The organism is Pedobacter sp. BG31, from assembly GCF_042464845.1.
Lineage (GTDB): Bacteria > Bacteroidota > Bacteroidia > Sphingobacteriales > Sphingobacteriaceae > Pedobacter > Pedobacter suwonensis.
Genome location: NZ_JBHNZK010000012.1, coordinates 1 through 57,671, shown reverse-complemented (window position 1 = coordinate 57,671; position 57,671 = coordinate 1). Strand labels below are relative to the sequence as shown.

Annotated in this window: 37 protein-coding genes and 1 tRNA gene (1 of these 38 running past the window's edge); 14 read left to right on the top strand and 24 right to left on the bottom strand. The window is 39.8% G+C overall.

Annotated elements, in window-relative coordinates; genetic code table 11:
• The 16 genes from ACFE6N_RS14985 to ACFE6N_RS14910 all read right to left on the bottom strand — a co-directional run.
• Nucleotides 1-38 carry the 5' end (the start) of an ATP-binding cassette domain-containing protein gene (locus ACFE6N_RS14985; protein ID WP_378937713.1) on the bottom strand. Its footprint begins 1,426 nt before the window's first position, so the window shows 38 of its 1,464 coding nt (coding positions 1-38); it begins with the start codon at nucleotides 36-38; the stop codon falls past the left edge of the window.
• Nucleotides 38-622 (bottom strand): 3-isopropylmalate dehydratase small subunit, encoded by a 585-nt coding sequence (leuD, locus tag ACFE6N_RS14980; RefSeq protein WP_090984919.1) that lies wholly within the window; start codon nucleotides 620-622, stop codon nucleotides 38-40. Before leuD ends, ACFE6N_RS14985 begins: the two co-directional genes overlap by 1 nt.
• Nucleotides 623-743: 121 nt before the next feature.
• Complete coding sequence (locus ACFE6N_RS14975) at nucleotides 744-1,046, bottom strand: antibiotic biosynthesis monooxygenase family protein (protein ID WP_378937711.1); 303 nt, start codon at nucleotides 1,044-1,046, stop codon at nucleotides 744-746.
• A 58-nt stretch (nucleotides 1,047-1,104) separates the two neighbouring features.
• Nucleotides 1,105-2,517, bottom strand: coding sequence for a 3-isopropylmalate dehydratase large subunit (gene leuC / locus ACFE6N_RS14970; protein ID WP_378937709.1), 1,413 nt, complete (start codon nucleotides 2,515-2,517; stop codon nucleotides 1,105-1,107).
• A 56-nt stretch (nucleotides 2,518-2,573) separates the two neighbouring features.
• Nucleotides 2,574-4,055: a ketol-acid reductoisomerase gene (gene ilvC / locus ACFE6N_RS14965; protein WP_378937707.1), complete on the bottom strand. Its 1,482-nt coding sequence runs from the start codon at nucleotides 4,053-4,055 to the stop codon at nucleotides 2,574-2,576.
• A gap of 138 nt (nucleotides 4,056-4,193) precedes the next feature.
• On the bottom strand, nucleotides 4,194-4,655 hold the full coding sequence (locus ACFE6N_RS14960) for a DinB family protein (RefSeq protein ID WP_378937705.1): 462 nt from the start codon (nucleotides 4,653-4,655) through the stop codon (nucleotides 4,194-4,196).
• Nucleotides 4,656-4,662: 7 nt separating this feature from the next.
• Nucleotides 4,663-5,040, bottom strand: a complete 378-nt coding sequence (locus tag ACFE6N_RS14955; protein ID WP_378937703.1) for a glyoxalase superfamily protein — start codon at nucleotides 5,038-5,040, stop codon at nucleotides 4,663-4,665.
• A gap of 115 nt (nucleotides 5,041-5,155) precedes the next feature.
• Nucleotides 5,156-5,794, bottom strand: a complete 639-nt coding sequence (gene ilvN / locus ACFE6N_RS14950) for an acetolactate synthase small subunit (protein ID WP_378937701.1) — start codon at nucleotides 5,792-5,794, stop codon at nucleotides 5,156-5,158.
• A gap of 135 nt (nucleotides 5,795-5,929) precedes the next feature.
• Nucleotides 5,930-7,681, bottom strand: a complete 1,752-nt coding sequence (ilvB, locus tag ACFE6N_RS14945; protein WP_145859947.1) for a biosynthetic-type acetolactate synthase large subunit — start codon at nucleotides 7,679-7,681, stop codon at nucleotides 5,930-5,932.
• Between the two features lie 21 nt (nucleotides 7,682-7,702).
• A complete protein-coding gene (locus ACFE6N_RS14940) occupies nucleotides 7,703-8,263 on the bottom strand; it encodes an ORF6N domain-containing protein (RefSeq protein WP_378937699.1) in 561 nt (186 codons plus the stop codon).
• A 45-nt stretch (nucleotides 8,264-8,308) separates the two neighbouring features.
• Nucleotides 8,309-9,991, bottom strand: a complete 1,683-nt coding sequence (gene ilvD / locus ACFE6N_RS14935; protein ID WP_378937697.1) for a dihydroxy-acid dehydratase — start codon at nucleotides 9,989-9,991, stop codon at nucleotides 8,309-8,311.
• A gap of 249 nt (nucleotides 9,992-10,240) precedes the next feature.
• Nucleotides 10,241-10,819, bottom strand: a complete 579-nt coding sequence (locus tag ACFE6N_RS14930) for an O-methyltransferase (protein WP_378937695.1) — start codon at nucleotides 10,817-10,819, stop codon at nucleotides 10,241-10,243.
• Between the two features lie 117 nt (nucleotides 10,820-10,936).
• Complete coding sequence (gene ilvE / locus ACFE6N_RS14925; protein WP_378937694.1) at nucleotides 10,937-11,827, bottom strand: branched-chain-amino-acid transaminase; 891 nt, start codon at nucleotides 11,825-11,827, stop codon at nucleotides 10,937-10,939.
• 787 nt (nucleotides 11,828-12,614) lie between these two features.
• Nucleotides 12,615-12,860: an ATP synthase F1 subunit epsilon gene (gene atpC, locus ACFE6N_RS14920; RefSeq protein WP_090984893.1), complete on the bottom strand. Its 246-nt coding sequence runs from the start codon at nucleotides 12,858-12,860 to the stop codon at nucleotides 12,615-12,617.
• 81 nt (nucleotides 12,861-12,941) lie between these two features.
• A complete protein-coding gene (gene atpD / locus ACFE6N_RS14915) occupies nucleotides 12,942-14,444 on the bottom strand; it encodes a F0F1 ATP synthase subunit beta (RefSeq protein ID WP_378937693.1) in 1,503 nt (500 codons plus the stop codon).
• Between the two features lie 199 nt (nucleotides 14,445-14,643).
• Entirely contained in the window at nucleotides 14,644-15,162 is a 519-nt protein-coding gene (locus ACFE6N_RS14910) for a hypothetical protein (protein WP_378937691.1), read from the bottom strand.
• A 93-nt stretch (nucleotides 15,163-15,255) separates the two neighbouring features.
• Here ACFE6N_RS14910 and ACFE6N_RS14905 point away from each other — a divergent pair, with 93 nt between their 5' ends.
• The 3 genes from ACFE6N_RS14905 to ACFE6N_RS14895 all read left to right on the top strand — a co-directional run bounded on the left by ACFE6N_RS14905 (nucleotide 15,256) and on the right by ACFE6N_RS14895 (nucleotide 16,865).
• Nucleotides 15,256-16,170 (top strand): SDR family oxidoreductase, encoded by a 915-nt coding sequence (locus tag ACFE6N_RS14905; protein WP_378937690.1) that lies wholly within the window; start codon nucleotides 15,256-15,258, stop codon nucleotides 16,168-16,170.
• 56 nt (nucleotides 16,171-16,226) lie between these two features.
• Nucleotides 16,227-16,691 (top strand): redoxin domain-containing protein, encoded by a 465-nt coding sequence (locus tag ACFE6N_RS14900; RefSeq protein ID WP_090984885.1) that lies wholly within the window; start codon nucleotides 16,227-16,229, stop codon nucleotides 16,689-16,691.
• Nucleotides 16,692-16,791: 100 nt separating this feature from the next.
• Nucleotides 16,792-16,865 (top strand) — tRNA-Arg (locus tag ACFE6N_RS14895).
• Between the two features lie 654 nt (nucleotides 16,866-17,519).
• Here the strand turns inward: ACFE6N_RS14895 and ACFE6N_RS14890 are convergent.
• The 7 genes from ACFE6N_RS14890 to ACFE6N_RS14860 form a co-directional block, all read right to left on the bottom strand.
• A complete protein-coding gene (locus ACFE6N_RS14890) occupies nucleotides 17,520-19,118 on the bottom strand; it encodes an MGH1-like glycoside hydrolase domain-containing protein (RefSeq protein WP_378937688.1) in 1,599 nt (532 codons plus the stop codon).
• 351 nt (nucleotides 19,119-19,469) lie between these two features.
• Nucleotides 19,470-21,965 (bottom strand): glycosyl hydrolase 115 family protein, encoded by a 2,496-nt coding sequence (locus ACFE6N_RS14885; RefSeq protein ID WP_378937686.1) that lies wholly within the window; start codon nucleotides 21,963-21,965, stop codon nucleotides 19,470-19,472.
• 384 nt (nucleotides 21,966-22,349) lie between these two features.
• Nucleotides 22,350-24,860, bottom strand: coding sequence for a zinc-dependent metalloprotease (locus ACFE6N_RS14880; protein ID WP_378937684.1), 2,511 nt, complete (start codon nucleotides 24,858-24,860; stop codon nucleotides 22,350-22,352).
• 163 nt (nucleotides 24,861-25,023) lie between these two features.
• Nucleotides 25,024-26,484, bottom strand: a complete 1,461-nt coding sequence (locus tag ACFE6N_RS14875; RefSeq protein WP_378937682.1) for a RagB/SusD family nutrient uptake outer membrane protein — start codon at nucleotides 26,482-26,484, stop codon at nucleotides 25,024-25,026.
• A gap of 13 nt (nucleotides 26,485-26,497) precedes the next feature.
• Nucleotides 26,498-29,767: a SusC/RagA family TonB-linked outer membrane protein gene (locus ACFE6N_RS14870; RefSeq protein WP_378937680.1), complete on the bottom strand. Its 3,270-nt coding sequence runs from the start codon at nucleotides 29,765-29,767 to the stop codon at nucleotides 26,498-26,500.
• Nucleotides 29,768-30,043: 276 nt separating this feature from the next.
• Nucleotides 30,044-31,219 carry a FecR family protein gene (locus ACFE6N_RS14865; RefSeq protein ID WP_378937678.1) on the bottom strand — a complete coding sequence of 392 codons (1,176 nt, stop codon included), beginning with the start codon at nucleotides 31,217-31,219 and terminating at the stop codon, nucleotides 30,044-30,046.
• A gap of 110 nt (nucleotides 31,220-31,329) precedes the next feature.
• Nucleotides 31,330-31,923 (bottom strand): RNA polymerase sigma-70 factor, encoded by a 594-nt coding sequence (locus tag ACFE6N_RS14860; protein ID WP_378937676.1) that lies wholly within the window; start codon nucleotides 31,921-31,923, stop codon nucleotides 31,330-31,332.
• A 651-nt stretch (nucleotides 31,924-32,574) separates the two neighbouring features.
• Here ACFE6N_RS14860 and ACFE6N_RS14855 point away from each other — a divergent pair.
• From ACFE6N_RS14855 to ACFE6N_RS14810, 10 genes are all read left to right on the top strand, one after another.
• Nucleotides 32,575-33,171 (top strand): RNA polymerase sigma-70 factor, encoded by a 597-nt coding sequence (locus ACFE6N_RS14855; RefSeq protein ID WP_378937674.1) that lies wholly within the window; start codon nucleotides 32,575-32,577, stop codon nucleotides 33,169-33,171.
• Between the two features lie 160 nt (nucleotides 33,172-33,331).
• On the top strand, nucleotides 33,332-34,315 hold the full coding sequence (locus tag ACFE6N_RS14850; RefSeq protein ID WP_378937672.1) for a FecR family protein: 984 nt from the start codon (nucleotides 33,332-33,334) through the stop codon (nucleotides 34,313-34,315).
• Between the two features lie 187 nt (nucleotides 34,316-34,502).
• Complete coding sequence (locus ACFE6N_RS14845) at nucleotides 34,503-38,108, top strand: SusC/RagA family TonB-linked outer membrane protein (RefSeq protein ID WP_378937670.1); 3,606 nt, start codon at nucleotides 34,503-34,505, stop codon at nucleotides 38,106-38,108.
• Between the two features lie 3 nt (nucleotides 38,109-38,111).
• Nucleotides 38,112-39,590 carry a RagB/SusD family nutrient uptake outer membrane protein gene (locus ACFE6N_RS14840; RefSeq protein WP_378937668.1) on the top strand — a complete coding sequence of 493 codons (1,479 nt, stop codon included), beginning with the start codon at nucleotides 38,112-38,114 and terminating at the stop codon, nucleotides 39,588-39,590.
• Nucleotides 39,591-39,592: 2 nt separating this feature from the next.
• A complete protein-coding gene (locus ACFE6N_RS14835) occupies nucleotides 39,593-42,016 on the top strand; it encodes a redoxin domain-containing protein (protein WP_378937666.1) in 2,424 nt (807 codons plus the stop codon).
• Between the two features lie 168 nt (nucleotides 42,017-42,184).
• Nucleotides 42,185-46,243 carry a two-component regulator propeller domain-containing protein gene (locus ACFE6N_RS14830; RefSeq protein ID WP_378937664.1) on the top strand — a complete coding sequence of 1,353 codons (4,059 nt, stop codon included), beginning with the start codon at nucleotides 42,185-42,187 and terminating at the stop codon, nucleotides 46,241-46,243.
• A gap of 678 nt (nucleotides 46,244-46,921) precedes the next feature.
• The gene (locus tag ACFE6N_RS14825) at nucleotides 46,922-49,864 is read left to right on the top strand and encodes a SusC/RagA family TonB-linked outer membrane protein (RefSeq protein WP_378937662.1); all 2,943 of its coding nucleotides are present in this window, start codon (nucleotides 46,922-46,924) and stop codon (nucleotides 49,862-49,864) included.
• 4 nt (nucleotides 49,865-49,868) lie between these two features.
• Nucleotides 49,869-51,578 (top strand): RagB/SusD family nutrient uptake outer membrane protein, encoded by a 1,710-nt coding sequence (locus tag ACFE6N_RS14820; RefSeq protein ID WP_378937660.1) that lies wholly within the window; start codon nucleotides 49,869-49,871, stop codon nucleotides 51,576-51,578.
• A 13-nt stretch (nucleotides 51,579-51,591) separates the two neighbouring features.
• Complete coding sequence (locus ACFE6N_RS14815) at nucleotides 51,592-54,681, top strand: SusC/RagA family TonB-linked outer membrane protein (protein ID WP_378937658.1); 3,090 nt, start codon at nucleotides 51,592-51,594, stop codon at nucleotides 54,679-54,681.
• Between the two features lie 11 nt (nucleotides 54,682-54,692).
• Nucleotides 54,693-56,438: a RagB/SusD family nutrient uptake outer membrane protein gene (locus ACFE6N_RS14810; RefSeq protein WP_378937655.1), complete on the top strand. Its 1,746-nt coding sequence runs from the start codon at nucleotides 54,693-54,695 to the stop codon at nucleotides 56,436-56,438.
• A 160-nt stretch (nucleotides 56,439-56,598) separates the two neighbouring features.
• On the opposite strand, the gene ACFE6N_RS14805 is transcribed toward ACFE6N_RS14810, so the two are convergent.
• Entirely contained in the window at nucleotides 56,599-56,853 is a 255-nt protein-coding gene (locus ACFE6N_RS14805; RefSeq protein WP_378937653.1) for a hypothetical protein, read from the bottom strand.
• Between the two features lie 255 nt (nucleotides 56,854-57,108).
• Here ACFE6N_RS14805 and ACFE6N_RS14800 point away from each other — a divergent pair, with 255 nt between their 5' ends.
• Nucleotides 57,109-57,414: a hypothetical protein gene (locus ACFE6N_RS14800; protein ID WP_378937651.1), complete on the top strand. Its 306-nt coding sequence runs from the start codon at nucleotides 57,109-57,111 to the stop codon at nucleotides 57,412-57,414.
• Nucleotides 57,415-57,671 lie beyond the last annotated feature (257 nt).

Genomic DNA, 57,671 nt, shown 5'->3' with positions numbered 1-57,671 from the left:
AAATTTAAATCCTGTATGTAAACGAATGGTTTATCCATTACCTGGCCTGTTCAAATTCTTCAATTAATTGTTTTTGGTTTAAGATGAAATCGATGTCATCGTAACCGTTTATCAAGCATGATTTTTTGTAAGGATTGATCTCGAAGGATTCCTGAGCACCGGTTTCTACAATGGTAACGGTTTGTTTTTCCAAATCAACTTCTAAGGCCGATTTAGGATTGTTATCCACCGCTTTAAAAATCTGCGCCAGGAAGGCGTCGCTTACCTGTATAGGTAGCAAACCGTTGTTCAGCGCATTTCCTTTAAAAATATCGGCAAAAAAACTGCTGATTACGGCATCAAAGCCAGCATCCTGAATGGCCCAGGCGGCATGCTCGCGACTACTTCCACAACCAAAGTTTTTTCCTGCAACCAAAATCTGACCGCTATAAGTAGGATTGTTCATTACAAACTCTGGTTTCGGCGTATTATCGCCATTATAACGCCAATCGCGGAACAGGTTCTCGCCGAAACCTTCGCGTGTAGTCGCTTTCAGAAACCTTGCCGGGATAATCTGGTCAGTATCAATATTTTCTATATTTAAAGGCACAACGGCCGATGTTAATTTTGTGAATTTTTTCATGTTAATTAGTATCAAGTAGGGAGTATTAAGTAGCGAGACTTAAATTCCACTTTTTATCTTTTATCTTAAGCCATTTTGCTTAATGGTAGTAATTTTATACCTCATGTGTTTACCTTCCACCTTAAGCCCTACCACCTTCTACCTTGGTAAAGTGTTCAACTGTCGGAAAAGGATCATAGAAGTGATGCAATAACTTTTTCCAATCCTGGTAGGCTGCAGATCTTCTAAAACCTTCGGTGTGTGCCTCCAGCGTTTTCCAGTTTACCAGCAGGATATATTTATTTTCTACCTCTACACATTTTTGCAGCTGATGCGAAATGTAACCTTCCATTGAGGAAATGATTTTTTGCGCTTCGTTAAAAGCGCTTTCAAAATCAGCCGATAACCCGGCTTTTACATTTAGTATGGCAACTTCTAAAATCATATATTTATTTGCCGAAGATTAAACTAGGCATTTTGCCGTACCTTAAACCTTCTGCCTTTTAACCCTCTACTTTTTCCAACATTTCCCTTACATCGGTAATTTTTCCGGTTACGGCTGCTGCTGCGGCTGTAAGCGGGCTGGCCAATAGTGTGCGTGCATTTTGTCCTTGTCTACCTTCAAAATTTCTGTTTGATGTTGATACACAATATTTACCTGCCGGAATTTTATCTTCGTTCATTCCTAAACAGGCGCTGCATCCCGGTTCGCGTAACTGAAAACCGGCTGCTTCGAAAATCTTATCCAAACCTTCGTTTTTAGCCTGTTGTTCTACCTGTTTTGAGCCTGGAACAATCCAAACGGTAACGTTATCCGCTTTGCGTTTATCTTTGACAAAACCGGCAACTTCACGTAAATCTTCTATGCGGGAGTTGGTACAGCTTCCGATAAAAACATAATCAACAGGTTTCCCGATCAATGATGAATCATCATCAAAGCCCATATAATCCAGCGCTTTTTTGTACGATACTTTTTCGGTTTCTGGTTGTGCTGTGGTTGCCGGAATATGTTCCTGAATGCCCATTCCCATACCTGGGTTGGTACCATAAGTAATCATAGGCGCAATATCCGCAGCGTTGAAAGTTAACACGCTATCAAATTTTGCATCAGCATCGCTATATAAAGTTTTCCAGTAAGCTAAGGCTTTATCCCACTCTTCGCCTGCCGGAGCAAATTCCCTTCCTTTGATGTAATCGAAAGTGGTTTGGTCTGGTGCAATCAATCCACCACGTGCACCCATTTCGATACTCATGTTACAAATGGTCATACGGGCTTCCATGCTTAACGATTCGATTGCCGAACCTGCATATTCAATGAAATAACCTGTACCACCGGCAGCAGAAATCTTTGCGATGATGTATAAGATAATGTCTTTTGCGCCAACACCTTTTCCGAGTTCGCCATTTACCTCAATTTTCATGGTTTTAGGTTTCGACTGCAACAAACATTGCGTAGCGAAAACCTGCTCTACCTGCGAGGTGCCGATACCAAATGCAATGGCACCAAAAGCACCATGTGTTGAGGTATGGCTATCGCCGCAAACCATCGTTTTACCTGGTAAAGTAATGCCTAGCTCCGGACCGATAACATGTACAATCCCCTGAAAAGGGTGGCCCAGGCCATAAAGCTCTATTCCAAATTCTGCACAGTTTTTAGTCAGCATATCTACCTGATAGCGCGAAAGCTCTTCTTTAATTGGCAGTAATTGATTTAACGTAGGCACGTTATGATCGGCAGTGGCTACCGTCTGTTTCGGACGGAAAACAGGTAAACCTCTTTTGCGCAATCCATCAAATGCCTGCGGAGACGTTACCTCATGTATTAAGTGTGTATCAATGTATAAAATATCAGGAAATCCTTCTTCACTTTTTACAACGTGAGCATCCCAAATTTTTTCTACTAATGTTTTTGACATCTTTTTATGTTTAATAAACCTTACAGGTTTTAAAAACCTGTAAGGTTTGTAATTTATTATGCAGTTTTAATGGCTTTCATAGCAGTCATGGCTTTACGTAAGGTAGCACCAATTTGCTCAACCTGATGAGAACGGATCGCTTCGTTTACCTCAATTAGTTGTCTGTTATCAACAGCACCATCTTTACCTTCATTAAAGTTTTTACCAACTAAATCGGTATCTACTTTTTTCATGAAATCACCTAATAAAGGTTTGCAGGCCTGGTCGAACAGATAACATCCGTATTCAGCAGTATCAGAAATTACGCGGTTCATTTCAAATAATTTTTTACGGGCGATGGTGTTGGCAATAAGTGGTGTTTCGTGTAACGATTCGTAGTAAGCCGACTCTGGTTTGATACCAGCTTGTACCATGGTTTCGAAAGCCAATTCAACACCGGCGCGAACAAAAGCCACCATCAAGGTATAGTTGTCGAAATATTCCTGCTCACCGATTTTAACATCACCAGCCGGAGTTTTTTCAAATGCAGTTTCACCGGTTTCAGCTCTCCATTTTAATAAGTTTTGGTCACCATTTGCCCAATCTTCCATCATGGTACGGCTAAATTCGCCGCTCATAATGTCATCCTGGTGTTTCTGGAACAATGGACGCATAATATGTTTCAATTCTTCTGAAATTTCGAAGGCTTTGATTTTAGCTACATTGCTTAAGCGGTCCATCATGGCCGTGATGCCACCTTGTTTTAAGGCTTCAGTAATAACCTCAACACCATATTGAACCAATTTAGAAGCATAACCTGCATCAATTCCTTTTTCTATCATTTTATCGAATGATAAAATAGAACCGGTTTGTAACAAACCGCAAAGGATGGTTTGCTCACCCATTAAATCTGATTTTACCTCGGCTACAAAAGATGATCTTAAAACGCCTGCTCTGTGACCGCCTGTACCCACACAATATGCTTTAGCTTGCGCCAGACCTTTTCCCTGAGGATCGTTTTCAGGGTGAACTGCAATTAAAGTAGGAACACCAAAACCACGAACATATTCTGCTCTAACCTCACTACCCGGGCATTTAGGTGCAACCATAATTACCGTTAGATCTTTACGGATCTGCATACCTTCTTCAACGATATTGAAGCCATGAGAATATAGCAAGGTGGCACCTTCTTTCATTAAAGGCATAATTGCATTTACAACTGCAGTGTGTTGTTTATCTGGGGTAAGGTTGATTACCACATCCGCATTCGGGATAAGTTCTTCGTAAGTGCCAACGGTGAAATTATTTTCAGTTGCATTTTTCCACGAATCGCGTTTGCCCTCAATTGCTTCCTTACGTAAAGTGTAGCTTACATCTAAACCACTATCTCTTAAATTTAACCCTTGGTTTAAGCCTTGTGCGCCGCAACCTACAATTACCAGTTTTTTGCCTTTTAATGCGCTAACGCCATCTAAAAATTCAGCACTGTCCATGAAGTCGCAAACACCCAATTGGTTTAGTTTTTCTCTAAGAGGTAATGTGTTAAAATAATTTGCCATTGTTTTTATTGGTTAATTTCTATTTAATTATCGTTTTATGTATTCTTTTTTTTCTTTCGGATTGATTACCCTGATTGAGTGACTTTACCGATTTTATTTTTGTTGCCATGCTGAGCGTAGTCGAAGCATCTTTCTGTTTTACAATTGTTTTTTCAACGCGGAGGCGTAACCAAAATGTACATTATCATGTCCGATAGTGGTAATCAGTACCTCCTCAATACTATTCAGCTGCACACCGTAGGTTGATGTCAAAAAAGGGGTAATGTTTGTAAATGTTCCTTTTGCATAATCGGCTTTAATGTTTTCAATACTCACTAAAGCCATAGCTTTCAGTTCCGCAACTTCCGCTTCCGTTACCGTATAAGTTGGTTTTGTATCTTTCTTGTAAAACTCATTAAACTTTACGGCACTTGCATCAGGCCAGATACCGGTACGGAAATAACACAGTGTCTGAGTGCTTACTACAATGTGCCCAAAGTTCCAGATGATGTTGTTGTTATAACCATCCGGAATTTTATTCAACTGTTCGATAGTTAAGCTATCAACCAACTTAATAAATGCCGTTCTTGAGTTAATAATAAAGTCAAATATCTGATCCATTTTGCTGTTATTTTTCTGCTTCAGTTAAAGTTTGGTTAAAGATTATTTTGTTGTAAAACGGATCATTTACGGTTACTGCCCAGGTTCCGTAAAATGTTTTTTCCAATCCGGGGCGGTTGTATTTATATTTTTTATCAATAATGCTTTTATGAAATTCTTTCAGCCCTGTACAATCTACAAAAACACTTGCACCTGGAGAACAGTCGCCATGATGCTGAGTTAGATGTAATTCGATACCATTGAGTGAAATTTGCATATAAACCGGGGCATTTTCTTCGAAAGTATGTTTCCAGTCTATTTTAAAACCAAGCCAGTCCACATAAAACTCAATGGCTTTATCGTAATCGAATATTTTTAAAACTGGTATGGCTTTATTACATTTCATGTTTTTGTTTTTTCGTCATTGCAAGGCTGAATTGCTGTGAGCCGAAGCAATCTATTTGAACTGGTCTATAAGATTGCTACGTCGTTCCTCCTCGCAATGACGGATTTGTTGTTGGCTACATGGTAAAAATTTTCTCTCCTTTATCCAAAAATTCGTTTTCTACCAGTTCTTCTCCTGGTTCAAAGGCTTCAAATTCTTTTAACTTCTCATGGAAACCTGCGCTGTCTTTAATAATTGCAACTCTTGCTGAGCGAACAAATTCAATCAATTCATAAGGTTCTAAAGCTTTTACCAATGCATCCGTTTCTTCGCGGTGACCAGTTACTGCAAAAACAGTATAATCTTTACGGATCACCACCGCACTGGCGCCATATTGCCTTAATAAACGCTCAACAGTTACTTTTTCCGCAATCTCATCGGTAGAAACCTTATAAAGTGCCAGTTCCTGCCAGATGATCTCATCATTGGTATTAAAATAAACTTTCAGTACTTCGATCTGCTTTTCAATCTGGCGTGCCAGTTTCCGTACTACTTCGTAGCTTTCCTGTATCACAATGTTGAAACGGTGGATGCCATCAATTTCAGAAGGGGAGGTGTTAAGGCTTTCGATGTTAATTTTTCTTTTCGAGAAAATAATCGCAATCCTGTTTAATAAACCGATGCGGTTTTCAGCGTAAACCGTAATGGTATATTCCTGCTTACCGTCAAAGTTGGCTTTTGTTGTTTTATGTTCTAATGTATTTTCAGTACTCATGATAATTTCTTTTATCTATTCGTCATTTCGACCTTTTGGAGAAATCTGTTGTTAAAAGAGATCTCTCCATTTCGCTGCGCTTCAGTCGAGATGACGAATGCGTTTGCTTTTGTCTTTGAGCTTTTACCTTTCAACTTATTTTAACCTGATTTCGCTTACGCTCATTCCTTGTGGAACCATTGGGAAAACATTGTTTTCTCTTCCCACCATTACTTCAAGTAAGTAAGAACCTTCGTGGTTGATCATGGTTTCCAATGCTGCTCTGAGGTTTGCGCGTTCGTCAACTTTGGCTGCCTCGATGTAATAAGATTTAGCCAGTGCTACAAAATCAGGGCTGGTGATGTTAACAAAAGAGTAACGTTTATCATGAAATAACTGCTGCCATTGACGAACCATTCCCAAGAAACGGTTATTCAGGATCAGGATTTTTACTGCAGCACCGAATTGCATAATCGTACCTAATTCCTGAGGAGTCATTTGAAAACCCCCGTCACCAATAATAGCAATAACCGTTTTTTCAGGTGCACCGTATTTAGCGCCGATTGCCGCCGGTAAACCAAAACCCATGGTTCCTAAACCACCAGAAGTGATATTGCTGCGGCTATTGTTGAATGTTGCGTAACGGCAAGCTACCATTTGATGCTGGCCAACATCGGTAACAATTACGGCTTCACCACCACAGATTTCGTTGATGTTGCGTAATACTTCGCCCATGGTCATTTCATCGCCAGCAGGATAAAGTTCTGGTGTAATTACCTGGTCTATTTCTTGTTGGTTGTATTGTCTGAACTTAGCTAACCAATCTTCATGTTTGTTTTCATTAACCAAATTGGTTAATAGCGGTAAAGTTTCCTTACAATCGCCCCAAACACCTACTTCAGCCTTAACGTTTTTATCAATTTCAGCAGGATCGATGTCTAAATGAACAATTTTGGCCTGTTTGGCATATTTATCTAAACGGCCGGTTACGCGGTCATCAAATCGCATACCGATGGCGATGATTACATCCGCTTCGTTGGTTAACACATTCGGACCGTAATTACCATGCATACCCAACATACCTACATTTAAAGGGTGAGCAGTTGGGATAGCACTTTCGCCCATGATGGTCCAGGCAGAAGGGATGCCCGCTTTTTCGATAAAGGCTTTAAATTCTTTTTCGGCCTTGCCTAAAATCACGCCTTGACCAAACAATACAAAAGGTTTTTTAGCGGCATTAATCAATTCGGCGGCCTGCTCAATATATTCAACCCTAACTTTTGGTTTTGGGCGATAACTGCGGATATGATTGCATTTTACGTATTCAGGGAATTCCTCAAGCTGTAACTGTGCATTTTTGGTAATGTCAATTAAAACCGGACCTGGTCTGCCACTTTTAGCAATGTAAAAGGCTTTGGCCAAAACCTCCTGAATTTCTTTAGCATCGGTAACCTGATAGTTCCATTTGGTAACCGGTGTAGTAATGTTAATTACGTCGGTTTCCTGGAAAGCATCTGTTCCCAATAAATGGGCAAATACCTGACCTGTAATACATACCAATGGCGTACTGTCAATTTGTGCATCAGCCAGGCCAGTAACCAGGTTGGTTGCGCCGGGTCCGCTGGTGGCAAAACAAACACCCACTTTGCCGCTTGCACGTGCAAAACCCTGTGCGGCGTGTATACCACCTTGCTCATGGCGAACCAATATATGTTCTAATTTATCGGCATAATCATAAAGAGCATCATAAATAGGCATGATTGCTCCTCCAGGATAACCGAAAATGGTGGTAACACCTTCTTCAATTAATCCATTCAACAATACCTGAGAGCCCGTACCTTTAAATAAGGTTTTTGAGGTTTCTGCTTTCGTCTCGGTTTGTTGCATTGTTTCTTGTGCAGTTTCCATAGTTATGTTTTTGCGGTTCTATTATTCTTTAATTTTAAACCCTATTCTTTCTCTGTCTTTCCACTTGAATTGAGCAATTTTCTCGTCAATTAAGTTTTCCATAGCATCATAAAGTTCGTTCAGCTGAACATCATGTTCCCCAATCCGTTCTTTAATCTCGGTTAATTGTTCATTAATGCTGCTTTGTTTCAGCAGTATTTTACGGACATCAACGAAAGCCCTCATAATGGCGATGTTCATGTTAATGGCTTTATCGCTCTTTAAAACTCCACTTAGCATGGCAACGCCCTGTTCGGTAAAAGCAAATGGCAATGCAGAATTTGGTCTTTTAGTTGGGTATGTCATCACAAATTGTGATGACATACCCCGATTCAGACTTTCAATTTGAGCCATTATGCCTTCAAACTCATGTTTTGCGAGCTGAAACATAAAATCTTCAGGGAAACGCTTAATATTTCGTTTCACAGCTTGATTTAATACCCTTGTTTCAACTTCATAAAGTGCTGCCAGATCAAAATCGAGCATGACTCTTTCTCCCCGGATTTCATAAATCCTATTCTGAATACTTTTAATTATTTGCATAATCTATTTTTTTAGTAATCAATTAATCCAGGGATGATTTTTGATTTAATATTCGTCAGTTACGCAACCACTTGCTGCGTCTGAAACTGTTTTAGCATATTTATATAGGACACCTTTTGTAACTTTCAATTCTGGCTGTACATATTTTTTTCTACGTTCAGCAATTATTTCATCGCTAACTTGCAGGTTGATGATGTTATTTACAGCATCGATTAAAATCGTGTCTTCATCTTCGACCAGGCCGATTAAACCGCCTTTGTAAGATTCAGGTGTAATGTGGCCAACCACGAAACCATGTGTGCCACCAGAGAAACGTCCATCGGTAATTAAAGCTACCGATTTACCCAGGCCTGCGCCGATAATGGCTGAGGTTGGTTTCAACATTTCTGGCATACCTGGAGCACCAACCGGACCAGCATTTTTTATTACGATGACATCGCCAGGTTTTACACGTCCGCTCGAAATACCGGCAATTAAATCGTGTTCTCCATCAAAAACCCGTGCCGGGCCTTCAAATTTTTCGCCTTCTTTACCGCTTATTTTAGCTACCGAACCTTTTTCGGCCAGGTTTCCATAAAGAATCTGCAGGTGGCCGGTTGCTTTGATCGGTTCACTTAGTTTTTGAACGATTTTCTGGTCGTAATCCATAATCGATTTCACATCAGCAAGATTTTCAGCCACTGTTTTACCAGTTACGGTTAAACAATCGCCATGGAGCAGACCTTCATTCAGCAAATATTTTAATACCGCAGGGATACCGCCATATTGGTGTAAATCCTGCATTAAATATTTTCCGCTAGGTTTAAAATCGGCCAGTACCGGTGTTACATCACTCATGCGCTGAAAATCATCCTGTGTAATTTCTACACCGATAGCCTTACCCATAGCTATAAAGTGCAATACCGCATTGGTACTTCCACCTAAAATGATAATGGAACGGATGGCATTTTCGAATGCTTTTCTGGTCATGATATCAGATGGTTTGATATCTTTCTCCAGTAAAATCCTAATGTATTTACCTGCATCTAAACATTCTTGCTTTTTCTCCGGGCTTGTGGCCGGATTTGAAGAAGAGTAAGGTAAACTCATACCTAAAGCCTCAATTGCTGAAGCCATGGTATTGGCGGTATACATGCCGCCGCAAGCGCCTGCACCTGGGCAAGTGTGTTTGATGATTCCCTGATAATCTTCATCAGAAAGATTACCACAGATTTTTTGTCCTAGTGCCTCGAATGCCGAAACAATATTTAATTCTTCACCTTTATAATGGCCTGGAGCAATTGTACCACCGTAAACCATAATAGACGGGCGATTTAACCGCGCCATGGCCATGATGGCGCCCGGCATATTTTTATCGCATCCAGGAATGGAAATGATGCCATCATAATACTGTCCGCCGCAAATGGTTTCGATACTATCGGCAATTACATCGCGGCTAACCAATGAGTAGCGCATACCATCCGTACCGTTGCTCATTCCGTCGCTTACACCAATGGTATTAAAAACCAAGCCCACTAAATCATTTTTCCAGACCCCTGCTTTGACCTCTTTTGCAAGGTCGTTCAAATGCATGTTGCAAGTGTTACCATCATAGCCCATACTTGCAATACCTACCTGCGCTTTAGCCATATCCGCATCGGTTAAACCGATGCCGTAAAGCATTGCCTGAGCAGCAGGTTGTGTTGGATCTTGTGTAAATGTTTTACTGTACTTGTTTAATTCGCTCATTGTTTAAAATGTATATTCTGGTTCTGTTAGTTGTATTCTTTTGAGGCAAAAAAAAACCGCCTCTTTTAGGAGGCGGTTTCGATAAGGGTATATTTTTATATTATACGCAACGATTTCCACCTCTTTTTTTAGAAATGACAATAATAAGGTTGCTAATAATGTTTGTATTTATATTCATGTCGTCGACTGAACTACAAACATACTAACTTCTTTAAAAATGCAAAGAACTATTTACTATATTATATTACCCTATTTTTTCACCCCGATTACAATTCCTGTTGCCCAAACTTGTTTGGTTAAATGTAAATCATCACGGGATTCCAAATCCTTCATCAACTTATTGGCTTTTTCCTGGTGACCGTCAGGCCAATTTTGTTGAGGTAACATATCATCAATTATATAAAGGCCACCTTTGTTGAGCATGGCAATCGCTTCATCTAAAAGCAAATATTTTCCATACCAGGTATCTGCAAATATGTAATCGAATTTTTTGCCTTCGTTTTCTTTAAACCACTCTGCGCCATCAGTATTCACTAAGGTTAAACGATCATCATCGCCAAGATAATCTTTTGCAATTGCTAAAAATTTAGCATCGTGATCTATTGATATCAAAGTACTTTGTTCATCTAAGCCATCCAATATCCAGGCTGTTGATAAACCGGTTCCGGTGCCAAGTTCAAGAAAACTGCCGGAAGGTTTAGACGCTGCAAGTGTCTTAAGCAAAGAACAGGTTAATACGTCCGAAGCCATGTTAAATCCTGATGCCATAGTAGCCGTATTGATCTGCTGGTATGCCTTTGGATAATTTTGATTGATTTCTTCCGTCATCTGTTATTGGTTGCTCGTTATAATTTCAATTTTTTTGGCTGCTTATTCACGGTCATTTGGTTAATGGCATTTATGCTAATCTGTTATTAGCCATTTGACGCTGAGCTATCAGCCCATTTAAATGATCACTTCATAATTTACTTTTTCGAGCACCAGGTTTTTATAAGCACGCTGTATGGTATAACCAATAGATTCTCTCCACAATGGGCGATATACGATGTCATCGATAGAGGCAATGCCTGCTATCTCAGTGGCTGTTCCACATAAAAAAGCACTGTCGGCCTTTTTAAGGTCTTCTATGGTTAGCTTTTTCTCCACACATTCTATATCCAAAACGTTGCAAAGTTCTTTAACTGTTGCTCTGGTAATACCGGATAAAATATTGCCTGGCGATGGGGTATATAATTTGCCATCTTTTTCGAGGAAAATATTTGCGCCAGATGCTTCGGCAACGAAACCATGCATATCTAAAAGCAATGCTTCATCATAACCTTTAATGTTTGCTGCTGTAGTCGCTAAGATAGAATTAACATAGTTCCCACTCAATTTTGCTTCCATCGGAACTGATTTTGGATTTGGTCTTTCGTAATCAGAAACGGTTAATTTTAATAATTTGTTACCCGAATATGCGTCCCATTCCCAAGCACATATTAAAATCGAAACGCCGCTTGGTTCGTTTAATTTCATGTTAGGGTGGCAAAATACCAGCGGGCGTATATAAGCATCTTTCAGCTTGTTCAATTGAAGCAATTTATAGGTTGCAGCAATTAACTCCTGTTTATCCCACGGAAAAGGAATGTTTGCCAACTGACAGGAACGCTCCAACCTGTCGAAATGGGCCGCAGCTTTGAAAATTCGGTTACCATTATGTGTTTTATAGGCTCTAATACCCTCGAAAGCGGCATAACCATAATGTAGTGATTGGCCGTAAAGGTCAGTACTGCTATTTACAGCTTTTTCAAAAGCTCCGTCAAGGTAAATAATCGTATTAGAATTGTAGTATTTCATAATACTCTCTATTTTGTTATTTAAAAAAAGCGTCCCGTTTGTTCGGGACGCTTTAGATATATTTAGTTTATTAAAATCTATTTAAACTGCGTCCGCTTCTTGCCTAAAATATTTAGGAGTAGAAGGTTAAATAAAATGACAGGAAACAACACCACACTGACAACTGTTGCTGCTAATGCTTTTGGGTTAAAGGTGTGATTTTCAATCGTCATGATTATCTTCTTGTTTATAAAACCAATTTAGTTTTTGGTTCATTAATATGCAAGAGAAATCAAAAAAAAGTTAAATCGGAATATAATTTCTTGATTTTCATCAAAATCAAAACATTATTCTTAATTGAAGTGTAATTAGTGATTTAATGCCGACCGTTGTAGACCAAATATCAAAACGGTATATGGTCTGTTTGTTATGCTTGCATTATAAATTTTCTGATTTTCTGCCTAAAATGAGTAGAAGTGCGGTAAAAATTGAGAATTTAGAGGTATTTAGTAACGAAATAACAACGAAAAATTGCAGTTACTGCTTAGGAAGACAACTGGTTATTACAGGTGTTTAATACTTGTTGAGAATTGTTAGATCTTTATAACAGGATCTACCCTGATCTCATCGCTATTATACTTATTTCAGGATCTATTTAACAGGAAGGATGCTGAAACAAGTTTAGCACGATGACCGGGTTAGTTAAACCGGTTGAGGGTTATTCGGTACAAGATTTCGAAAATAAAATAATAAAAAAAGCCTTCTGATTTTAAATCAGAAGGCTTTCCAAATGAGTTGATTATTTTGATTAAGCGATACCTTCTGCTAAAACCACGATTTTGTTGTGGATAGCTTCAACTACACCGCCTTTGATAAAGAAGCGTTGCTCATCGGTTTTATTTGCTTTAATAATCACTTCTCCATCTTCCAAAGTTGAGATGATAGCGGCATGGTCTCTTAAAATCTGAAAAGAACCTAAAGTACCAGGAACCGTAACTGCTGTTACTTCGCCTTCGAAAACTTTTTTATCTGGAGTTAATATTTCTAAATTCATTTTTATTAGATTGGAGATGAGAGATATGAGATTTGAGACTAAGTCTCTCTCACATCTCATATCTAGTGTCTCACGTCTCTTTTAGTTCGCTTCTGCTAATAATTTTTTACCTTTTTCGATGGCATCTTCAATGCTACCAACTAAGTTAAATGCAGCTTCAGGGTACTCATCAACTTCACCATCCATGATCATGTTAAATCCTTTGATGGTATCTTTAATGTCAACCAATACACCTTTTAAGCCTGTAAATTGCTCAGCTACGTGGAACGGTTGAGATAAGAAACGTTGAACACGACGTGCTCTTGATACCACTAATTTATCTTCCTCAGATAATTCGTCCATACCTAAGATGGCGATAATATCCTGTAATTCTTTATAACGTTGTAACGTTTCTTTAACACGTTGTGCAGTGTTATAGTGCTCATCACCTAAAACCGATGGAGAAAGGATACGTGAAGTAGAATCCAACGGATCTACCGCAGGATAGATACCTAACTCGGCAATTTTACGCGAAAGTACTGTAGTTGCATCTAAGTGGGCAAAAGTTGTTGCCGGAGCCGGGTCAGTTAAATCATCCGCAGGTACATAAACTGCCTGTACTGATGTAATTGATCCACGTTTAGTTGAAGTAATACGCTCTTGCATTAAACCCATCTCCGTTGCCAATGTTGGTTGGTAACCTACTGCTGATGGCATACGACCTAATAAAGCCGATACCTCAGAACCTGCCTGTGTAAAACGGAAGATGTTGTCAACGAAGAAAAGAATGTCTTTTCCAGCGCCTTCGCCATCACCATCACGGAAATATTCTGCAACAGTTAATCCCGATAAGGCTACACGTGCACGCGCACCAGGAGGCTCGTTCATTTGTCCGAAAACCAATGTTGCTTTAGATTCTTTTAACTTTTCAGTATCAACAGCTTTCAAATCCCATCCACCTTTTTCCATTGAGTGTAAGAAATCGTCACCATAGTTGATTACGCCTGATTCGATAAACTCACGAAGTAAATCGTTACCTTCACGGGTACGCTCACCAACACCTGCGAATACTGATAAACCAGCATAAGCTTTAGCGATGTTGTTAACCAACTCCATAATCAATACCGTTTTACCTACACCAGCCCCACCGAACAAACCGATTTTACCACCTTTAGCATAAGGCTCTAATAAATCGATTACTTTGATACCTGTAAAAAGCACCTCAGTTTCAGTAGATAAATCTTCGAACTTAGGAGGGGTTGCGTGGATAGGACGACCGTCTGTTTTATCAACTGTGTTGATACCATCAATCGCTTCTCCAACCACATTAAATAAACGACCCTTAATCTGGTCGCCAACTGGCATTTTAATCGCAGCGCCAGTATCAACTACTTGCATACCACGAACCAAACCATCGGTAGAGTCCATCGAAATTGCACGTACACGGTCTTCACCTAAGTGCTGTTGAACTTCTAAAACAATTTTTTGTCCATTTTCTTTCGTTATCTCTAACGCATCAAAAATTTTAGGTAGATGGGCATCATCAGCAAAGCTAACGTCAACCACAGGGCCGATAATTTGTGCTATTTTTCCTAAGTTAGGCATATCTGTTGTGAGTAAATTTATTACAGTCAATGAATTAAAGCTGTTTGTAGGGGCTCCAATTCGGTTGGCAAAGTTAAGTTATTCTTGCTGAATTTTAAATATATATTATAAAATTTTTCAACAGCATAAAACTCATCAATTTTTAGCGAAAAATTTTCGCAAAAACCGATCATTTTTATCCAACGAATCCAATGCGACGTTAAAAAGTATAACCCAGTCCAATTCCGACGGTTAATAGGGTTTCATCACCTGTTATCAGCAGTGCGCCGGTTCTATACATCAATCCTCCTGTTGGCTTCTGGTGTCTAAAACCAGCCCTTATCATTACGGGGGTATTTACAGTGTTGTGATGAAAATTATAATCATATCCGTTGATGGTAAGCAGTTGCCCTGAAAAACCACTTAACGGCTTCAATACGGTTAGACCAATACCTGTTTCGAAGAAATTTTTAGATGTACTGCTTTTGCTTAGGAGAAGATTTGCCTCGAGTGGAAAAATCAATACATCCTCGAGAGTTGAAAAACCGACTCTAGGTACAATCTTTATTTGATTGCTTAATTGAAAGATCCTGTCGTAATTGATTGAATATACACCGCCATTTCCAAGAAGTTCCGCATAAATGCTGTTTTTTTTGAGGTAAGGTTGTGTCAATGTTGAATCCTGGGCAATTGCTTTAAAGCCAAACAGAAATAATAGAGCGGTTAAAATGGGTTTCATCTTTATATTTGGTTCTCAAATCAATTAGTGAGCAATTTACCATAAAGCTATTGCAGTTGGTGGTAAATGAGAAATAATAAATTAATATAAAGAATGAAAAAAATACTGGTTAGCGGCAGCAATGGACTTTTAGGTCAGAAAATAACAGAAAAAGTACTTGCCGAAGGGCGGGTAAAGCTCATAGCCAGTTCAGTAGGGGCAAACCGTTATCCTGTAAAAGAAGGGTATGAGTACGCAGAAATGGATATACTAAATCCTGAACAGGTAAAGGCGGTTATTGAAAGATATTGTCCCGATGCAGTTATCCATACTGCTGCGATGACAAATGTAGATACCTGTGAGGAAAATAAAACACTTTGCCATCAGTTAAACGTTGAGGCCGTCGCAACTTTGTTGTCTATATGCGAGGAAAAAAATATTCAATTGATCCATCTGAGCACTGATTTTGTTTTTGATGGAAAAAACGGACCTTACAAAGAGGAAGATGCGGTAAATCCGGTTAGTTATTATGGCGAATCTAAGGTGATGGCTGAAGAGCTGATTAAAAATTCAAAGGCAAAATATGCCATTTTAAGGACAATATTGGTATATGGTATTAGCCACGACATGAGCCGGAGCAACATTGTGCTTTGGGCTAAAGGTGCCTTAGAGAAAGCATCGCCCATAAATGTAGTGAACGATCAATGGCGCATGCCAACCCTCGCCGAAGATCTGGCCGAAGCCTGCCTGTTGGCTGTTGAACATAATGCCAGGGGGATTTACCATATATCTGGCAAAGATTACATGAGTATTGCCGGTTTAGTGAGAAAAGTTGCCGATTATTGGAAACTGGATCAGTCGTACATTAATGATATCAGTTCAGTAAGTTTAAACCAAAAGGCTAAACGGCCTATAAAAACGGGATTTGTGCTGGATAAAGCCATTAAAGATTTAGGATATAGCCCACATTCTTTTGAAGAAGGATTGCTAATTTTGGAGCAGCAGATGAGAGTTAGTCCGGAGTCGTAAGTCTTAAAATGATTAAACAATAAAATACTTTACATTATACATTAAATAAAAAAACAATGGCATTACAAGTTGGCGATACCGCCCCAGATTTTAAATTATACAGTTCTGATTTAACAGAGGTTTCCCTTTCAGGTTTTAAAGGCAAAAAAGTAATTATACATTTTTTTCCGATGGCTTTTACCGGAACATGTACTGAACAATTATGTACCATGCGTGATAATTTCAGTTATTACGAAGGTATCAATGCACAGGTAATTGGCATTTCTGTAGATTCGCCGTTCTCGTTAGCTAAATTTAAGGAAGTGCAAAATTACCAGTTCCCGTTATTATCTGATTTTAATAAAGAAGTATCAGCAGCATATGGCGCTTTTTATGATGAGTTTTTCTTCGGATTAAAAGGTGTGTCGAAAAGAGCTGCATTTGTAATCGATGAAAATGGAAAAATAGTTTATGCTGAAGTTTTGGAAGATGCAAAGGATTTGCCTGATTTCAAGGCGATTAATGATGCATTAAGTGCATAAGGCATAACCATCAAAGAATTTTTTTGAGATTTTTTTTAAAATTTAGTTGGAAATTAAAATATCAAGTTATACCTTTGCAGTCCGTTAACGATACGGAAACGCATTCGTAGCTCAATTGGATAGAGCATCTCACTACGGATGAGAAGGTTTGGGGTTCGAATCCCTACGAGTGCACCTTTGCGGAGTACAAATCTTTTAAAGATTTTGCTCCGCTTTTTTTATGCACGGCAGACTTTGGCTAAATCTCTACAAACCTGTTATAAGACATCAGTCCCGGGAAACAGGTCCTTCAGGTGTGGTTAGGCTAATTGAACGTAGAAGGACTTCAGATTGCTGAACTGCCCATAGTGAAAGGCGACCATCAGGGTAATCATTTTACTGCTGCAGAGTCAGGTTTTCCTGTTACGCTCACCGAGAGAACGGTCTTGGACTAGCTGATTTTCAATTTCTGGCATTATTTCCTTGCAGAAATCATCAACTTGTACGAAAATTTCTGTAATTTTATCTTTGATTGTAGGACTTTTTTTAGAAAATTGATTGTCAGTTATATATAAAAAAAATCACGCCCTTTGCTCTTTTTTTCCTAACTCACATTAAAATAAGGATAGAATAATGCGTAAAAGACAGGATAGATTACCTCTTTCGCTGGAAATAAAATTGTTTTAAAGTTTTGTTGATTGGTAGTAGATTGGCAAATTGGACTCAATTTAATCGATTTATCCACTTCATTATTAATCCTACAGTTACTTACCTGAACCGTCAATTTAAACCGTAAAAAAACTCCTTAGTGTGAAATTAGATGTTATGTTTCAAGCAGGGGAAATTGTTTTATTGACTTATATTGAGAACTATTTTTTCAATAGAAGAGCGCTGAACCTTTAACTTTCCATTAATAAAACACATCAGTCCTTTTCCCTTTTTATATTTTTTTCCGTACCTGTCATAAACAATGCTTAGGGTTTTTCCGTGGTAGGAAATATTATCCAGACAAAACCATTCCCAGGTATTTTCTGGAACTAGCGGATTAATAATTACTGTATCATTATCCTGCGGCCTTATACCAACCAAGCCACTAATGACTAAATCTGCAAAGGTGGAGTGGTTATAGTCTTTTCCACGCTCTTCTCCGCCTTTATCTTTTGGCCAACCCAATTCTTTAAGCATGGTTCTGGATATCCAGTCGCCAGTAAAAGGATTAATGTTTTCATCTATCCAGGGGTTTAATGCCCCGTCCTCATTTATTCGCCGGTGTGCATTAGCGAATATTTGAAGCTGCTCCATGTAGTCTTTCTTACTGACGGTCTTCTGTTGATAATTGTTGAGTAAATTAGCAAGTGCAGTTAATGTAATGGACGTTGAGTAAGGCCAGCTAGGGCCATTCCATTTGCACTCGTGCCCTGTATATGATAATTCAAATTCACGATGGCCCTGTTCGGCAGTGGTAAGCCCATAAGGGGCGTAAAATCCATCCTTCGAATGGATCAGTTGCCATGCATTTGCATATTTTAGGTTATCTGGCGGAAGATTAAAATACCACGGCGTATAACCCAGCAATTCTCTAACGTCGACAAGTTTTTCAGAATGGTAAGGCATGGTTTTAAAAAAGCCTTGTTTTTTGTCCCAAAGTTTTTTCACAACCAGTTTTTTTAAGGAATCTGATTTTGCGAGGAAGATGGAGGCCATTTCTTTTTTTCCGGACAGGCCGGCAATTTTTGACAGTGCAATAGCATCACCGTACATATAGGAGTTGATGGTTGGTCGTTTGCCATGCTTGCCGATAGACATCTCCATCGCATCCCGGTCATCAACAGTACTAAACAAACCATCCGGATTCTTACCTATAAACATCTTTTGGAAAATGCGGCCCTTTTCCCAGCTGTAATAGTTCGCTGTTAAATCTTCGCTCAGGTCTATCAAAAGGCTCTTATCGCCGTTAACTAAGTAGTTGGCCCAAAGTGCATCTGCTGCCCAGAAACTGTAACTTCTCACATCTCCACCTTTCCTGAACCAGAAATTGGCATAATCTTTAATATAGCGTTGGTCTTTAAGCCATCGTCCTTCATAAATATGCAGCGCAGCAGCACAATTAATGGAGTTATACTTGCCGGCCCAGTATACATTTGGCAAAAACTCGGTAATGATAAAACCATCAGGTGTATTTTTGATGTGTTTTCTAAAAGTCCACCATCTGAAATAATAGGTCAATTCCAGATTTTTATCGGGACACTCAAACAGCGGGATGTTGGTTGATAGAAAATCCCAGGCTTTAGCATTTGGAATATAATTGGTGTAGAGTTCTTTATCATTTGAGTTGAATTCTTCAATGTAGTGGCGATAATTTTGTTCCTTGAGCACAAAATCCGATTGCCCCGACACCTTAAAGCTATACGAGCTGACGAGCAAAAGAAGATAGAAACTTAATTTCATTGAATAGTTTTTTATTAAGGCAAATTGTTACCCTGCGTAGCAGGCTAATCTAAGCAATAATTTGTAAGCCTTTTAGTTAGATTTTAGCTGATATTAATAAATTATTTGCTCAGCATTTCCAGCAGCTTCGGATATAATTCATCGATTTTTTTATCGGGTGCTGATGCGCTCGCTTTTTCCAGAGACGAGATAAAAGTTTCCATTTTCGGAAAGTTACGTTCTGCCATCAACCGGATCACACCTCTGTGTGTTTCCTCATATGGTGTCTTGTCATCGTTGTCTCTACAATATAACAGAATAACCCCAAAAGTCATGTACTCATCGAATATTTTGACCGGTGTGGGATAACCATTAATTTGATTTGCTGAATGAAATTTTGTCTAATACAACACCTGGATCGACTGCGCGTACAAAGAATCGGTGCTTTCCTTTTGATGTTGGTGGCAGGTTAACAACAGCGCTGACAAAATTGTTTCGAATACCCTGATTTCTGTTTACACCGTTTTCATCTTCTTTGCCGTCTGACCCCGGAACCTCAATGGTGGACAGGTATTTACCGTCTATGCCAACAGCAACCCTTAGTCGCATTCCCGGATACACCCTAAAGGTTGGCATAAAATCAAGTATAGCTTTGCTGATTTCTGATCCTTCAAAATTGTAAAACAATGTTGGTGCGCTTAAATCCTGCTCATCCCAGATTTGGGTAATATTTACAGGCTTTAATACCATAGCCTTACCTGACTGGCCTAAGCCCGGTACAAGCGTCCACTTGGTTTTGCCTGATGATGACTGGCGGTCTGCTGAGGCAGCAGCTCTGATGTAGTCAACCTGTAACGCCTTCTTTGTCGTATCCGGCTGACGCGTTTCTGCCCAGGGCCAGGCCACCTGGCTGTTCCATGCCAATAATTTTTTCGCTGTAACCATACCCGGCATCATATACTGCCATTTTCCACCGGCAATCTTATTGTTAAAGTTGTCGATATTATTCTGCAACTTCGATCTTAAAGCTGTAATGGCAGCCTCATGAATTTGCTTATCTGAAGTTAAAATGGCTGCCCTGTCGTGAAGAAAGATCAAACCGCTTATCGCCAGAACATCCGAAGGAAATCCGATCATTTCTGTGTAAGCATCCTGTTGATCACGTGGTAATATGCTCAATGTATTGGCGTTCATTTGCATCATGTGTTCGTAGTCTGCCTGCAATGCTTGTGCTTCGCGGCCTGACAACGACAGAGCCCATTCTCTGTTCATTAATTCGGGCTTTCTTACGGTACCTAACCTGTAATAAGCTGTCAATAATTCTGCAATTGCTGGTGCCGACTGCCGGTTAAAATGTTCTGTGGCAAAAGCAGATAGGAATTGCGGTTGTGTATTAGCCTGCTGTTTTTCCGGGTTCCAGGCCAACCTCGAAAAATAATCAATACCTAGTTCCATGGGTTTGATGTCGCCAACATTGATTACCCACATACGCCGTGCCTGGTTTTCCCAGGCCTTGTGAAATTCCTCCCACATCAGGGCGGGTGCTGTGGTATTGATCCACGTATAGGAGTGCGGATAGCCATAGTAAGAAAGATGCCAGTAAAGTCCGCTGCCGCCATCGCGCTTACGTTCCTCCGGGTTAGATAAGCGCCGGATATAGCCAAAATTGTCATCTACCCAGATCAAAGTGACATCATCTGGTACTTTTAAACCAGCGTCGTAGATAGGCAGCACCTCTTTGTAGGGGACAAAACACTGAGCCACTGGACCGAACTGCTTAGTCACATATTGGTTTATAATATTGCGTTGGTCTCTGAACACCTTTTGAAGCACATCTATTCGATCAGTGATGCGGGTCGGCGGAGTTTCCATTCCACGGTCGTGTATACCACGTATACCCATCGTCCATACGGCTTCCTTATCCTTCCGGAAGATGGCGGTATTTTCCCATATTTTATAAATAGTGTCTCTGTTTGTGCTGTAATTCCAGGCTCCACGCAGGTTTTCTTTCCAATGGACGTTGTTGTAAAGCATTGGCTCACAATGGGACGAACCTGCAACAATTGCATATTTATCGGCCAGTTCCACGTTTGCAGGTGTGTCGCCAAATTCTTTGGATACTTCATGCATTGCCGGCCAGAAATAATTTAAACGTAGACGGAGCATCAATTCAAAAACCTTTTCATAAGTCTTCGGTCCAACACCTTCGCCGAATTCTTTTTCAAAATTCTTGCGTGCCCATTCATTAATACCCCAATCTTCGTCGTTAATGAATATTCCACGATATTTTATCGCGGGTTCATCAATCTTTGTAGCCGCTAACGATAATGTTAACATTTGTTGCTTTTTTACCGGTACATCTGCCCACCATTCCCAGGGAGATACACCCATCAGCTTGGATAGCTGTAATAAACCATAGGCTGTACCACGTCGGTCGCTCCCTGCAATTATTAGTGCTTTCTTAACTCCGGGCATAGGATTGGCAACAAGCTGCCACATCGTCGCTTCCCAGTGCCCTTTTATTTTACTGGTTGTTATTTTACCGCTGGCAATCAGCCCGTCAATCAATTTTGAATTACCTATTGTTCCTGCAATAATCAGCTGCGGTCCATTTTTTGTACTGTTACTCACTTTTGGCTTTCGGCCGGTAACCTTGCGGATGTCTTCCGCCAAAAAATCTGCGGCAAGCTTTACAGCGGGAAAATCAAGACTATCTATTACAATTGGTGCCTGCATCGTTTTTCCAGCCAGCGTAAAGTCAGTGGAAACTTTAGCAGCGGAGTTACGGACGATCATCGTTTGTCCGTATAAGGTTCCGGAGCATAACAGGAAGCAAAGTAGCCCAAAAGTTTGCAGTTCTTTTTTCATTAGATTTTATTGAAAATTAAAATTAACCAATTTGTTGTTACCATCTTTAATTAAATTGACACTATTCGTTGAACATCCGATTTGGTAGTTCATGAAAAAAACCTGGATGCTTTGTCGCAAAGGGGAAGTGCTGAAATCATCTACCACCTTTGTGTTATCTTGCCTAGGGAAAAGATCGCAATATGAATCTAGTCCGAGAAGCATCATCAGCCGCCCGAAATGAACGTATATAAGGGGCGAGAGCGTTACTTTAAAGATCGTTTTTCCAGAAATGGCAGAAAGAAACCATACATGCCGGGTTGCTTGAACATTAGTCAAAGTAATTATGTGGATTTACCATCTGCAATGATTTGTGATACAAAATAGAACCAACTAATTTTGTTGTTATTTTTTACCAAAGGTTTTAGGATCGAACGCTCTATCTATTTTTTCGGCCATATATTGTAAATGGGCTTTGCTTTTGGCATCATAAGTACCTGCAATGTTCATGTTAATTGCTTTTTTTAATGCCCTAAGATGTTGTCGTACAATAATTATCAGATCGGTAGGAGGAGGAACGATGTATGCCTCCCATGCAGGATCTACCGGTGCGGGGTTAATTATTTTAGTTAAATTATTGACGTAATCGGACTGAAGTTCCCTTCTGTACGGGTTTATGGGGGTATGGCTCAACAATTCTGACCAGATACCTTTTTTCAAATCTTCTAGAAATGCGGTGCAGGTATAACTCTGCTTATCGCCAAATTGATTGCTTGCCCGTATTAATGTGGTCATTCGACTTTCGTCCAATAATTTCTTCAACGTTTGTTTGCCAAGTTTCTCAACTATTGTTTGTTTATAAGGGCTTTCCGTTTTCTCCGTTATCGGTTTATACTGCAGCCAAGTTGGTGTTTTAAAGATTTTTTCATTTAACCAGCTTACGGCTTGCTTTTGTTTAGATACTGGTACTGGCAGAAATAATTTTCCTTTTTCTTCCACACTTTTTGATTCCATATAATAGCCGCCAACATTTACCATCACATGACCTGCATATCGGCCAAATTGTTCAACAACAGCTTCATACATTCTCGATAAATCTTCATATCCTTCATTTGGCACACGTGTCCACTCTGGTAATTGGATTAAGATTCGTTTAAGATTTTTGATGCCATAATTACTGGCCTTCACGGCGTCGTCTCCCAGATCTTCGTTTTGGCTACGCGGATCAAGTGTTCCAAATGGTAATTGAGGCCCATACCATAAGCGGTGGTTATTGCTAATGCTATCTATAATCCATTTATTCAGAAATGCTTTTTCAATCTTTGCTTCATTAATACCAGGAAATAACCGGTATCCCCATTCAATCGCCCATTTATCATAATCGCCTATCCTCGGGTAAATACCTTTGGAGCCTATATGGTCTTCAGGTTGCGCAACATAATTAAAACGAGCATAATCCATAATAGATGGCGTATGTCCATGCATTTCAACCCATTTCTTATTCCTTAGGCTGTCAACAGGTACGGTAGACGATGACCCGAAATTATGCATCAGTCCTAAAGTATGACCTACTTCGTGAGAGGATACAAAACGGATTAGTTGTCCCATTAATTCATCATCTAATTCCATTTTTCTTGCTCTTGGATCAATGGCTCCAGCCTGTATCATATACCAATCATGTAATATGGTCATTACATTATGGTACCAGTTGATATGACTTTCTATAATCTCTCCGCTCCGCGGATCATGAATATGGGGGCCGCTAGCGTTAGCAACATCAGAAGGTTTGTAGACAATAGCGGAATGCGTTGCGTCTTCCAGGCTCCAGGTACTGTCGGCTGCAGGGGCTTCCTTTGCCATAATTGCATTTTTAAAACCTGCTTTTTCAAAAGCTACCTGCCAGTCATTAACTCCTTTAATGAGGTAAGGCACCCATTTTTTTGGTGTGGCGGGGTCAATATAATACAATATAGGCTTTTTAGGCTCTACCAGTTCTCCTCTAAAATATTTATCTCTATCCTCATCTTTAGGTTCAAGTCTCCAGCGAGTAATCATTGATGAAAGTTTTACGGCCTGCGGATCGGTATCAAAATCAACATAGCTCTGACTAAAGTAACCTACCCTGGCATCCGCATAACGTGGTATCATTGGTTTTTTAGGTAATAAAACAAGAGAGCTGTTTAGTTCGCAAGTAACTGCAACACCTGAAGGATCTGATATTGATGAATAAGTTTTTACTGCATTAATCTCCAGATTGGTCTGAAAAGTCCTTACATGGTTTACATAGGAACGGTCGCTTTGTAATACACCAATTCCCCAGGCCTTTTTATCTTTTGGACCTAACCAGAAAAGACTGTTATCTCCGGTAAGATAGTCTGTTACGTCAATTACGCTTGATGTTTTATCTAGCCCAATGGCTTTAATCGGCATGCTGGCGATAATTGGTTGTATGTTTGAATTTACTACGGCTTTATACATCCCGTCAGCAATAGAATCTTTGACGATGGTATTATAGGAGATTTTTTTGATAAACACTTTATAACCAGGGCCTTTTTCAAATCTGATAACTTTATCATCTATCGGATCGCCGGCAAAACCTGCTCCTCCGATTTTCATTGAATTTGCAGCTTTTGATATACGATTAACCAATAGCATATCCCGCCCTAACAAGCTATCTGGGATTTCAAAATAATATTTATCTTCTATCTTGTGAATGGTGAAAAGGCCCTTTGTACTTTTCGCCTTAGCGGTAATCACTTCTGCATAAGGCTTTATTGATGATAGTTTTACCGAATCCTTTTTTACAGGTACTTCTGCAACCTTATTGTCGGTTGCGGTTTTCTTCTCTTTCTTTTGCGCGTATCCTTGAGTAACCAGTATCAAAGACATGCACAGCGGAAATAATAATCTTTTCATATTTTAATTGCTTAATGTTGTTTTAAGGGTGTATTTAAGTATTGATTTTTTTTGATAGAATGATAAAATCGTGGCACAATAGAATGCGCAGGAACCATCCCGGCGCCTTTAGCCGGGAATAGTTTCTGTATCGAATGGCTTTGATTTATCTTCTTAGAAGATTTTAATAACCTGGGTTTTGGATGAGCCTTGGGTTTTTTATGATTTGATTAGATGGTATGGGCAATAATTGAGCAGTTGATTTCCACGTGGGCTTTAAGTCCCCAAGTACATCGTCGGCCCTTGTTTTTGACGCTGGATTTATCAGGCTTGGCCAGCGTTTTAAATCGAACCAGCGATGGCCCAATTCACAAAATAGTTCTATTCGTCGTTCCTGTTCTACGGCCTGAAGTAAAGCAATTTTATCTGTCGCTGATGTATTGGCTAACCCTGCACGGTTCCGGATGGTATTGATATCTTCTTGCGCACCGGTTAGATTATTCTGCTGCGCCCGGGCTTCTGCGCGTATCAGGTATTGCTCTGCCAGACGTAATACCACAAGAGATTCGGGAGTAGGGGGAGCTGCAGCAGAACTACCTTTGTACTTGTAAGCGGTGCTGTCTTTTCCCCTATTAAAGATCCAATTGGTTTTACGCATATCGCCCTTTTCGAAACTCCTTAACAAGCTAGGTGCCAATGGATATTGGATAATACCGTAAGCGGCATAAGTCAGAAAAGCGCTCCCTTCTGCTGTATAAGCATAATTTCCTGCCCTATCTAATTGAAAAATGGCTTCTCTGCTGTTCTTTACAAAGATGCCAGAGATATTAGCAGTTGGCAATAAGCTATACAGGTTATTATTGTTTACTAGGGCACTGGCCTGTGCTTCGGCCTTTGCCCACTCTTTCCGGTAAAGATAAACCCTGGCAAGCAATGCCTTAGCCGCCCATTTATTTACCCTGGATCGTGCACCCTTAGCTACGCTGTAATCATCGGGCAATAACGTTTGGGCATCATTCAGATCATCAATGATCTGGGCGTAAACATCGGCTGCCGGAGTACGGGGCATGACCGCTGTTTCAGCAACGTTGGTAGAGGTGATCAGCGGAACATCACCAAAAAAATTAATCAGGTTAAAATGAGCATAAGCGCGAATAAATTTAGCTTCGCCGGTCAGTTCTTTTTTATAGGCATCCGTCATGCCGGTAGAAGCTTCAGTATTTTTGATAATGCTGTTACAATCATAAATAATCTTATAGTACCCTGCCCACATCGACTCTATACCCGCATCCGTCGGTAAAACGTTGTTTTTAATATACGCATCATTTTGTGTGGTATAATAATTCAAATCGCCGGATAAAAAACCAGCACTTGTGGTTAACTGATAAGTGAATGCAGGTTCGTTGCTCATGTCGACATATAAACCTGCAATGGCCATATCTGCATTGGAATTGCTGGTGAACAAGCTGGCATCCAGTATCTCTGTTTTAGGCGGATCAAGATCAAGATACTTTTTGCAGCCTGAAAAAAACACTGCCAGTCCCAAGCTACAGGCCAGCAGAATAATTTTTGTTTTATGGCCGTCATTGCCTGCAATAATATGCGGGTAATTCCTTCCGGATTTATTTAAATATTTTGATTTCATAATAATCGTTTTTTTAAAAGGAACATTGAACACCAGCCGTTACGGTCAAATATGGAGGGGTACTTAGCGCACCGGATTCCGGATCGACACCTCTGTACTTAGTGATGACAAACAAATTTTGGGCTTGAACAAAAATACTAGCGCGACTCATGTGTAATGGCTTTAGGTATTTATCGCGCAGAGTATACGAGAGCGCAACATTCTGTAAACGCAAGAAAGAGGCATCCTGCAAATTGGCGTCACTGTAAAAACTATAGTAAGTATAATCAAGGGAAGAATATCCTGCCGTTGTAAATTGATTTAAAAGATTATCCTCCCTTAACTGATCGATATAAGCTTTGGGAATATTGGCAAGAGAGCCGGGTACAGATGAATATGCCTCTAGACCTTGCTTTTTAAGCCCTAAAACATATCGAAAAAATATATCCAGCTGAAACTCCTTATAGGTAAAGCTGTTGCCTAGGCCTCCGTAAAAATCCGGATAACTCTTTCCTGCATAAAGCAAATCACCATTGTTATTGCCCGTGCCTGCAAATCTATTATAATCCACGATGCCGTTATTATTAGGATCTGCATATAACGGAAAACCTTTGGCATTGCGGCCAACTACCTGCAGTTTGTAAAAGGAAGCCAGCGGATGGCCAACGGTGTAGGTGTTTGCATATGGGCTGTTACCAATATTAGGGAACGAAACCAAATTGTTTTTCGGTATAGTAGCATTAAATGTAGTGATCCATGTAAAATCTTTATTTCTAATGTTGGTGCTATTCAGCGTAAGTTCCCATCCGCTGTTTTCTACTACGGCAGGAAGGTTGGCCTGATAAGAACTGAAACCGGTCTGTGCCGAAAGGGGATAATTTACCAACTGGTTACTGCTACGGTTACGGAACCAGTCAGCTGTAAGCAAAATCCTGTCTTTAAAAAAGCCCAATTCTGCGGCCAATTGCAGCTTCCGGGTGCCTTCCCACTGATAATCGGAATTCGCTATACGTGCAGGCACCAGGCCGGTAACTCCACCATAGGTATTATTTACCGTAGAACTGGTACGATAGGTTGCAAGATATTGATAGTTCCCGATCTGGTCATTTCCAACAAGACCGTAACTTCCTCTAAATTTGCCATAAGTAAACCAGTTCAGTTTGTCTTTCAGGAAAGATTCGTTTGAAAATAACCATGCCCCCCCTATGGCACCAAAATTACTATAGCGCTTGCCTGGGCCAAAACGTGATGAGCCATCCCGGCGCCCGGTCAAATTCAGGATGTATTTGTTTTCCCAATTGTAATTGATCCGGCCAAATAGTGAAGCAAACTGATAAGCGCTATAGCCATTTGAAACTGTGTAAGCAGAGGCAAGGGCCAGGTTGGATAAAAACAGATCGGAGGTATAACCGGATGCTCTGATATAGTAGGGCTGCTCATTAACCGTTTTCTGCAGGGTGGCACCTACAAGCATATCCAACTTACCTTTGCTTATGGTGCGTACATATTGTAATTGTGGCTCAAATGTATAGGTTTCGTTGGTGCTGTTTGTATAATTTGCATAAGGGGGCAGAAACGCAAGATTCGCTGGGTTAATAGCAGTGCTGGGATTCATCAAATTTTGTTTGTTATCCACCTGGCTAAATCCAACCGAAGTTTTAATATCAAGACCGGATAAAAGATTATACCGCAGGTTAAAATCACCTACCAGGGTTCGATTGGAAGCGAGATAAGTTTGATTAAGCGAGGCGTAAGGATTATCGAGCCCTCCCGCCCAGTTGAGCTGGCCATCGGTAGTGTATATTGTATAGTTTGGCGGCAGCCTGAACGCAGCCGAGGCAAAATCGCCACCGGGCATATTGATAGAGTTACTCGCAAATAAGGCTGTTGCCCCTAAATTTAACTTCTGGTTATTTGAAATATGGTTGATGTTAAAACGCACCCCACCTGATTTGCTATTCCTGCTGTCAGGAAATACGGTATTCTGTTGGCTGTAATTACTGCTGAGCAAAAAAGACGTACCGCCTGCGCCACCTGAAAAACTTGCTGAAGCGTTTGTGGTACTAGCAGTATTACCAATCAGCTGCTTTTGGAAGTCCTGAGTTTTGGTGGTATCCCAAACTAAAAGATCGGGCGCATTGTCAACTGTGGGAGTGATGCCGGCGTTAGTAAAACCCTGCCTACGCAATGCCAAGTACTCACTTATATCCAGTAAGGCTACCTTTTTTGTTACCTTGCTTATACCCCTGTTAAAAACTACATCTAATTGGTTTTTACCTTGCTTAGATCTTTTGGTAGTGATCAGTATCACCCCGTTTGCGGCTCTTGAGCCGTAAATTGCAGTGGCGTCTGCGTCTTTCAGCACCTCAACACTTTCGATATCAGACGGATTTATATTGTAAAGTGTGCTGCCTGATCCATTAGGCCCTTGCAGATCTGTAAACCCCGGGGTTGTTGCAATTGGGGCAGCAGGGTAAGGTACGCCATCAACAATAATGAGCGGATAATTAGTTGCTCCAAGTGAGTTCTGCCCACGGATCTGGATATTGATCTCTGCATTGGGCAAGCCGTTTGCCTGTGTAACCAGCACACCCGGCATACGCCCTTCAATTGCTTGCAAAATGTTGGTTACCGGTTGTTTAGCAATGTCTTCGGCCGTTATCCTTGCGGTAGAACCTGTATTTAGACGCCTGGAGGTAATTTGGCCATAAGCCATAACCTGTACTTCGTCTAGCTTACTACTGCTAAGTTTCATTTGTACTACAAATGGGTTTGGTTTTCCCTTTATCGCTACTTCCTGCTTTTCATAACCGATGTAATTGAAGATCAGTGTATCGGTATCTATTAATCCGTTGAAAGAGAACCTGCCATTTTCGTCGGTAATTATAATCCGTTTAGTTCTTTTTACACCTACCGTGGCACCTGCCAGGCGTGTACCTGTTTTTTGATCTAATACTAAACCCTTTACCTCGGCGGTCGGGATGAGCATTTTACTGATATTATCAGCAGCTGGTTCTTTTTTTTGCCGAATGAATATTGTTCTGTCGGCAATTTTATGGGTTAATGCTGTATTTTTAAAGCACTTTGTTAGAACGTCATCAACAGATGCGTTCTTAATGTGGATACTCACATTTTGCCTGGCCAATTCTGCATCGAAGAAAAAAACATAATTTGACTGCGATTCGATGCTTTTTAGTACCTTTTCAAGTGGTGCATTTTTTTCGTGCAGTGTAATTTTCTGACCGAATCCTTTAGCGCTGGCTTGTACCAGGGCAATGATAAGCATGAGCGTAGCTAATTTCATAATCAGCAAGAATTTAGGAGGAGGCCATGCCTTTGGCATTGCCCTAAAAAAGACATTAAATTTCATTAGTTTTGTAAAGTTGGGTTAATACGTAAGAATAGTTGACCAAATTGTTTTATCCCGATGTTATCGGGAAAGGGTTAACCCAGTTTAGTCCGCAGGAATGCTGTCAACATTTCTGCGGCTTTTTTAGGAACCCTATCATCACGCCTCAGCGTTGCTGTCGTAAATTTCTCTCCATAGTTTGGTTTGTTTAGATGAATGAATAGTTTATTTTTATCGGTTTATAACTATAATTTTCTTTCCCTCTATCCTGAAATGGATATTACTGTAACTCAATATATCTGAAACCTTCAAAGCGCTCACATTCCGAAAGATTTTTCCCGTGAACTTGCGATCCGGAATTTCTCCCTCGTAGCCAATATCCACATCATACCATCTGGATAATTGTCTCATTACGGTTTGAATATTAGCGTCTTTGAACTGAAACAGACCTAAATGCCATGCAATCGCCTCTTCTGTGTCCGCATGATCCAACACTTTTATCTTCTGTTCCGTTTGATTGAGATTTACTCGGGATTGTTGTCCCGGTTTGAGCATTGCGAAATCACCCTTTTTTATGACTTTTACACTCCCTTTTAAAAGCGTTGTTTTAATTTCGGGTTCATCAGTATAGGCATTAATATTGAAATGGGTTCCCAATACCTCGATAGTTTGACCCTTGCAGATTACTTTAAATGGCTTTACAGCGTTATGAGCAACTTCAAAATAGGCTTCTCCGGTAATTTCTACTTCACGGTTGCTTCCTTTGAAAGCAGTTGGATATCTGATAGACGATGCCGCATTCAGCCAAACATCAGTGCCGTCTGCTAACGTAAGGTGATACTGGCCTGACCGCGGAGTCGTCATGGTATTGTAAGTCATATCTTCTGTTAGACGCAATCTGCTTGTTGAGGCTTCTGGATCATTGTAGCGGATGTCGCCATCGGCAGTTTTATCAATTATAGTGGTTCCCTGCTGAACTAACCTGCCATTTTTAGCATCATTTAGGATAATCTGCTGACCGTTGGCCAGGGTCAGGATTGCTTTATTACCGCCGGGAGCAATATCTTGTCTGATTTTAGATATTGTAAGCTGTTGTTTTTGCCTGTCAGCCAGAAAAAAATACAATCCTGAGGAAAAAAATATTAATATAGCTGCCGCTGCCGATATTTTCAGCCAGTTATAGCGTTTGCGCAATTGAATGATTTTGTTTTCTTCAAATAGCATTGCATTGATCTTAAGGAGCATTCTTTGCTCGTAAGCTAATCTTTCCCCTCTATCCATACTTTTCAGAATTCCTTCCTGATCATCAAAGCTATCATACCAAATATCCAGCTCCGCACGCTCAGATTCAGTAAGCTTGTTTTTCAGATATTTATTTAAAAGCTTTTTTAGATTTCTTTGATCCATAAATTTGCTGTTCAATTGTATAGTCACTTCAAAAGAGGCTAACCGCTATCTGATGTGAAATTATTTTTATGAAATTTTTAAATTGGTGTTAAATCAGGAAATAAAGCATTTTATTTCAGGAAGTGCGCGATGTAAATAAGAGTAATGATCTGAACATCATCCAAATGAGTCCGTACGATTCTTAATGCTTTGCCGATATGCTTTTCTACAGTGCTAACGGAAATACCAAGGCGATCGGCAATATGTTGGTGAGATAGGTGTTCTTTGCGGCTGAGGATAAATACTTCTCTGCATTTTTCAGGGAGTTGATTTATTTTTTCGTCAATGATGCGTTCCAGTTCACGTGCCTCCAAAATCTCATGCGGCTGTGGTCCAACCTTTCCTTCATTCAGTCGCATCACCCTCTGATTGTAATTCGCTCTCACTATCCTTGAACGGATTTCATTAAGTACTTTGTATTTTAAGGCATTTTTTAAGTAAGCAATGAGGGATGTATGGATGACAAGGCTATGCCGGCTAGTATATAAACTGATGAAGACATCCTGTAACAACTCTTCAGCGGTTTCCGTATCGCTAAGCCTTTTCCAGGCTGTATCCAATAATTCAGGCCAGTAACGGCGGTAAATTTCTTCAAACGCAAGTCTGTCATCTTCCTTTAAAAGGAGTGTTAATTCTTGGTCGGAAAACAAATTATATGCTGACATTTTGGTAATTCCGTACGAATTTACGGAAAAAAGAGGTTAATTCGGTGAAAACAACAACAGATCTCCAATTTAAGTATGTCAATTTTGCTAAATCTCAAAAAAAAGAATTTTTTGATCGTCATTTTGTTTTCAGGTGTAGAACAGCTCGCAGAAAGCCGGATGCCCAAACATTTTAAGACGACATAGGCTTGTTCATAAAAAATATAAGTTTGAGGAGCTTACTGTCCAATTCTTGATGAGCGTATAGCTAAACCGATAATTTATTGATAAATGCTGAACATGACGACTTTAGTAAAAGTTAGGATTGGAAATTCTATAATTGATCTTTTGATTCCCGATACTTTTTATTTATGATTCGTTTAAACAACTTTGATCAGATTAAAGTTTTTAAATATTAAATCATTGAATTTCATTGGGTATTGCCGGCTTATTGCATTGATTTTACACTGGAGAGTAGGAGAGACCGATTTAAATCTATCGGGAATTATTTCTTCGAAGGTACCAGACATGAATTTAAAATCAATAGGCGATGTCAATTGTAAATAAATATGCTGTAAAATATTGGTGTGAAGTTTTGCTAAAAGTAAGAATTCCAGCATTGTTGGAGATCTATCTATTATTCTCCAATAAATCCTATATTGTCGATGTTTTATGGAAATCTCCAAATTGAAATATCTGCTCTACTCCGACCAGGAACTACTCGAGTTGCTGAAGATGGGTGACCGCTGGGCATTTAATGAACTATATGGACGCTACTGGGAATCATCCTTTCATCTTGCCCGAAATATATTGAAGGATGGACCGGCCGCTGAAGATGCAGTACAGGAAGTATTTGCTGAAATATGGCTGAAAAGAGACACGAGTATAATACTCAATCCAAAGTCTTATCTTTATCAGGCCATACGGTTTCAGACTTTCAAGATCATCAGGCACAATAAGGTAATTGCTGCGCATGTGGAGCGCGATTTTATCCTTAACTTCTCAACTAATAAAGGGGAAGAAAATCTTTTTATGAGGGAAATCAGTATCATAGTCGATCAGACCGTATCAATGTTGCCTGGTAAATGCCGAGAAATTTTCGTGCTCTCCAGAAACGGACATATGTCTGCTCGTGAAATCGCAGCTCAGCTCGGTATATCGCCTAAAACAGTTGATAATCAGATTAATATTGCGTTAAAGAAAATTAGGGTAGCCTTATCCTCATCGTTGGTGCTTATAGAAATTATTCTCGCTCACCATAACAATTGACGGTTCTTCCTGATAAATATGCTCTTTAGCAAAAGAATTAGGCGTCTTATTGATTTTTTTGTAAAAAATCAATTTTCGTTTTGGGTGATGTATCGTATTTGGGGTACATGATAATGTTGAGCCGGAAATAACTCTCCGGTTCCGAAATCATATCCGCCAGATGAAAAAAAATTTTTTTAAGAGATTAATAACCCGTTATGTCAATGGGACCATCAGTGACAGTCATAAGCAGATACTTGACTCCTACTTCAGCGATAAACAGAATAGCGCAAACCAGGCCATTTCTGATGATGGGCTAAGGGATCGGATATTTAATGGAATCAACCGTAAAATAGTATTGGCGGGTCAAGAAAAATCTGGCCTTAAGCGCTATTACCGGGTTGCCGCTGCAATTACCATATTGGCCCTATCTGCACTTCTCATCTTTAAATTGAACGAAAGCCCCGCCGACAATAACCATTATTTAACCTTTGTTACCAAAAACGGGCAAAAGAAAAAAATCATGTTGCCAGATGGATCGGTAGCAGTCATCAATTCCGCCAGCACAATCCGATATTTAGAGGGTTTTGCAGGAAAGCTACGTAAGGTTGATCTGGAAGGAGAAGCCTACTTTGATGTTGCTCATGATCCGGGAAAGCCTTTTATCGTACATACAAAAAAAATAGACGTGAAGGTACTTGGAACTTTGTTTAATGTCAAGGCTTATGAAGGTGAACGAATTGAAACATCACTGATCAGGGGATCAGTACAGGTATTCATTCCATCAGCCAGAAAGGCATTGGCTACGCTGAAACCGAATCAAAAATTTGTGTTGGGAGCTGGCATTGAATCTACCGCCTCCAGACAGCTGATTGTAAAAGGCCGGGGGTTTGTGGTTACTGCACCTCTGTTACCTGTTCCAACAATCAAATCTGAAGAATGGGTGCGCAACCGCCTTAGCTTTGACGATCAGGGTTTTAAAGAAGTTGTATCATTGCTGGAGCGCTGGTACGATGTAAAGATTACTATTCAAAATCCGGAACTATTGAATTACAGGTTTACCGGAACATTTAACGATACCGGCCTGATAGACATACTGGAAGCTCTGAAAGTCTCACAGGATTTTAATTACAGAAAGGAGGGCAATCAAATAAATATTTACTAAAAAACAGGGAAATACTCTAAGGTAGATCCCTGCCGATATCAAAATTAACCGGGCATGCAAATTTGCGATGAGGATGCCCTAATTAACCTAAATCTTCTTAAAAGTATAAATAATATCAGGAATATCCGAATTTTTCCCTGTGTTCCGGATACTCATTGGTTATGCTTTTTTGAACAATTAACCAAACATGAAAATCAAACTACTAATGAGGGCCGTTAAGCCCGATCCTTTATTCCGTAAGATCATAAAGATGATAAGACTAACCTGTTTATTTCTTCTTGCCGGATTGCTGCACGTATCAGCTGCCGTATTTCCGCAAGGCAAGAAAATTTCATTAAGCCTGAAAAAGGCAACCCTGGAGACTGTAATCCGGAATATAGAAGCCAAAACCGGCTATTCTTTTTTGTATAGTAATAATGATTTTCCTTCAGCCAGGCGGGTTGACGTCGAGGTCACAGATAAGCCTGTTTCCGAAATTCTAAACCTGATTCTCAGGCAATCCGGGTTTTCCTATAAATTAATCAACGAGAATCTAATCACATTTACCAGATCTCCAAAAGCTGTTGCCGACCCACTTCGCGGAAAAGTTACCGATGAACAGGGCCTTCCCTTAGCAGGTGCATCAATCAAGAATATAGACGGCAAAATTTTAGCACAAACTGATGCGGATGGTATGTTTCTGATCAATGACTTAGGAGGAAATTCAATTATTTTGGTTAGTTATATTGGTTATATGGAACAGTCCATAACCATAAACAGCAATGATATCTCCCGCTTATTACAGGTAACTTTAAAACAGCAGAGTGCGGCACTCAAAAGTATTTCAGTTGTCTCTACCGGTATCCAGACCCTTTCAAAAGAACGGAGTGCAGGTAGTTTTGCAAAACCCGATATGAAGGTCTTTGCTGCACGAACAGGTTCGATGAACGTCATCCAGCGACTTGACGGACTTATCCCCGGACTCACCATCAATAACGCTCCAGGCGACCCGGCCTATTCTTCCAGTCAGGTACTGCTTCGAGGGGTAACTACAATCAATGCAAGCAGGGGACCATTATATGTTGTCGACGGTTTCCCAATCAATGATATATCCTCTATCAATCCGAATGATGTGGAAGATGTAACAGTGCTGAAAGATGCTACTGCAGCCTCGGTGTGGGGAGCAAGGGCGTCAAACGGTGTTGTTGTAATCACCACCCGAAAAGGACGCACAGGGGGAGGACTTGATATTGACTACGACGGCTTTGTGAACTTTCGAGGTATGCCTGATCTTAATTATGCAAGAACGCTAAATAGTGCCCAGTTTATTCAGGCAGCCAGGGAAATTTTTAACCCAGCCTTAAATCCTATTGGTGCAATAGTTCCTAACGGTTCACTTTCTGCTACTTTGCCTCCCCATGAGCAGATTCTGTATGACCTCAACAGTGGTAAGATCAGCAGTGCTGATGCAGATGCACAGCTTAACCAGCTAGCTAATGTCAATAACCTGGAGCAAATGAGGAAAGTATGGTACCGCAATGCCATGCTAACCAATCATACCATTTCATTGAGAGGAGGGGGCGAGCGTTATAACGTATATGGCTCACTGGCCTATACTGGTAACCAAAGTAACCTGGCGGGTGAAAAAAATAATACCTATAAAATTAATATACGTCAGGATATGCAATTTAATAAAGTCATCAGTGCCTATCTGATTACTGACCTGACCAATAACATCAGGTCATCAAAAAATAATATTGCGCCAGACAGCCGTTTTATACCTTATGCACTTTTTAAGGATGAGGCAGGAAACGGAATTTCCATGTCGTGGCTGAATCTTGCCGACGGTGTGAGGAGAAACTTTGAAACCCTCAGTCAGGTAAATTTAGGCTATAATCCTATAGATGAATTCGAACTGCGGGATAACAAAATTGACGAACTGATTAACCGGATAGTGGGTGGGCTAACGATAAAACCATACAAAGGTATTAAGTTTGAAGGCGTATACGGTTATTATAAATCCAGTTTAAAGAATACCACCTTTCTTGATCAGGGCAATTTTAATGTCAGAAGGGAGCTTGCTGCATTTACCGTGGCACCTACCACCGCCGGAGGAATTCCAACCTACTATCTTCCAACTACAGGAGGAAGATTAACCAATTTTAATCAGAGCCAGCGCAACTGGAACGTGAGGAATCAGCTGAGTTATGACAAAAGCTGGAACAACCAGAAACATCAGCTTACCGTGCTTGCGGGCCAAGAAATACAAAACCAGCTGACCGGCAGCACAACCTCAATGGTGAGGGGGTATGATCCGGATTTGTTGACTTTTGGATCAATAGATTATAAGACTCTAAATGCCGGTATAGCCAATACCGTTTATCCAAATAGTGGGAATAGGGGGGTGCTTGTAGACAATTCGTTTGGAGCCAGTGAACTGGAGAATAGAGTGGTTTCCTATTACGCAAATGCAGGTTATACATTTAACAACAAATATACCATCAACGGTAACTGGAGACTCGATCAGTCCAGCCTTTTCGGTAAGGACAAATCAGCTCAGGACAGACCTGTTGGAAGCGGGGGGCTGAGCTGGTATGCCAGCCGGGAGGATTTCCTGAAAAATGCTAACTGGTTAAACAGATTGATTTTAAGAGGGACCTATGGCGTTACGGGGCTTTCCCCGATTATCGGTACTGCCGCTTCCTATGATATCGTGATTGCTGAATCGAACAGCATTTTTCCAGATGGAAGGGGGGTGAGGATTGGTACACCGGCAAACAGAAGATTAAGCTGGGAGTCTACCAAGACGCTTAACCTGGGACTTGATTTTACGATTTTCAACCAGGTTAGCGGTAGTTTCGATGTTTACCGGAAAAATACAGATCAGCTGATCGGTTTCCTGCCTGTTAACCCTTTTACCGGTTACACCAGCATCACCGGGAACATGGGCAAGCTTACCAATAACGGTGTGGAGCTATCTTTAAGCAGTCAGAATATTGTCGCTGGTAAATTTAGCTGGAGCACCTTATTTAATATGGCCTATAATAAAAATAAGATCACTTCGCTTTCTTATGCGGCACCAATCAGTACCGGAAATGGTCTTGTAACCCAAAGTTATCTTGAGGGATATTCAGCCTTTTCAATCTTTGCCTATCGGTATGCCGGACTGGATAACCTGGGGGATCCGCAGGTTTACAGGGCGGACGGATCAGTTACCAAATCAATCAATGCCACAACACCGGCCGATATCGCTTACATGGGGACTTATCAGCCAGTATGGAGTGGTGGACTGACCAATGTGTTCAGCTATGGTTCATTTGGACTAAGTGCCAATATTATTTATAATCTTGGCCATGTGATGCGCCGTGATGTGACTAATCTGTTTTCGGGAGCAAGACTTACCGCTAATGAAAATGAGGAATTTGCAGACCGCTGGCGCGTTCCGGGAGATGAACTCAGAACCAATATTCCATCATACATTGCAGCAAACGGTACCAGCTCCAGCCAAAGGAATGTTGGTTACTATAGAATGGCTGATGTCAATGTCCTGGATGCAAGTTTCATAAAGTTAAGGGATATCACCCTTTCTTATGAACTCCCAAAAGGGATATTAACCAAAATAAACGTTAAAGGGATCACTTTAAGGGCACAAGTGTCAAATGTGATGCTCTGGAAAGCTAATCGCTATGGTATAGATCCGGAGTTTCAGGATCCTACAGGTCTTGCCTCAAATATCGGCAATACCGCTGGCGGTGCAAGAACCATGCCTATCAACCAGCACACCATTTCTATTGGTGCACATGTAAAATTTTAAAAAATGAAAGCATTAAACAACGCACTATATGCAGCACTTGCTGCCTTTATCCTGACAGCTGGTGTTTCCGGCTGCAAAAGGGATTATCTTGATCTTAAGCCCAAGGGTAAGCTCATTGCCGAAAGTACTTCGGATTATAATCTGCTCTTCAACAATACCGCATTAATCAATACAGGTGCAGGTGTAACCGAGTTCCCCAACGGGCAACTTATTATGGGCGATGAGGTACTCAGCACTGAACCCTATTTTTCAGGTGCTACTTTGAGGACCCAGCGATTTTTCAGATATGATAAGGACACCTATAACCCGGAAGATGATAATGCTGAAATGAAGGGCATCATGACCCAGTTATATACCTACAACAAAATTGCAAATGAAGTCCTGGAATCAACAGGTGGGACCGAGGAGCAAAAACGGGCATTATATGCAGAAGCAATCGCCAACCGTGCATGGTGTTATTTTATGCTGGTCAACTTTTACGGCAAACCTTATCATCCCGCTACAGCCGGTACAGATCTTGCCTTTCCCATCATTACTACAGCTGATGTTGCCGAAACAAAATTTACAAGGGCAACCGTTCAACAGGTTTATGATTTTATGATCAAGGATCTTAGTGATGCGATCCCCGCATTGCCGAAGAATACCTCTATCCGAGCCCGTATGGGAAAAGCAGCAGCAGAAGGCCTTTTGGGTAAAGTGCTGGTGTTTATGGGCAGGTATGCGGACGCATTGCCTTACCTGAACAGCAGTATTGATGATTTGCCGAGTAATTATCCGGTTGCCCTTTACAACCTGAACGTTACTATGGCTAATGCCGGCACTGCAGGTGCCTGGGGCTACAATCCTGCAACTAATCCCGCAGGTTTTCAAAGTCTTTATCCAACTGCCTGGCTAAATACGGAGAACATATTCTGCAAGCAGGTTAATGCAGGGGCGCTAACAGCAGATCGTTCAGATATTCTGCTTACGCCTGAAGCTGCCGCACTATTCAGGCCTTCCGATATGAGGCTTCGTTTTTTCAGCAATAAAGAAACCGGAGGAGTTGCGCTTGCCTTCCCTGGTGCACTAAGAAGAAATAGCGGAACCGTTGTACAGATTGGAATACGACTGGCCGACATACAGTTGTTAAGAGCTGAGTGTTTGGCAAGAACTGACAAATCAGCCGAAGCAATCGCTATTTTAGAGGCATTCAGGCTTACAAGAATGTCTGCCGCTGATGCCCGGGTTTCCCTTACAGATAAAGCAGCATTGATACGCTTTATCATTGATGAGCGTATCCGCGAGTTTGCAATTAACGGATTCAGGTGGTTTGATATGCGCAGGCTCTCTACTGACCCTTTGTTCTCCTCTACCGTTTACAAACACCGGTATTATGATGCAACAGGTAAACTGACAGAGTACCCCTTGAGCCCGGAGCGATTTACACTCCGCTTTACGCAAAAGGTTATTGATGCCAATCCGGGAATGTCCAATAATCCTTAGCCATGAAACCAGTAAACATTTTATTATCAGGGCTGCTGATGTTCTCGATGTTCGCATCGGCTCAGCAGGTTGTTATTTCGGGTAAATTCCGTTCCGTTCAGAAAGATTTCAATATTGAAGATATTTCAGCGTTTCAATATCTTAAAACACGGGATGAGAAATTAATTGTCAAAACGGATACCGGTGGTAACTTCAGTATCCGTTTCATCCTCGCAAAACCTGGATATTATAGGATAGGACGTAACATTCTTTACCTCAGCCCGGGCAATAAACTTGAAATCGATATCAACCACCTATCTCCCGAAAAATCTGCCTTCAAAGGGCGGGGAAGTGAGGCGAACAATTTTCTTAAGGCAACACCTTTCCCAAAAGGTGGTTCCTATCTTGAATCTGGCAGGAATATAAATGCTGATCCCGCTACCCAGCTTAAGCTAATTTTGTCCGCTGCCGCTTTAAGAGCTGAGCAACTTAAATATTTGAAAGGCGTAAGTGATACATTTCGCATATTAGAAGCCGCACGCATTAAGTCGGATGTAATCAATAGTATCAGTTCGGTGAGGTATTATGCACAAAGAAAGCTCAACCTAAGCCCTGATTCGGCCAGAAATTATATCCGTCGCTTTGAATATCTTTCTGCACCAACGATAAACAAATATAAAACATCCTTAATAGATGCCAGATTTTTACAACTCGTTGTGTTCAGAGACATTGCCAGTCAGATTTTGAAATCTCAAAAAGGGAAAACAAAAGTACAGCAACAGTCCCTTTCCCGAATATCGGACTGGCTTACCGCAGATTCTCTGGTAAAATTAATGGCCGGTATGGAGGATAAAAGTAAGATAAAGACTTTCTCTTCACAACTCAATACTATAAAATCTCCGGACTTCAGGAAGGCTGCCTTTAAGATAAGGGAAAGTAAGCTTCGGTATGGGAACGGAGACCTTGCAAGGGATTTTCGGGCCACCGATATGAATGGGAAACTGGTCAGGTTAGCTGATCTGAAAGGAAAAATAATCTTTATCGATCTTTGGGCAACCTGGTGTGGTCCGTGTCTGGCCGAGATGCCTGCTTTTGAAAAGTTGAAAGCACAATATTCAGATAATGATAGGATAGTATTTATTTCACTTTCCATAGATGAGCTCGAAGAAAGCTGGAGGAAGAACTTAAAACAAAGGAACGCCTCTGGTTTACAATGGCACATCTCAAGAAGTGAATTGATGGATTATCAGATAATCAATATCCCTCGTACCATCATTATTGATGAAAATTTTAAGATAGCAAATTTTCAGGCACCGGTACCATCATCAAAAGAGAATATAGTGCTTTTGCAAAAACTTCTGAAGACTGGACAAGGAGATGAAAAATTTAGCATCAATGGAAAATTTTCGGATGCCGATCCTTCAGGAATTTTGTTTCTTAGTTACCAGGGGAAAAATGGTGCCAATATCAGAGATTCTGTACCTTTGGATAAAGGCACCTTTCATTTTGAGGGCACCGTTGAGGGAGTTCAACAGGCCCATCTGCTTTTAAGCCATGCCGGCGTTTATGCGGTGAAAAAGAACTCTGATCTTTCAGATATTTATATTGGTAGAAAAAATCTGATGATCGCAGGAAAGGATTCTATTGCTACAGCTATGATAAGCGGGGATAGGGAAAATGAATCCTATCAAAAGTTAAGAGATGAGTTAGCCCCGTTACAAAAGGGGCAACGTGCATTGTTGAACTCACTCACACCAGATAACCGCAAGGATTCTGTATTTATCAGGAAGGTTAAGCAAAAAAATCAGGATTTTATCATCAAACAAAAAAGTCTTGAGCGGGCTTTTATCCTCTCTAACCCTGATTTAGTAGCCAGTATTTATATACTTAGGTCTTACGCCGGACCTTTAATTGATGTAGCTGATGTCGGGCCGCTGTACAAGGGTCTCTCAGCTCGGGTACAGAATACCGATGAAGGCCTGGAATTTGCAAAGGCAATCGAAGTGTTGACTGCCACTTCCGTAGGCCAGCAAGCACCAGATTTTACCTTGCCTGATAGCAGTTTTGGTAAACAGGTAAGTCTCTCAGATTTTAGGGGGAAGTATGTATTGCTGGATTTTTGGGCAAGCTGGTGCGCTCCTTGCCGGGCTGAAAATCCAAATATTATTGTTCAATATAAAAAGTATAAAGAAAAGAACTTTGAGATTTTGGGTGTGTCGCTTGATGCTTCGAATTCCCGGGCTGCCTGGCTTAAGGCAATTAAAGACGATGATATCAGTTGGACAAATGTGTCCAGTTTAAATGGCTTTGAAAGCATAGCGGCAAAGCTTTACCATATAGAGGCTATACCCCAGAATTTTTTGATAGATCCTAGCGGTAAAATAGTTGCAAAGAATCTTAGAGGAGAATCACTTAACAACATTTTAAAGCAATTTATATCGCAATAAATTAATTTTAAGATTTGAAAACCCAGTTATAGATCATCGTGATTGATCAATGGAGAGTATATTATGGACTATCCATTGATCTCTAAAATTAACACATTTAATTTGCATTTTAGAAGCATAATTCTCTCGAGATATACCTTTTAGTCATAAACCAGATAGCTATACTTAATGTATTTAAAATTTGAAAATTTCTTGTTCTTTGTTTTGATCTGTTGTCTCTGCCAAAACAAATCAACTGCCGCACCAATTCCACCTAGATTTCGAACTTTAGGCATAGAAAATGGACTCTCTAATAATTCTGTAAGAACAATTATAAAAGATTCTAAAGGCTTGATGTGGTTTGGTACAAGGGATGGGTTAAACAGGTATGATGGTTACGAATTCAAAGTATACCGAAACAACCTTCTGGATTCTTTTTCCCTTCCCCATAATTTTATATATGCTTTGGAAGAAGATGGAAAACATAATATATGGGTGGGCACCGGACAGGGCATAGGTGTGTTTAATACTTTGTCTTCTAAGTTTCTTCCAGTTTATTTATTTAATGCGAAAACGAAAAAAAAACAAAAAATTAAAGCACAAATAACCGTTATCCGAAAGGTTGGCAACGGTGACATACTTATTGGAACTAACTCCTTCGGATTAATGGTTAAAGGTGCCAACGAAAATTTTGCCAGGCAGATCAATTTATATTATAAAAATAAAAAGGTCAGCAATTTTACGGTTACGGCTATAAAGAATTTAAATAATTCACAGGTTCTGCTGTTTGTTGAGCCTATCGGGCTTTGTTTATATGATGTTAAAACTCGAAAATTTGAAATGCTGAATTCACAGCTTGATAATGCCTATTGCATGGAAACCGACAAAGTAAACAATGTATGGTTGAGCAATCAAACCGGCTTATACCTTTATCAACTGGATAAAAAAATACTTAAGGCGATTAATACCCGCCGGCCATCAAATTCCCCGTATATATTGGACATGTTTTATAGTAACCAAAACACGCAGTTATGGACAGGTACCAAAGCAGACGGAATCCAGGTTATTGACGGCTTCAATGGTACCGTGCTTAGCATTCTTGCGAAAGGTCAAACCGTATATGATATCTTTGAGGATGAGGTGGGAAGAAAATGGGTTGCGACATCCAGAAATGGAATCTACATCATAGAACCTAAATCATCAATATTTCTTACTGTTTCCCAGGAACCGGCTGCAAAATCTACCTTAAGCAATAATTATGTGTCAACATTTTTAGAAATGCCACAGGGGAAATTAATGATTGGTACAGATGATGGCGGAATTAGTGTTTGGGACAGGAAGAGCAACAGCTTCTTCAATATAAAATCCAATGTTTCAGATCCTGCTTCTTTAAGTGGTAATTCTGTAACCGATATCAAAGAAGATTCTAGGGGAGATGTATGGGTAGGTACTTTCGGTGGGGGATTAAATAAACTGAGGGCCGGCTCCTGGAACTTTGATCATTACAAACTTATTAATTATAATAATGATGAAAGCGATAATGTTTGGCAAATTTTAGAGACTAAAGATAAAACCTTATGGGTAACCACATTTTCTCAAGGATCACTTTACTTCTTAGACCGGAAAAAAGACAAGTTTGAAATTTTCGATCGAAAATTCCATGAGAATTTATTTGCGATTTCGGAAGACTGGAATGGGGTGATGTGGGCTGGAAATGCTAATTATTTGATTAAAATCGATAGAAAAAACTTAAAATATCTTTATACTGAAATTGGTAAACCTGTACGGGTAATTTATGAAGATACAGACGGTAATTTCTGGCTCGGGACTGAAGGGGGAGGACTGATCTTGTTCGACAGGAAGAAGAATAAAATTGTTAAGCGCTTTTCAACTGATAACGGACTCCCAAGCAATTCAATACTAAGCATCAGGGAAAACAAAAGAAACGGGGATTTGTGGATTTCTACCCCTAACGGTTTATCTAAATTTGATGTTAAAAAGGGGATATTTTATAACTTTTATGCTGATGATGGACTGCAAAGTAATCAATTTTTAGATAATTCATCATTGATCCTACGGTCGGGTGAATTTGTATTTGGTGGGGTGAAGGGGTTTAGTATCTTTCATCCTGACAGCGTTTCTGTAGTTGGAGTTGCTCCTCCGCTTATTGTGAATGATATAAGAATAAACAATGTTTCCGTATCTGTCGGCAATCCATGTGTTGTTCAGACAAATTTCGATCAAATTACCAAACTGGAAGTTCCTTATACTGACGCATCAATTGAGATTGATTTTGCTGCTCTTGAATATAGTTTACCGGGAAAAATTTTATATTCCTACTATATGGAAGGCTGGGATAAATCATGGAATAAACCTTCAAAGCATAGATCTGCAACTTATACCAAATTAGATTACGGTAGTTACAAGCTCAGAATACGGTCAACCGATACCCAGGGGAGGATAGCCAATAATGAGAAAATAATTTACATAACTATACTACCGCCCTGGTACAGAACATGGTGGGCTTATGGATTTTATCTGCTTTTTGGATTCTGTTTAATATATTTTCTTCAAAACTATCGTAACAAACAGCGCCAGCTAAAACATGAGATCGAAATTGCCAATCTTAAGATGGAGCGGGAAAAAGATTTAAATGAAAAGAAACTTAATTTTTTTACAAATATTTCTCACGAATTGCGTACTCCTTTAACGATGATTGTAAATCCTATCAAGGATATTATTAGCAAAAAGAATGTGGCCAATGAACAGAATGATTTAAATATGGTGTACCGGAATGCCAAAAGGTTGCTCAGCCTGGTTGATCAGCTTTTACTATTTAGGAAAATGGAAAGTGAAAATGACCCGTTAATTATTAAAAAAATTGATCTAAATACTTTCTCTAAAGAAGTTTTCTTATGTTTCAACTATCTGGCCAGCCAAAATGAAATTGACTATCGTTTTGAATGTGAAGAAGAGGCCTTGTTCATTTATGCTGATCCTGGCAAGATTGAAATTATTCTTTTTAATTTAATTTCGAATGCGTTGAAATTTACTCCGTTTGGCGGATCTGTGAAATTGACAATCAGCTCAAAACCACATAATGTTGTAATTCTAATCAGTGACAGTGGCCCTGGAATACCTGTGGAGGTTGGAGACAAAATATTCGATAAATTTTTTAATGCTGCGAGTAGGGAGTCTTTGAAAATGGGGTTTGGAATAGGACTCTATTTGGCAAAAAACTTTGTCGAGTTACATCAGGGAACACTAGAATTTAACTCTGTTCCGGGACAGGGTACAGTCTTTTCGGTTATTTTGCCTACAAACATGACCCATAATGAACAGCAAGATCCCGGTGATAAAAATGAGTTAATGTTCATTAATGAACTGATGGTACAGGAGCCTGAAGCTGCATTTGAAGATAGTGAGGGTTCTGGTAATCTCGAATTGCTTATTTCTGATCTGAATTCTATACTAGTTATTGACGATAACCCTGAAATTACAGAATACATCAACCAGATTCTTAAAGAACGGTTTAAGATATATGTATCATCAGATGGAGCAAATGGCCTCAAGTTGTGTAAAGAGTATTTACCTGATATTGTGGTTTCAGATGTATACATGCCAGGCTTGAATGGCCTGGAACTTTGTAGCGCAATTAAAAAAGACCCTCTGACCAGCCATATACCGGTAATCCTGCTCACAGGAGACCCAAGCCCTGAACTCAAACTTGAAGGTATCGAAACCGGTGCTTATGATTTTATCAGCAAACCTTTTGATAAAGAGATTTTTATCGCTAAAATCAATGGTATTATAAAGAACAGATCAAATCTACAATCTTACTTTTTTAACGAGATTACGTTAAAGTCTGATCCTAAAAAGGTTAATGAGGAAGATAAACATTTTATACAGGCCTGTATTTCAATAATTGAAGATAACTTGCTTGAAGACAGTTTCAATGTGAAAGTGTTATCTGAGTATATGTCTATGAGTCATTCTAAGCTTTATAAAAAAATAAAATCGATATCTGGTCAGTCTGCGAACGCTTTTATTCGGTCTGTCAGGCTTCGTAAGGCAGCCGAGTTGCTGATCAACTCAAATCATCATATAAATCAAACTGCTTTAAGAGTAGGGATAAGTGATACCAAATACTTTAGGGAGCATTTTTATAACCTATTCAAACTCACCCCAAGTGCTTTCAGAAAAAAGCATCAAAAGAATTTTTACAAGAGCTATAGAATTGATAATTAGCCTTCATGGAAATAATGTCTGATTGATAGATATTTAACCTTATTATTCTTTACTTATTAAACGAAAATAATTGATTGCCCAGGTTAATATTTTTCATGAAAGTGAAAGGGCTCTTTTCTTATAGCTATTCCAATTGAATAGTTATAAGAAACTTTCGGTCAGACAGATGTGTTTGTATATGAACAATTCCATCCCAAAAGCTATTTCCATTCTGCACATGCATAACCGACAACTTTTATGGATTCATAACAGTGCATGGGCTTTACCACATTGAAATTGCTCAAATTCGCTTAAGGCTTCTAAAAATGCTTAAAATCACGTTTTAACCCCCATAAAATACTGTATTGCCCATCATTTTAATCGTGGTATTAACGTTTATTTGCTGCAACTAACCAGGGGATGTTCTCTATGGATGAGATTCCGCTGCCGATCCAAACTGGCAACAGGAATCCAATCTTCAGAAAATGTTGACCCGTTAAAACCAAACTTAATTATGAGCGAACTAATTACCGTCTTTTGGAAAGATAAATCTTTCTAGCCAATCAGATAATGTCTGATTACAACTGTTAAAAATTCAAAACAACAACAAAAACTAACCGAATAACGATGAAAGAAATTTTACGAATACTTTTGTGGGTCTGTATTTTTAGTCTTGGACTTTTTTATAAGGCGAGCGCTGTGAAAACCAAATTCGCGTTTCAACAGGATACGACCAAATTCACCGCCACACTTTTTGACGAAAATCAGGTGCCTTTGAGGGGGGTAACTGTAAAAGTCCAACGTACCGGATCAACTTCAGTTTCTGATAAAGATGGCATTTTTTCCATTTCTGCCCAGAAAGACGACTTATTATTGCTTAGCCTGAACGCTAAAGAATTTTACCAGTATAAAATTTTAAACTTGGCAGAGAACGCAATTATCATTAATTCAAAAAATGTAGCTTTAAAACAGGAAAGAGAAACCAGATTGCTTTTTGGTGTGGTTGCCAATCCACTTCATACAGCAACATCAACAGATGCTGTATATACTTCTGATCTAAATAAAATGCCTGTTACCTCACTCAGTACTGCACTAACGGGTAGGTTATCAGGTTTATATGCGTTGCAGAGCTCTGGTCAACCTGGTGCAGACGGGTCATCGCTATCGTTAAGAGGTCGAGGACCTCTTTTGATTATTGATGGAATTCCAAGAGGTTTTTCAATTATCAACTTAGATGAAATAGAATCTGTAACCGTTTTAAAAGATGCCCTTTCTACTGCAATGTTGGGTGTTAAGGGATTTAATGGCGCTTTACTGATCACCACCAAGAGAGGTTCTAAAGGGAAACAGACCATTTCATTCAAAGCACAGACTGCGTTTCAAAATCCATTGAAACAGCCTGTAGCATTGAATTCCTTTAATTATGCCACACTTTACAACGAGGCAGCCAAAAATGATGGCCTAACGCAGCCTTATACACAAAGTGATTTAACTGCTTATGCTACAGGATCAGATCCTTTTGGTCATCCTGATGTAGACTGGAGAAGCCAGATACTTAAAAAAAATACACGCTTCGATCAGTATTCACTGGATATTTCAGGGGGCAATAATTGGGGTAGATATTTTGTTGCTTTGGAACATATAAACCAGAGCGGTTTTTTTCAAACCTCTGCCGATAACAAATATGATACGAATAATAAATTTTTAAGTTATGTTATCCGTTCTAATATCGATCTGCAGATCAATTCAAAACTGTCAGCCGGCGTAAATCTATTAGGGCGGATACTAAACGGAAATGGTCCGGGTTTTAGTTTATCTAACCTTGGTAGCAGTACACAGGCCATTTTAAACAGCCTGTTGGTTACCCCAAATAATGCTTATCCGGTTTACAATCCTAACGGCACCTATGGCACATCAGCCAATTTCCAAACTAATATTTATGGACAAACCGTAAATTCTGGTTACACCGCAAACTATAAGCGTGATGTTCTTGCCGATTTTTTTATCAAAAGAACACTTGATGAGATCACCAAGGGTTTATGGATCAGGGCTTCAGTTTCCTTATACTCAACACTGTCCGAAGATATCCTTCGTGGCAAATCATTTGCTTCGTTTGCATACAATCCAAGCACCAATGTTTACACCCAATACGGAAACAATGGAACACAGGCTAACGGTAACTCCCTTAGTTACCAGGCCAGGGCAGATTACATGGAGTTTAAGATTGGATATGACCGCACATTCGGAAAAAATGATATCAGCGCTGTAGCTTTTGCAAATCGTGATAATTCTGTTACTGATTCCGATCTGCCTTACACGATAAAAGGTATTGCAGGCAGGGCAGCTTACACTTATGACAGCAGGTATACCTTTGAAATGGCCTTTGCTTACAATGGTTCTAATTATTACCCTCCTGCAGGTAATTTTAAATATGGCTTTTTTCCGGCCGTAGGGGTGTCATGGAATATTACCAGTGAAGAATTTCTTGCCAATAAAAAATGGCTTAATGGTTTGAAATTATATGCATCTTATGGTAAGAACGGTAATGATAACCCAGGTTACTTCAGCTACATACAACGATATTTTGACGGACCCGCAGCTTATTTCGGATCCAGCCCTGGTTCACAAACCAGTATTTTCGAACAGCCCTTGGCTAATCCTTTTATCACTTTTGAACAGGCAAAGAAATTAAACCTCGGTATTCAAGGTACCCTGTTAAGTAATAAACTTGGTTTCAAAGCCGAATATTATGATAACAGATATTCCGATTTGTTGATGCAAAGAGGAAAGAATTCAGCAATTTTAGGACAAACATTTCCCAATGAGAATATTGGCAGATACCAATACAATGGCTGGGACTTTAACCTGAACTGGCAACAGCAGGTAGGTAAAGATTTTAGCTATTTTCTTTCCGGTAACTTTAATATACAGGACTCGAAAGTGGTGGATATGGATGAAGTAAATCAACCTTTTTCATGGATGAGAAGAACAGGGCAAAGGGTTGGTCAGAGCTTTGGTTATATTGCCGACGGTTTATTTCAGTCTCAGGCAGAAATTAACGCAAGTGCAAGATTGGAAGGGTACGTTGCACAACCCGGAGATATCAGATACAGGGACCTGAACGGAGATGGCCTTATCAATCAGTTTGATCAAACACCTATTGGCCAGTTAAAACCCCTTTTGTTTTTTGGTACAACCCTTGGCTTTCAGTTTAGATCATTTGACTTCAGTGCTTTGGTTCAGGGGGCATTAAACAGAACGATCTACGTTTCAGGAAACAGTGAATGGGCATTCCAGAATAACGGACTGGGGCAGGCCTGGGACAATAATCTCGACAGATGGACACCTTCAAACCCGAATGCCACGTATCCGCGCTTAAGTATTGGAGCCAATATCAATAACCAGGCATTTTCAAGCTATTGGATGCGATCAGGAAATTATATTCGGTTGAAAAATATTGAGTTAGGATACACTTTTCCCAATAAGTTGATTCAAAGAATTGGTTTGCAATCTACAAGAATATTTGCAAGTGCCACTAATTTATTAACCTTATCCGCTTATGATCGTGTTGATCCGGAGGTGTATAACGGCGCCTATCCAATTCAGCGATTAATAAACCTGGGTATTAACATTAAGCTTTAAAAATATGAAAGTAACTTATTATAACAGATTTATCCTTTTGTTTTCTTTATTCGGGCTGCTTGTTCTGGGTGCCTGCAAGAAAGTTGAAACTGAACCACGTGATTGGATCAGAGAAGACTTGGTATGGGATGATCAGGATAAAAATGCTACGGTGGCTGGTTTTTTCCTTAATAGCGTTTACACTTACATTCCTACAGGATTTAACCGCATTGACGGTGATTATCTTGATGCTGCTTCAGGTGATGCCATTCCATCAAGGAACAATACCCAGGTAGAATTTTATACAAATGGGAGAATCAGTGTAGTCAACAATCCTGATCCGTACTGGGGAAACAGTTACGCAGGTATCAGAGCGGCTAATATCTTTCTCAGCAATATTGATAAAGTACCTATGGCGGCAATCACCAAACAATACTGGAAAGCGGAAGCCAGATTTATCAGGGCCCTGATGTATTTTGAACTCGTGAAAAGGTACGGAGGTGTACCACTTGTTGGAAATAAAATTTTTACGGTAGAAGATGACCTTGAAATTCCCAGGAATAACTATGCTGAGTGTGTGAATTATATTGTTTCTGAATGTGATGCAATTAAAGATAGCTTAAGATTGGAAAAGGGAGCAAACTATGGTACATCCGATTGGGGAAGAATAGCCAGGGGCGCAGCCATTGCATTGAAATGCCGTACTTACCTTTATGCTGCGAGTCCGCTTTTTAATGGAGGTGGTTTTGAAACTAATGCGAACATAAAAGCATTGACAGGCTATCCTACTTATGATGCATCCAGATGGCAAAAGGTAATTGATGCTTCAGAAGAACTGATTGGTATGGGATATTATGCACTTCAACCTTCCTTTAATAATGTGTTTGTGGTGAACAGGAATACTGAAGTGATATTGAATAAGCAGGGTGCAACTAATTCTAACATAGAGTCCATCAATGCACCATCAGGATACGCGACACCTGCTTTAAGTTTAGGAAGAACAAGTGCCACTTCAGAATTGGTGGATGCATTTCCTATGAATAATGGCCTGGCAATAAACAGTACTTCGCCCACTTCAGGATATAATCCGGCTAATCCTTATCTTAATAGAGATCCCAGGTTTTACTCAACCATATTTTATAATGGTGCAACCTGGCTAAGAAGAGGGGTGCAGACTTTCGAAGGTGGATTAGATAAGCCTGGTGGTACAACCATTCAAACAAAAACTGGTTTTTATGTCCGTAAGTTTATGGCTGATTTTTCCAATAATACAGCATACACCAATCAATCGCATAATTTTATACTTTTCAGGTATGCGGAGATCCTTTTAAATTATGCCGAGGCCTTAAATGAAATGGGAAGAACTGAAGATGCAGTTACCCAATTAAAATTAATCAGGGCCAGAGCAGGTATAACAGCAGGTGCAAATGCCAGATACGGTATTCCTACAGGCGTTACTCAAAGTGATCTGCGCACGCTCATATTTAATGAACGGCGAATTGAACTTGCATTTGAAGAACATCGTTTTTGGGATGTGAGAAGATGGAAAATTGCTCCTGCAGTTTTAAACACAAATGTTAACGGCGTTAAAATTACAAAAAATGCCGATAACACTTTCACTTATCAGACGCAGCCGGCAGCTAACCTGCTGTTTACCAATAAACTTTATCATATGCCGCTACCGTATTCAGAGATTGTTAAAAATAGTAAACTGATTCAAAATGAAGGCTGGTAAAAAACAACAAAATATGAAGATTTACATACATAAATTATTGCTGTTTTTGTTTTTAACAGCAAGTATAAATTTCGCTAAAGCACAAACAATAACCGTAGAAGGTACGGTAAGAGATAATGTGGGCGTTTTAGTCGGTGTATCTGTTAAAGAGAAAGATGTTGCCAATGCTGTTCTCACTAATAGTGATGGAAAATATAAAATAACACTTAAAGGAAAAAGTGGTGTTTTACAGTTCAGCTATATTGGTTTCGTTACACAAACTGTTAATGTTGATCAGCGCAGAACGTTAAATGTACGGTTGGAAATTGATAATAATAATCTTGAAGACGTAGTTGTACTGGGGTATGGAAAGCAAAAAAAAATTACCACTACAGGTTCAATCAGCACAATTTCTGGTGAAACAATCAGGCAAAACCCATCAGCAAGTTTACAGAATACGCTGGTTGGTCGTTTGCCTGGCTATTTCTCTCAGCAACGTTCGGGCAGACCGGGTGCAGACGGAGCAGAATTTTTTATCAGGGGGGTCAGCTCTTATAATTCAGGCTCAAACCAGGCATTGATTATGGTAGATGATATTGAATATTCAGCTGCCCAGTTTTCATTGCTTGATCCAAATGAGATCGAAGATGTAAGTATTTTAAAAGATGCGGCTACAACAGCTATATATGGGGTGAAAGGAGCCAATGGCGTTGTGGTGGTAACGACAAGAAGAGGAAAAATGGGTAAGCCAAAAATTTCATTGAGAAATGAGTTCAGCGTCATGCAGCCAACCATAATGCCTGATTTCTTAGGTTCTTACGAAACTGCCCTGTTGTATAACCAGGCTAGAGCAAACGACGGTTTGACACCCAGATGGACAGCAGATGACCTTCAAAAATTTAAGGATGGATCTGACCCGTATGGCCATCCCGATAACGATTGGAAAAAGATACTTTTTAAAGACTTCAGCACGCAAGCAAAAGGGAACTTTGATATTAATGGCGGGACTGAAAAAGTAAAATATTTTGTTTCGGGTGGTTACCTGGTTCAGGATGGTTTGTTGAAGAATTACAGTGCTGATAATGGTGTAAATTCAAATTTTTATTACAACCGGTATAATTATAGGTCAAACCTTGATATTAAAGCAACCAAAACGCTCGATCTCAGGTTGGATCTTTATGGCAACATTTCCATCACCAATAACAACAACATTGCCAGTGCGTTTGGTTATAACGATTTATTTTATGATTATGTAAGTTTCGCCTCACTGGCGCCCTGGGCCTATCCTATATACAATCCGGATGGCAGTTATGGCTACAGCACCTGGCAAAGAGATGAAAATCCAAATTATAACCAGAACAATATTGTAGGCCGGATTGCGCATTATGGCTATAGCAGGAGTTTTGAAAATAATATGAACCTGGTAGCTAATGCGGTGCAAAGACTAGATTTTATCACCAAAGGCCTAACCATTAAGGGTGTGCTTTCTTATGCGAGTACACATAATTATACCCGTAGTATGACCAGGGATCAGTTTCCTTCCTTTATTTATGACCCTGTAAATAATACTTATGCACCAAGAGATCCTAATATTTACAGGGTTAGAAGATACTTTCTTGGTTACAGTCCGGGGAGTACGGTTAGAAATTTAACTACTCAGATTCATCTGAATTATGATCGCAGTTTTGGCAAACACCATGTTTATGCTTTGGCATTGATGAACACCAACTCAGTTATCAAATATAATCCAAATCCGGTTTATAACTTTGTTCCCAACAATTTTAAAGGCTATTCAGGCCGGGTGGGTTATGATTATGATGATAAATATTTGTTCCAGTTCAACAATGCGTATAACGGATCTGACCTTTTTGTGGGATCTAAAAAATATGGTTTTTTCCCGGCAGCATCAGTAGGATGGAATATCTCGTCAGAAAACTTCTTTAAAGACAATATTAAATTTATCAACTTCTTAAAGCTTAAAGGTTCGTATGGTCTGGTTGGTAACGACCGGATAGGTGACAACTTTGCTTATTACTATCAGCAAAATTATTATCGTGGCGGGGATGCTAACTTCGGAACGGGAAGCAACAATTATCCGGGCTATTATGAAGGTACCCTTGGTAATAATGATGTGACCTGGGAAAAAGAAAAAAAACTCAACCTGGCTTTGGAATTCTCTTTATTTAAAAGCAAGTTAGCAGGCTCCGTAGAGTTTTTCAAAAACGAGCGATATGATATTTTAACCAGCAGGGGAACCGTTTCCTCCATCTTTGGTGTAGGGCTGCCGCCTGTAAACCTAGGCAGGGTTCAGAACCAGGGTGGTGAAATTGAGTTATCTTACCGTGATAACATCGGAGAATTTGGTTATTCTGTAAGAGCAAACTATTCTTATGCTAAAAATAAAATTTTATTCAGAGATGAGCCCAAACAGGCATTTGCTTACCAGCAGGCTACCGGAAATAGTATTGGAGCTGGTTTCCTTTATCAGTGGATAGGATTTTATACTTCTGCCGCAGATATTGCTGCCAGCCCGGTACCAATTGTTACACCAAGGGTGGGAGATTTAAAATATGCAGATTTGAATGGTGACGGCAAGATAGATTCTTATGATCAGGCTTATATTGGCCAGCCAAATCTTCCAAATACCAACTATGGATTAGATCTAAGTTTTAATTATAAAAACTTTGGGTTAACCCTGCTTTTCCAGGCGGCGACGAATTTCCAGGTAAGGGGCGTTGCCGAGGCAATACAGGCTTTCTCTTCTAAGCTAACGTCTGTACACCAAAACAGCTGGACACCGGAAATCGGTGATAATGCACAATATCCGTTGCTAAGTTTAAATCCAGGGATCAGCAGCCCTTCTACCTTTCCATCTACTTTCTGGGCCGTTTCAGGTAATTACCTTCGCTTAAAAAATGCAGAATTTAGTTACACGTTGCCACAAAGTTTTCTGGATAAGATCAAGGTTCAATCGATACGTACATACGTAAATGGTTATAACCTGTTAACTTTTTCCAACCTGGGAAAAAGATATCAGTTTGACCCAGAATCAAATTCCGGTCAGGACAGGATTAAATATCCGCCTCAGCGTATGCTAAATTTTGGTTTAAGTGTTACATTTTAGTGAAAACAGATATGAAAAAGATTTTTATAATACTGGTATTTGTAATCGTATACACATCTTGTAAAAAATCAACCGATTTTTTAGATGGTCAGGCAAGTACAGGCGAAACTGAAGAATCAATTTTTACCGATAGCGTAAAAACAATAGGCTTTTTAACGAACATCTATAGCGGAATAGGATACAGTTTTAACAAAGGCAGGTTCAGCTCGCACGGGAATACGGAAATGGCTACCGATGATGCGGAATATGCCTATTCAGGCGTTGGTCAGTCGGCAGTAATTATGTACAATGGTACAATTTCACCCAATAATTTTTTCAGCCAGGGGGCTGTTCCTGATTTCTGGTCTACGCCATATGCCAATATACGGAAAGTGAACCTGTTTTTAGCCAAGCTTCCGGGTACGCCGTTAAGTGCTCCCTTAAAAACAAGGATGGCTGCTGAAGCCCGCTACCTAAGGGCATGGTACTACCATTTTCTGCTGATTAATTTTGGTGGTGTACCATTGATTGGAAACAATGTTTATGGCATTAATGATGTGATTGATCTTCCTAGATCAAGTTTTCAGGCATCGGTAGATTATGTTGTAGGGGAACTTGACGCTGTTGCGGCCATACTTCCTGCACCAACTGAATATGCAGAACAGGATTTTGGCAGGGCAACCCGCGGTGCCTGCCTGGCTTTAAAATCAAGGATATTATTATACGCTGCAAGCCCGTTATTTAATGGAGGATCTATCGCTACGGGAGCCCTGGCTGCCACAGTAAGTTACCCTTCATATAATGTTTCCTACTGGCAAAAAGCTGCTGCAGCAGCAGAAGCTGTAATTAATACCAATTATTATTCCCTGATGGAAGATAATGTAACGGCACCCGGATATGGATTCTACAATACATTTTTGAAAAGGTATCCCAATACCGAACAGATTTTTGCCATGCAAAGGCCAACCAACAGAGATTTTGAAGGGTACTATAATCCGCCATCAAGAGGGGGTGCTAAAAATTCACAACCGACAGAGCAACTGGCCAGGTCCTTTCCAATGAAAAATGGAAAATCAACTTACGATCCAACATCAGGCTTTGTTGCCAGTAATCCTTATGTTAACCGTGATCCGCGTTTTGGATATTCCATTATCTATAACGGCTCACTGTATTACAGCACAACAACAGGTACAAAGATCGCTGTAAATACCTTCGATGGTGCCGCTTCTGATGGATACGTTTCATCTACCAAGACAGGTCCTACCACTACCGGATATTATAGCCGCAAAATGTGCGATGAAAATATTTCAGCCAACAGTTCGTTCGTAACCGAAAGGGCCTGGCCATTGATGAGATACGCTGAAATCTTACTCAACTATGCAGAGGCCATCAATGAAACCGGACAAACTGCTTTGGCCTATCCTAAACTCATTGCAATTCGAAAACGAGCCGGGATTGATGCAGGTGCAGATGGTATGTATGGTATGAAAGCCAATATGAGCGTTGATGAGATGAGGGCTTTTATCCAAAATGAAAGAAGAATAGAACTAATGAACGAAGATCATCGCTGGAATGATATCAGGAGATGGAAAATAGCTGAGGCTGTAAATAATGGTTATAATACCGCGATGGTTATCACCAAAATAGGTAATAATTTCACTTATAAGGTTGATAATACCATTCGATTACATGTTTTTAAACCACAGAATTATTTGATGCCTATTCCTCAGGTAGAGATATCGAAAATGCCTTCTATGGTACAGAACCCAGGATATTGATTAAATAAATCGTCCTGGATTGATATTGATTTCCTCGGCACCTGCCTTCAAGGTAGGTGCCAATCCCTTCCAATATGACATTCTGCTACTATTACTTCAATTATTATATTTCAGGTTTTAGATCGATATAAAATTATGATGGATGACTCAGCAAAAGTCTTTATATGGCCAAATACACTCTAAGCTTGGTAAAAATCTCTGCCTGTATGAATCGGTCAAGATCTTCGATAATAACAACAGAATAGGGTGTAGCCCCAAAAAAGTAAAGAATTTCGTCCAAGTGGTTTTTAAGTATAGACTTACTGATGGCTTTGTCGATCTCGATCTCGGTTTCCTGAAATTTGATTTTGCTTATTCTTAACGTATATAATATCTTTTCAGAACGGATTGTGGTCGATGGAAAAGAAATCAGCAAAAAAAAATCAGTAATCGAAGCTTATGATCATGACTTTAATACGGTTAGAGTAGATAGACTTTTAGAGAATATATCTCAAAAAACTGGGGTACCGACATCGCATCTCAAGTTACAGATTCCAACAGATTTGACTGAAGGAAAATTTGCATTGTATACACTCGCAAGCAATCTTAAAATAGAGATCTGAACTTATTCCCAGAAAACATGATAATTTTCACTACTAGCTAACAGATCATCTCTTAAAATTTTATTAGAATGGATTCATACAAACCAATAATTCTACTGTTAGCCGAAGCATTAGCGTTAGCTTTAGTCATCGGTTCATCAATATACTTTTTCCTGAAAGGTGTTTTTGGTGCAAATGTAAAATGGTACAAGGTGTTTATTGTGGTATGGGTACTGGCAGCAATTATCATTGGTGCTTTGAAGCCAAACAAAATTGAACAATATCAAATAAGTAGTTCAATCTTTGCTAGTGTTGTTATACTTGGTTTGTTCAGTTTAATCCGGATTCTAGTTCGCTGGATCAAAAACAGGAATAAAGTACCAGATACTTTATAGACAAAATTTTAAATATGACCTTTTCAACAATCCTATGATTAGAGCCTTTGAAAATTTAAAGGCGAAATTGATATGTGATTATCCTCAATACTTCACATTTAAAACATAATATATATGAGATAGACATAGCAGTGTTAGCTAAAGACAAGGGTGTCGTGGGTGACTGCGAATCTGAAGGAAGTCGGCGGCAAATATGGGGGCTTACGAACAGAAACTGTATATGAGGCGGATCTAGTCTGGGTGATGTTGCCAAACAA

Bases quoted from the DNA above. Each gene is read 5' to 3' on its own strand.
- ACFE6N_RS14875 (WP_378937682.1), bottom strand. From the start codon at position 26,484: ATGAAATCAAAATATTTAAATAAATCCGGAAGGAATTACCCGCATATT.
- leuC (WP_378937709.1), bottom strand. From the start codon at position 2,517: ATGTCAAAAACATTAGTAGAAAAAATTTGGGATGCTCACGTTGTAAAA.
- ACFE6N_RS14910 (WP_378937691.1), bottom strand. From the start codon at position 15,162: ATGAAACCCATTTTAACCGCTCTATTATTTCTGTTTGGCTTTAAAGCA.
- ilvC (WP_378937707.1), bottom strand. From the start codon at position 4,055: ATGGCAAATTATTTTAACACATTACCTCTTAGAGAAAAACTAAACCAA.
- atpD (WP_378937693.1), bottom strand. From the start codon at position 14,444: ATGCCTAACTTAGGAAAAATAGCACAAATTATCGGCCCTGTGGTTGAC.
- ACFE6N_RS14845 (WP_378937670.1), top strand. From the start codon at position 34,503: ATGAAAATCAAACTACTAATGAGGGCCGTTAAGCCCGATCCTTTATTC.
- ACFE6N_RS14975 (WP_378937711.1), bottom strand. From the start codon at position 1,046: ATGATTTTAGAAGTTGCCATACTAAATGTAAAAGCCGGGTTATCGGCT.
- ACFE6N_RS14905 (WP_378937690.1), top strand. From the start codon at position 15,256: ATGAAAAAAATACTGGTTAGCGGCAGCAATGGACTTTTAGGTCAGAAA.
- ACFE6N_RS14900 (WP_090984885.1), top strand. From the start codon at position 16,227: ATGGCATTACAAGTTGGCGATACCGCCCCAGATTTTAAATTATACAGT.
- ACFE6N_RS14860 (WP_378937676.1), bottom strand. From the start codon at position 31,923: ATGTCAGCATATAATTTGTTTTCCGACCAAGAATTAACACTCCTTTTA.
- atpC (WP_090984893.1), bottom strand. From the start codon at position 12,860: ATGAATTTAGAAATATTAACTCCAGATAAAAAAGTTTTCGAAGGCGAA.
- ACFE6N_RS14835 (WP_378937666.1), top strand. From the start codon at position 39,593: ATGAAACCAGTAAACATTTTATTATCAGGGCTGCTGATGTTCTCGATG.
- ACFE6N_RS14850 (WP_378937672.1), top strand. From the start codon at position 33,332: ATGAAAAAAAATTTTTTTAAGAGATTAATAACCCGTTATGTCAATGGG.
- leuD (WP_090984919.1), bottom strand. From the start codon at position 622: ATGAAAAAATTCACAAAATTAACATCGGCCGTTGTGCCTTTAAATATA.
- ilvE (WP_378937694.1), bottom strand. From the start codon at position 11,827: ATGAAATACTACAATTCTAATACGATTATTTACCTTGACGGAGCTTTT.
- ACFE6N_RS14800 (WP_378937651.1), top strand. From the start codon at position 57,109: ATGGATTCATACAAACCAATAATTCTACTGTTAGCCGAAGCATTAGCG.
- ACFE6N_RS14870 (WP_378937680.1), bottom strand. From the start codon at position 29,767: ATGAAATTAGCTACGCTCATGCTTATCATTGCCCTGGTACAAGCCAGC.
- ilvD (WP_378937697.1), bottom strand. From the start codon at position 9,991: ATGAGCGAATTAAACAAGTACAGTAAAACATTTACACAAGATCCAACA.
- ACFE6N_RS14930 (WP_378937695.1), bottom strand. From the start codon at position 10,819: ATGACGGAAGAAATCAATCAAAATTATCCAAAGGCATACCAGCAGATC.
- ACFE6N_RS14890 (WP_378937688.1), bottom strand. From the start codon at position 19,118: ATGAAATTAAGTTTCTATCTTCTTTTGCTCGTCAGCTCGTATAGCTTT.
- ACFE6N_RS14940 (WP_378937699.1), bottom strand. From the start codon at position 8,263: ATGCAAATAATTAAAAGTATTCAGAATAGGATTTATGAAATCCGGGGA.
- ACFE6N_RS14840 (WP_378937668.1), top strand. From the start codon at position 38,112: ATGAAAGCATTAAACAACGCACTATATGCAGCACTTGCTGCCTTTATC.
- ACFE6N_RS14865 (WP_378937678.1), bottom strand. From the start codon at position 31,219: ATGGATCAAAGAAATCTAAAAAAGCTTTTAAATAAATATCTGAAAAAC.
- ACFE6N_RS14885 (WP_378937686.1), bottom strand. From the start codon at position 21,965: ATGAAAAAAGAACTGCAAACTTTTGGGCTACTTTGCTTCCTGTTATGC.
- ACFE6N_RS14810 (WP_378937655.1), top strand. From the start codon at position 54,693: ATGAAAAAGATTTTTATAATACTGGTATTTGTAATCGTATACACATCT.
- ACFE6N_RS14820 (WP_378937660.1), top strand. From the start codon at position 49,869: ATGAAAGTAACTTATTATAACAGATTTATCCTTTTGTTTTCTTTATTC.
- ACFE6N_RS14880 (WP_378937684.1), bottom strand. From the start codon at position 24,860: ATGAAAAGATTATTATTTCCGCTGTGCATGTCTTTGATACTGGTTACT.
- ilvN (WP_378937701.1), bottom strand. From the start codon at position 5,794: ATGAGTACTGAAAATACATTAGAACATAAAACAACAAAAGCCAACTTT.
- ACFE6N_RS14830 (WP_378937664.1), top strand. From the start codon at position 42,185: ATGTATTTAAAATTTGAAAATTTCTTGTTCTTTGTTTTGATCTGTTGT.
- ilvB (WP_145859947.1), bottom strand. From the start codon at position 7,681: ATGGAAACTGCACAAGAAACAATGCAACAAACCGAGACGAAAGCAGAA.
- ACFE6N_RS14955 (WP_378937703.1), bottom strand. From the start codon at position 5,040: ATGAAATGTAATAAAGCCATACCAGTTTTAAAAATATTCGATTACGAT.
- ACFE6N_RS14815 (WP_378937658.1), top strand. From the start codon at position 51,592: ATGAAGATTTACATACATAAATTATTGCTGTTTTTGTTTTTAACAGCA.
- ACFE6N_RS14960 (WP_378937705.1), bottom strand. From the start codon at position 4,655: ATGGATCAGATATTTGACTTTATTATTAACTCAAGAACGGCATTTATT.
- ACFE6N_RS14855 (WP_378937674.1), top strand. From the start codon at position 32,575: ATGGAAATCTCCAAATTGAAATATCTGCTCTACTCCGACCAGGAACTA.